The sequence below is a fragment of the Euryarchaeota archaeon genome, from assembly GCA_016207515.1.
Lineage (GTDB): Archaea > Thermoplasmatota > SW-10-69-26 > JACQPN01 > JACQPN01 > JACQPN01.
This window is the reverse complement of the sequence record JACQPN010000025.1, coordinates 230,685-288,355: the sequence shown is the minus strand read 5'-3', so window position 1 is coordinate 288,355 and position 57,671 is coordinate 230,685. Positions and strand designations below refer to the sequence as shown.

Genomic DNA, 57,671 nt, shown 5'->3' with positions numbered 1-57,671 from the left:
TATCAACATCGCTCCCCGGATGTCGCCTTGTAGCTTCGTCGCGGCACCGGCGATCCCAAGACCCGTGACGCCAAGGGCAGTCGCCAGTTCGCGCGCCGGCACCTCGTAGGTCTGGGAAGTCACGTGCGTCGTTCGACGCCCGGTGAGCTTTGCGATCGACGCAGACGTCGCTCCGGCGCTCATTTCGCCGATCTCTTTCAGCGCGTCGCGCTCCATCGCCGAGAGTTCCACGACAAGGCAATCGGGACGAGGGCGGATAGCCCTTTCGCTAGGTCCCCGGGCCTCGCCAGGACCTCGGCGTCGATGTGGTCCTATCGGTCGGCGACGCCGATGGCCGGGATGGCCTTCACCGTGGCGGCTATCCGGTCCGCAAGGCCCTCAAGCGGCACCACTTCGTCCGCTAGGCCACGGTCCCGGACGGCCCGCGGCATCCCGTCGATCGCGGACGAGGCGGCGTCCTGGCAGAGGATCCTGCCCCCGTTGGCCTTGACCGCGCTCATCCCCTTGACGCCGTCCTCCCCCATGCCGGTGAGGACGACACCGACGGTGGATCGCCCGAACGTCTTGGCCGCGGATTCGAGGGTGAGATCGGCGCGGGGGCGTAGTCCTGCGATGGGCGGCGAGTCGCTAAGACGCGCAAGGGGAACACCGCGCACGAGTTCGATGAGAAGGTGCCAGCCGCCAGGCGCTAGGAGCACGCTCGACTCGTGTATGGGCTCGGTGTCCTCGGCTTCCGCCACGGGGAGCTTCGAGACGGAATCGAGCCGGTTGGCCAGGGTCTTGGTGAGGCCGGCCGGCATGTGCTGTACTACCACGACTCCCGCGGCGAGGTCGACTGGAAGGCGCGGAACGACCGCCGTGAGGGCGTTCGGCCCGCCAGCGGACGAAGCGATGACGACGAGGCGTGTCGCGAGACCCGGTTCATCGGGGCGCGAAAGGTAGCCGGTGACGTTCCCCTTCGTTGCGGCGGCGATGACCGCATTCACGAGGTCCTCGCCCGTACGCGTCTCGGTCGCCACGTTCCTCGGTTTCTTCACAACGCCTGCGGCGCCTCGTATCTCGAACCGGTGGGCGACGGCCTTCGTCACGTCCTTCCCGGGAACCATGATGACGACAGGCCGAGGCGCCTCCGCCATTATCGCGTCAAGAAGCGCCAGCCCGTCGGTTCTTGGCATCTCGAGGTCCACGAGGACGACATCGGGTCGTAGTTTCCCGATCATCCCCATCGCGTCGCGTGCGCTTCCCGCGAGGCCGACCACCTCGACCCGGGCGGAGCGGAGAAGCTCCGCGAGGACCGTGCGCATGTAGAGTGAATCGTCGACGATGACGACGCTCACCAAGACGACCGCCTCCGCCCGCTCCGGCAAACGTCGCCTGTGGATCGCAAAGGCTCGCATGGGTCGATCATGGCCTGCTCCTAGGTCGGCTCGTTGACGTTCTGCGCCCCGCAGGAATCGCAAGTCGCGCTCACGGCTCCCGCCTCGAACATGATGGGCGCATCGCAGTTTCGGCAGCGCGCGTAGCGCGCACGCGGTGAATCGCCGGGGGGGGTCGGCCGCTCTTGCATCCGGCGTAGCGTCTCGCTCTTGAAACCGGGGGGCGTCGCGCCTTCTGCCTCAAGGTCAGACCCCTTCTTGGAAGGCGGCGTTTTCCCAAGGGCCCGTTGCACCGCCTCCGAACGCGGGCCCCGCGAGGTTGGTTCCCCTAACCCGCGTGCGGCCGCCCTTGATCGAAGCGTCATGCGAAGCAACAACGCGCCCTCGCCGCCTGCGACAAGGCCGAGACCGAGCGTCAACCAGAGGAAGAAGCTCGGCACCCCGGGAAGCACGGTCCGGATCACGACCGTCCGTTCGCTGAAATGGGGGATCGGGAACGTAAGGATGAGCGTCTCGCCATCCGTGAGGCCCCCGAGTCCAAGCGGATTCACGGCGACACCGTCGAGTTCGATGTCGAGGCCACCCACATCCATGAAGCCGGCGGGCATGATCGTCCGAAGCGTCTTTCCCCCGTTCTCCGAACTCGCGTCAACGACAAGGCGCCACGTGCCGGAGACCGTGCTCTGGTCCAATGGCTGCGCCTCGCCGGGCTCGGCGCTTATCGACAACGCCGCCCGGCTTCCCGCCCAACCGTTGGCCCCGTGGCGGCCGGTCGCTATGAAGGCGACACCCACTTCCTCCGAGTCCTCGCGCGCGAGTTCCATGATGCCGGCGTAGCGCGTGGCGCCGAGATCGGCGACCTTGTACGCGAGTAGGTACTCCGCCGCGAGCACCTCCCCCGCGCCGCTACGCTCCGGGACGATGATGAGGCGGGTCCCGTCGACCCGCAAGGTGACGCTCGGCGCGCTTCCGGAGAGGACCACGCCGGCGACGTCGGTTGTCGCGGGATTGTAGACGGAGAACCAACGGTTCTCTCCAGGAACGCCTTGGAATACGAGTCCGCCGGCCTTCGACACGGGAACTGCTCGCACCCTTCCCCCTTCCTCGGTCGCAAGCCAGGATCCAGCCGGTGCTTCCAGCGCTATTTCCCCCGTGATCGTGACTTTTTCGCTTCCCGCGACGCGGACGCGAGTACGGGAATCGGAGTGCAGGGTACCTTCAAGAAGCGCGAAGCGCCGCCACATCTCGGTCCCGTCTCTCACCACGGTCTTTTCCCCGGCCAAGAGGCCCGGCGCAGCCTCGTCCTTCTTCACGTCGCCCGCGCGAAGGTCCGCGTGGGACAGGTCCACGCTTACACCGGCCACCAAAGCCTCCTTGGGGGCCTCCGCCTCGACCTTCGTCTCGCCGACCCCTTGGCTAGCGGTCCCGTCCGCGAAGGCGGTCTCGACGCCGATGGCGTTCTCGAAACCTGTCGAAAGATCCTCTGCCGCGTCGCTTCCAAGGACGCCCGTGATCGAGCCTTGGAGGTACGAGGCGCGCCCGCCTGTTGGTTGTATGTAGTCTTCACCAGCGGCGCCGACGAGTTCCGCGTCCCGCCGCTCCTCTGTGTAGGTCTCGTCGTGAGATTCGCCCGCCGCGTACGCGGCGGAATACTCTTCGACGGTCCCTCCTTGCCCGGGTTCGTCGCCGCCGGTCCCGTCGGAGGTCCCGTTTTCGATTGTGTCGTTGCCGCCGGTTACGTCGTCGCCTTCCGTCCCGTTCCCCTGTTCCTCGACGCCTGCTGCGGTCGACACATCGAAGGTCGTCGAGAGATTGCCGCTGTTTCCGGCCTCATCGAAGGCGACGAGCGTCAAGACATGCCGGCCCGTCGAGGAGGGGACGAACCCTCCGGAGAAGAAGACGTTGTCCGACGTCACGAGCCCGATGGTGGAACGCGCTTGCTTGCCGAGGGCATCGCTGAATTCCAGGGTCCCCTCGATCCTCACGGCGCCGCTAGTCGCGTCCGAGGCGGATACATTGACGAACGCCTTTGCTCCCTGGACGGGACTCTCGGGCTCGACCGATACGTCCGACAGCGATGGGCCGACCGAATCCACCGCGGCGAAGAAACGCCCCGCAGCACTACGCACACCGGCCCCGCTCACGGCGTAAAAGACCAGCGAATGAGAGCCCTCCCCGATCGTGAGGGGGGCCTCGTACATCGTCGAAGATCCGCCGTCGAGGCTCACCATGATCCGTTCTCGCGCTCCACCGGAGAGCGTCACGGTCGGCGTCGTCCGGTACCAGCCCTCCTTCCCATCGGCCGTCGCGGGTGAAACCGTCAGGACCGGCACGTCGGGTGCTGCCGTGAGCCACGAGGCGACTTCCTGGGCGCTGCGATCGCGGATGAAGACGTTCCTTGCGTGGTCTCCGTTCCCGGGCGCGAGCGTCGAAGCTTTCGAAGTGAAGGCTACGTAGCGGCCGTTCCCGCTCACAGATGGGAACGAGGAATCGTCGTCGCTTGTTGCGTCCGATGTCGAAACGCTCACGGCCTCGGTGGTGAGGTTGTCGAGGTCGCGCACGTAGACGTCCGTGAGCCCAGCCTCGTCGACGCCGACCAGGTTACTTGCGTCCGATTCGAAAGCGACGATCCGGCCGTTGGTCGAGATGGCAGCGTTACGCGAGGCCCCATCCGCCTGGGCCTGCGACGTCGAGACCGTGACAAGGCGGGTCGTTCCCGCGGACGCGTCGCGGATGAAGATGTCGCGCGCCCGGTTGGTGTCGTCCGGCACGAGGTTCGTGGCGTCGGATTCGAACGCGACGTAGCGTCCGTCGCCGCTTATCGACGGCCTGAACGAGAAATCGTTCGCTTGCGTCCCGTCCGTCGCCACACTCGCGAGCGCCGTCGTCCCTCGGAGCCTGTCGGTCACGAAGATGCCGGGGATGTTGCTCGACCGGCCTGTGACGATGTTCGTCGCCGTCGAGCGGAAGGCCACGTAACGTCCGTCGGACGAGATCGCCGGCGCGAAACTGCCGCCGTCCGATTGCAGTCCGCCCGCCCCCACACTTATGCGCGAAACGTTCTTCGCGCCGCGGTCCACGACGAACACGTCGGAAATGCTGTTCGTATCGCCGGGCACCAGATTGGTGGCGTAGGAATAGAAGGCCACGATCTGCCCCTCGGAGGAGACGACCGGCTCGTAGGAATCCCCGTCCGCGAGCGACCCGGCGGCCGAAGCGCTTACGAGCGAGGTGGATCTTTGGGCCATGTCCCTGACGAACACGTCACGTTTTCCGTTCGAATCACCCGTCACGAGGTCCGTTGCGTTCGAGACGAAGACGACGTAGCGTCCGCCGGCACTCACCGCGGGCTGCTCCGAGACGCCATTACCGGCTTTTCCCGCGACGGTCGCGGAGACGAGGAAGTTCTGCCCCGTTTCCATGTCCCTTAGGTAGACTTGCGGGCCGGAAGCGTCCGAACCGGCGACGAGCGTCGGCTCGTAGGACGTGAAGACGAGATAGCGCCCGTCGACCGACAACGAACGGGCGCCCTCGATGAACGAGTCGAACGTGGACGCAGCACCCGTAGCGTTGAGGCTCGCGATCGCCGTCGACCGTTCGATCGATGCCGGGCTCCCCGACGGGTCGTACTCGATGATGCTACGGCGAAGAAGCCGAGTGCCGTTTGCAGCGCCTTCCGTGAAACCGCCAAAGATCGTCGCTTTCTCGCCGTCCCAGACGGCACTGGCCGCGGCGACGTCGGAAGGAAGCGAGACATCCATCACGGAGACGTCCGTTGCGGCGGGGCCGATGCGTAGGACCTCGGAAAGCGGGACCGTCGCGTTCCGGCCGCCGAAGACGTAGGCGTCGCTACCGTCGAACACGGCCGACGCGAATTGGCGGGCACTTGGGAGAGTGTTGGTAAGCGTGGACACGACCTCCGCCACCGGGTCGTACCGCAAGATGGAGGAAAGCGGCGTCTCGAAGCGCGTCACGGGGTCGGATTCGACGCCTCCGAAGACAGTCGCCCCATCGCCGTCCCAGACGGCGCTACCGTAGGAGATGGAACGCGGAAGTTTCGCGCTCGCGAGCGTCGCCTCATCGCGCGCGGGGTCGTACCGGACGATCCGGTCCCACACGGACAATCCAAGGGTACGCCCCCCGATCACGTGGGCGTGCCTTCCGTCCCAGACGGCCATGGTCCCTTCAAGCCCGGCCGGTAAGGTCGCGCCCATGATCGCGAGCGCATCCGATTGGGGATCGTAGCGCAAAATGCGTTTCTCGAGGGCACCTTGCGTCGATTCCCCGGAAAGGCCGCCGAAGATGAAGGCGTACCGGCCCGTCCACACGGCGCTCGTCGCGGCGAGTCCACGCGGAAGGACGGCCCGCATCTTCACAACGGTCCCCGTCGCCGAATCGTACTTCAGGATGTCGTCGAGGTAACCTGCCTCGTTGCGGCCTCCGAAGACGAATGCGTATTGACCATCAAAGACAGCGCTCGTGCGCTCCCGGGCGGACGGGAGTCGCGCGTCGGAGACGGACGTTAGCGCGGCGGACGCGCTCTCATCAAAGGGCCCTATTGGAGGCATGGAAACGAGGAGGACGATAAGGGCGACCAGGGCGAGGCGAAGACCCGGCCGGTGGCCATGCGGGCCTCCATGGGCGGCACGTGGGCTCAATCGAGGCCACCTCGCCGGTTCACGTTGGAGTCGCATTCCATTCCAAACCCTTCCCTGGCTTTTCCTTTCAGGTCTCCGAATTCACGTTCTGCGCCTGACAGTGGGGACATACGACGGTCGCCGCGCCTGGCGCGAAGACTATGGGCCTGGCGCATGCATTGCATCTAGCGTAGCGGGCGCGTGCCCCGGGTTGAGGCGGGCCCCCCGTGCCTTCTTGTAGTTTCTTGAGAAGCGAACTCTTGAACTCGGTATCCCCCGTCTCGCCCATAGGGGCCGAGCCCCGCGGCGTTTCGCCCAACGCACGCCGCACCGCCTCCGACCTCGCAGCCCCCGACGTCGGGGTCTGCGGCCCTTCCCCGCCAGCGCCGGGCCCCATGCCGCGTGCTGCGGCTTTCGAGCGTAGCTCCACGCCGCCCGAAGAGCCTCCCGCGGCGCCTCGTGCCGCTGCGCGGGATCGAAGCGTGCCTCTCGCCAGTATGAACGACTCGCCGCCCACGACGGCGCCCAGCGCGAGTGTCAGCCACATGAAGACGGGAGGCACGCCTGGCGTCACTGTTTTGATCTGTACAGTGCGAAGGCTGAAGTGGGGGATCCGGACCGCGAAGGAATCCGTGCCGTCCCCTTCCATCGTGGACGATGACGCAAGGCCGGCGGGCATGCCGTCGATCGTCGCTTTCGGACTGAGTTCCCCTGAAAGTTCGGTGGGTACGATGACCCTGAGGAGTTTCCCGTTCTGAGCGGCCGGCGCTTCGACCTGGATCGTCCACGCCCTCGTCGTCCCCCACAAGGCTTCCCACCAATCGGATCCGGTCGTGGTCGCGGCGACGTCTATGCTGCGGGCCCCGTTCACCCATGGAACGCCCGCACCCACGCCGACCCCAAGGTAGGCAAGGCCCAGCTCTTCCCGATCCATCCGGGCGAGTTCCATGACTTCGTCGTAAGGAGCGGCGCCGGAGGCACGTCCAAGGAGAACGTAGTGGCCGGCATCCACGGCGTCCTCGCCCGCCCAGCCCGCTGTCACCGCCAGGGCGTTGCCCGCGCGCGACACCGTAACGTCTCGAAGATCTCCTGCAAGGACCACGGACGCATATCCCCCGTCGGCGCCGCGAAGTGCTACCCACATGTTCGGGCTGGAAACGGGCCGGTGTTCGTCGGTGAACGAATCAAAAGCAAGCGATTCCACTTCGGCTCCTTCACCGAAAGCGATCTCGGCCGCCCCTGGGATTGAAAGAGTGACTACGGTCTCGAACGCGATGTCGTGGCCGGCCGCGACGGTGTTGAGGCGCAAGTCCGTGTGGCGCGTGCCCTTGAGGATCGTCGCTGTCCATCCGCCACGTCCCACGCCAAAAGTCAGGTCGGCGCTTCGCGTCGTCATGGCGGCCGCATGGTCGCCTTCGACCGGGGACAGCGCCCCCGTGATCGCTGATGAAGAGCCGTCGATCGAAACGGATTCAGGGAGCCGAACGGTCGCTATACGGCTGTCTCGCGAGACGGACGAATGGTCGAGGTCGAAATCGATCCTATCGCCAGCGGGGGAAGTCCCGGTCCAAGTGGCGGCCGCTACGCTCGCGACCATCGATAGGGAAAACAGCACGGCGATCAAGGCGGGGCGGGTCATCATATGGGCCCGGCTCCGCTCGTCTCTTCCTCGACGCCGTGGTGGATCATTCGCGCGTCCTCCTGCCGGATCGGTTTCATAAGTCGGCCGGACGCGCCGATGGTCGTTGCGGATCGCACGTCCGGGTCGTCCTGCGGAATGATCGTGGTCGGGACGAGGCGCGCCTGGGACTGTTGCGAAGACATCGCGCGCCTCGAAACCACGCCGTCCGCTTCGCCCGGCGATATCCTGTCAAGGAACACGACCTTCGGATCCGGTCGGATGAGCCGCGCGACAGCGTCCGTCGCGTCGCCGGCCTCGGCGACCGCGGCCTCTTCATGCTCGACGGAATCCAAGGCGCCCCTCGACGTCTTTCGGATCGAAAGGCTGCCCTTGCCGACCAGGTAACGTGTCAAACGTCAGTGTCCCCCTGACCTTGGGCCCATGATCTCGCGCTCCATCGGTGTAATGGCATAAAAGAGTGGTGGATGGGTGCGGTCGACTTTTGTGTCCCTCGGGGGTCGACCCGGCGATGATCTGCCGCCCGCAAGGACCGGTCCGCGGCCCCGACGCCGGGGTTCGGCGGCAAGGCCGCGGTCCACCAGTCGTTGTTCCGGCAGGTGCCGTTTTGCATCACGTCATTTCATTCAAGTTTTCGCGTCCGCAATTCGGGCACTTCAAGGACGCCTGCCCGGGGTCGAACCGGATGGGCTTCGTGCACTGGACGCAGCGCGCGTAATGGGACCGGGCGGCCGTTCCGGATCGCTTCGTCGTCGAACCGGGTGCTCCCAGTTTCATGAGCAGTTCGTTCCTCAACGCCGCCTGCGTGGACTCGTCCAGCCCGGCTTTCATCACGGCCTCCGAGGCCATCGCTCTCCTTGCCGCCTCGCTCTTCAGGGCGCCCTCCGCGGGGCCGCCGCCTCCAAGCTGGTCGGCGCTGCCGAGCGCACGTTGGACGGCGGCGCTACGCGGTCCCGTGAAACCTCCGCCCCCGCCGCCAGCCGCCGCCTCGCCGATCCCAAGGCGCGCCGCCTTCGACTTTAGCATCCTGCTCCCGATCGCGATGCCGCCACCGGTCGCGACCGTGCCGAGGCCGATGGTGAGCCACATGAAGATGGGCGGCACCCCGGGGGTCACGGACTTGATCTGTACGGTGCGAAGGCTGAAGTGCGGGATGACTAGCGTGAAGGAGGCGTTTCCTCGCGATTCGGCGGCGCGCTCAAGGCCCACAGGTTCCCCATCGAGCGTCGCAGATGGCACCAACCCGTCCGCCAGTCGTTGGGGGACGACGAAACGCATCGCCTTGCCCCCGTTACCCGCGTCGGCGGAAATGGAGAGCATCCATGAGCGCGCTTCGCCGCCGAGGCTGTCCACGAAATCGGTCGTGGTCGACGAGGCGCCGGTCGTCACCTCGGCATCGCTTGACCGCCACGAGACGGCCGCAGTGTAGCCGTCGCCGAGGAACGCCGTGCCGACTTCCGAGCGCTCGCGCTCGGCCAATCGGGAGAGCGCTTCAAACGGCTGTTCCGCAGCGACTGTGTCCGTCGCGGTCAGGTACTCGGCGCCTACGAGGGAGCCGACACCGCGCCACGTCGTTGTGACCGACAGTCCGTTGTCTACGAGACGCAGTGCCACCCGTTCCATTGGACCGGCGAGGACGACCCCCGCGGTGGTTCTCGTCGAGGGATCAAAGACGGCCACCCAAGCGCTCTTCGCGGCGAAATCGAGGGTCGTAGGGGTAAGCGGGTCGAGTAACACATCTTTGGACCCCGTCGCATCCCCATAGGCGACGCGTGCGTCTTCGGGTGCCCAAAGCTTCACTTCGGTGACCAGTTCCAACGGGGGCCCGGGCGAACTTGCCAACTTGGTGCGGATGTCTGCGTGCGAGGTCCCCTCGAGAAGCGTGAGCGTGCGCGTGACGGTCGCCGAGCCCGCGCTTGCGTAAGTGCCGCCAGTTTTCAATCCTGGCGCCGAATCGTCAATAGAGGATACGCGCGGCAAAGTCACGTCGACAACCGCCGCGCCTTCCCGCGCCACCACGCCGTTCTCGGCCGAGGCGCGCGACTCTCCAACTGCCGTCCAAACGGAATCGTCATCGGCGCCGGCCGACGGGAATGAATGGTGCGCGAGGGCGTCTCTTTCCTCATCCCACGACACCCACGTGGCGCCCAACGCGACGATCGGCGTCGCGATCAACAAGGACGCAACGAGCAGTGCCTGGCCTACCGAGATCCTTTTCATCATGTCTCTCGCCTCGTGTTCATCGCGCCGCAGGCGGCGCACGTTGCGGACCCAGCGTCCTTGGCGAAGGCGACGGGTTGACCGCAACGAGAGCATTTCGCTTCCGCCGGTCGAAGGTCTGGCCCCTTGGGTCCCGAGGGTGCCGCGGGCCCCGCGAGCTTCGCAAGGAGCGCTGCCTTCGCGGCCTGTGTCTCCGCGTCCATCCCAAGCGCCTTTCGCACGGCGTCGCTTTGAGCGCCCGACGGCAACCGGTCGCTAGTCATTCGTTCCCGGTCCCCCGCGATGATGCCTTTCACCTCGCGCGTCTCGCCGGAACCGGATGGTCCCTCGTCGTCGGGCGCGTATCCGAGCGCCCGCCTCACCGCCGCGCTTTGAGTGCCGGCGCCGAACCGTTCCGTGCCGCGCGCCGCGGCGCCACCGCCAAGTGCCTGTCGGGCCAGGACCAGCGCTTCGGCGCTCACGATCGCGCCAAGGCCCAACGTCGCCCACAGGAAGATGGGCGCGAGGCCCGGCACGACGCTTCGGACCTGTACGCTACGGACGCTGAAATGGTCGATCGGCGCCAGCGCGACAAGCGTCACGTCGTCGCTCATCGCCGCGATCTTCGAAAGCGACAACTCGGCGCCGTCGATGGTGAAAGCCACGGAACCGTCCGCGAGCACGTGGGCCGGAAGTATGAGACGCACGGCCTCTCCGCCTTGCGTCGAAGGGGCCTCGACCCGGAGGTCCCATTCCATCGGGAACCCGTTCAAGGCGGTCCAATCCGCGGCAAGCCCCGAGGCCACACCCGCCTCCATCGTGGAACGGGCCCCCGCCCAGCCTACGGCCGCGGCGCGGTCGTCTGCAAGGACCGCGGTCCCGATCTCTTCTTCGTCCTGGTGAGCGATCTCCATCACCCCGGCGTAGCGCGTCGCGTCCGTGTCGGCCACGTCGTAAGCGAGGATGTACTGGGCGGACAGAAGCGATCCGACGGCTTCGTAGTCGGTCCGTATCCTGAGAAGCGCTCCTGACAGCGTCGCCGTCGCCGACCTAGCATCGCCAGAGAAGACGACGCCGGCGACGGAAACGTCGGTCGGCCTATACACCGCGAACCAACCGTTCCCGGCGTCGAACGTGACGCTCACAGCCTCGCCGTCGACGAGCCGCAAGGTGTGTACGGTCGCTCCCGATGCGTGTGCGAGCCACGAGCCTGACGGAGCCGTGATGACGGTCTCCGTCGTGAGGTTCAGGGTGTCGCCGGGCGAGGAACGGATGACGTTTCTAACGTCTCCGTGGAGCGTGCCTTCAAGGAAAGTGAGCGTACGCTTCGCGTTCAAGGTGCCACGCAGGTGCGAAAGTTCGACCATCAAGAGCCCGTCGTTCGCGTCGTCGTGATGCTGGGGAGCGGCGGAAAACCCCTGGAGTTCCTGTGGCCCACCGTTCACGGTGACGTTCTTCGGGGGAAGCGAACGCACGCGCGCCTCCCCGAGCGATTGCAGGCCCTCGCCGCGATCGAAGCCCAAGACGCCGCCCAAGAGATTGGTGAGCGAGAGCGTTCCGCCGTTCCAGGTGGTGACGACCGCGGCGTTCAAGGAAGTACCATGGACGTAGGCTTGAACCCCTCGCCCCGGAAGGTATTCCCTTCCTGGCGCGCCTGAGATCTCGCTACCGAGCCATGCGTCCGTGTATGCCTCGACATGGGTGAGACCCTTCGCGTAGAGATCCTTGTAGATGCCGAGCGTCCCCTGGCTCGGGATGCCGTCCGTCGGCAGGCCGGTCTGGGAGGCGACGATGGTGACTTCGCGGACCGACGCCGAAGACACGGCCCCGAAGTCGTCGGTGACAACGAGGACTACAGGGTAGTTCCCCGCTGCTGCGTACGTGTGCGTCGGCGTCACCTGGTCGCTTTTCGCGCCGTCCCCAAAATCCCACGACCACGAGACGATGCGGCCATCGGGATCCGCCGACACGTCGGCGAAGTTCACGCTGTCGCCCACGGCGGGAAGGATGGGCGAGAAAACGAATCCGGCCACGGGGGGAAGGGTCGGGCCGATTGAAGTGAGAAGGAACGGCGCCGAAGCGACGGCAGGCGAAGCGCCGCGCCGTGCCGAAATGCTGTAGTTTCCGGCGGGCTCTCCCGAGTAATCCCAAAGAAGCCAGTTCTCGACGAGGGCGTCCGGGACATGCTCGGAGAACCCTTTCGTGACGGTGATGTCGAACGTCACCGTGGGCGAGATGCTCGTTGGCCCGACGGCTTTGAGGATCACGTCCGCCTCGTAGGGGCCACGCCCGAACTTTTCGAGATCCGCCCTCGACACCGTGACGTTCTCCTCGGGTCCGTTGGCCCGGGACGCTTTCACGATGGTGCGGTTGGTGCCGCCCAACCGGTACACTTCGAGGTCGATATTGGTGTCGCGCGTCCTCACCGCGGCGTGTTGGCCGGAGAGTCTCACGTTCACCGATTGCACGTCGTCGCCTATGTCGAAAGCGATCTTCTTCGTGGTTCCCGTCGCGTCGCTTCGAAGGAACGAATCGCTCGTCGTGTCGCTCGCAGGCTTCTTAGAGGAATCGCCTACGACGGCGGCTCTCGGCGACGAACCCACGGAAAGCACGGTCTCGCCACTTGGCCCGACCGCGAGTCCCGTCACGTTGCCGTACGTCATAAGCCCCAACGGCGCCGGGGAGCCCGTAAGATAGATGGCGTTCTTCCCGCCGGGAAGCGCGACGCCTTCGATGGGTGCCAGCGTCTTATCGAGGTATGTGAAATTGAGACGCGAATCCGAGACCAGCGTGAAGATGTGGAGTTGGACGCTTCCCGTGCCTTGGGATTGCGCCACGAAGATTGCGACGGAAAGCGCATCACCCCTTGCGAGCGAAAAGTCGTCGGCCGTCCCGCTCGCCTTGAGAAACGCTCGCGCGTTCGTCGCCGCCTGGGCCGTGCCGACGAGTTTCACGGTACCGGCGGGCGCCGTGATCCCGTCCCAGTCAAGAGGAAGCGGGTCGGGACCGACAAGTGCGAGAAGTGTCGTGCCTTGCGTGTTCGTCCAATCCACGTCCACCGCCAGTTCGAGCGGTCCCGACAGCGTGAGATCGTTCTCCAGTGGGAGTGTGCGCCACGTCCCGAAGGGAAGGATCGCGTCCGTCGACGCGAACGTGCGTGCGATCAACTGCTCATTCGTGCCCTTCGGCGCGTCCCGCACGAGATCGCCCGGGACGACGGGTTCCGAGGCGCTATTCACCGTGACGCCTACGAGATGAAGAGTGGACGCGGCGGGCGTGCTTGAGAAGTCCGGACCGAGTTGGAGCGCTTTCACCTTCTCCGCCTCGTCTTTTCCGACGACGACAAGGACGCTCACGGGCACGTCCCCGCCATCGATGGTCAGCAATCCCATTTCGCCGGGCTTCGCCGACGCCGGGACATGCACCGTGAAGGCAAGGGAGGATGTTTTCCCGGGAAGGACGCTGAGACCGAGCGAGTTGCCGTCGATACGCCAGCCGTCGATGCTCAGTTTCGCAAGTAGATCGGTCGTGAGGTCGATCGCAATACCGGGAGGCGAAGAGGCAGTGAAGGAGATAGTCGTGTCCCGGCCGGGCTCGGCGGCGACGATTGCTGAGGTGGGCCGGACGGTGACGTGGCGGTTGTAGGAGAGGTTCGACTTGAACGTGAAACTCGACCCAGGGGCCGTCGTGTCCACCTCGTTACAGGGGCTGCAGCCGCTGGACCCAAGGCCGTCTTGGTTTCTCACCAACGGGTTCACGAACGTGGTGCCGTCTTCCCAGACTACTGCCGTTTCGGTCGCCGTTCCATTCGGAATCGCGATGCTGAAGCTTCGTGGGACCGTCACCGCGATCTCGTTCTTGGATTGGTCAAGCGTTGGCGCGGCCAGCACGTTGATCGCGGTGTCGCCGGGTGAATCCAGTGTTGCGAAGGGTGGATTGGCGCCGGTACTGTCGCGAAACACGGAAACGCGCCACGAGCGCCCGCCCGGCTCGTCCCAGTAGAAGTTCCACACCTGCGAGTTCGTCCCATCCCTGAACGCCCCGTTGATGTCCTGCAGCCGGAAGTGGACCTCGAAACGGTCGTCGCCCCTTTCCTCGAACCAGCCGCTCAACACGTCGGAGTTCGGCGCGTCCACGTGTTGGTTCTGGATCGGGTCGAATTCATCGCCAGAGGGGTCAACCACCTCAGGATTGCCGGGTGATCCCGCCGAAGCAGTCCAAGGGAGTAGAATCGAGACAACGGCGAGCATGACAAGCGCGTAATGGATCGGCCGCGTACCGGCAACCGCAAGGATGTTCGATGGTCGTTGGGCGCTTTGTCTTGGCATCGGTTCAGGCCCGCGTGATCTCCACGGCCGTCGCGTTCCCGCTGAACTTCGTGTTCTGGGCGGAGATGACGTAGCTTCCGGAGAAGTCACGGATGAGCACGACGTCCCCGATGTGGAGATCGGTGTTCACGTCGTTGAAGGTGATGGACTTGTGCTCCGTGCGGACTTCGAACTCGTACGTCGCGAAGCTCCCGGTCCCGCGCTGGTCGTGTATCGCGACGCCGAGGAGTTTGACGTAATTCGTGTCGATGGTGGCTCCCTCCGGGTTGGTCCCGGAGTAAAGGTTACGAATCGTTGACGAGAACGTGAAATCGCGTCCTGGCGCCGCGGCGTCCAGTTGGCGGCAGGGGGCACACCCGTGTCGGTCGCTTCCTGGGGCAAGCCCCTCGAAGCTGTCGGCACGGGGGGCCGTGAAGGTGGTGCCAGACCCGAATTCCCACTGTTGGCCGGTGAGCGCGTCCGCAAAAGCGCGCGGGAACGTAATAGTGATCTCGTCGGCCGCGATATCGAAAGCGATGGTGGCCACTCCGTCATCCGTGTTGGCGCCGCCGGGCGACAAAGCTCCGAAGGTCCCGCCTAGGATGTCTCTGCCGGCACGCGCCGTGAAAGCGTCGCTACCGGCATTCCAAGAGACCACCCAAAGATGTGATGTCACGCCGATGCGGTACGCCGATGGCGTGTTCACGGTGAGGTCGGCAGCGGCGACATGGACCTGGAACTGCGCGGAGGTTTCGGTGAACCACGCCGCGACGAGGTCCAAGTCGGTCTCCTCGACGGGCGCGCCGGTGAAGGCATCGGCCGTATCCCCGTAAGTGTCTACTACCTCGGGGGCCGAGCGCGTTCCGGCGAATCCCGCGGGTGAGACGGCCAGTCCCGCGACGGCAAGCGCCAACGCCGTTCGCCACGAAAACCGTATTCTACCCCTCATGCGGCGGTCGAGCCTCTTGGCGGCGTTTAAGGCTATCGACGCATAACATGGAATTCCGATTGACGAATCGGGTTTTCGGGCGAGCTAAACGCGGTCAAGTAGAGTCGAATCCGGCACCCGAGCCGGGTGCGGCACGGGCGAATGAGGGGTCGTCACCGGAGTCGACGCTTCGCCGTTCGGGTCACTCCAAGATCAGCAGAGCGTCGGCGTCTCAGGAGCACGTAGGCATACTTGCCGGTTGACCACCGGGACGAATTGGTTGATGAGCGTCGGGTCCGGGTCGTACACGCTCAAGCAGCTCCCATCCGTGCCTTGGAAGTTGCAGGGTTCCATCGATATCGTCACGCTCGGCGAATTGGCGATTTCCGATGACGTCTTGCTCACGTCGTGCAAGTAGTAGATCGGCACCGGGCTCGCCGCCGGCACATGTGCGTGTTGCCGCACGGTCACGCCGGCCGCGTTGAGGAGCATATCGATGCCGATGCCGTTGGTCGCTGGCTCCGTCTGGATGAGGACGCGGGACCTCGTGTACGTAGGATCGCCCCCGTCGTGCCTGATGGTCAGTGAGTGGGCTTTGCCCAGGAACTTGAAGTTGTTTCCCTGGTTTATCTGCCAATTCCCGGCGAAGTGCTCGATGAATACGGTCGAGGATGCTGGGATCGGGTAGTCGACGCCGTCGAACGTGAGGTCTTTCGGGATGTTCTTTGTGTCGAACTCAATCAGGTCGACGGAGCCAGAGGCGTGACCGTTGGGTGCAGTCTGGCCGTCGAACCTCACAGTGTTGATGTTTACGGGTTGGTAGACTTGGGACGGGGTCCCGGACCAGATCGGGGGGTCGTCCTGCCCCAGATGCCCGGCCGCCGGGACGCCAAGAAAGGCCGACGCCAAGCCGAGCATGGCGAATGCGCTAATGGCAAATCTCGTCTTTTTCACCTCGTATGGCGACATCCGCATACTTTTTCGCCCCCTTTGGCGCCTCCCATCAAGCCCCGGGGGCGCCTTGGTTCAGAACCTAATTGACCATTGTTGTCCAGCCCTTCTCGGCCTCAGGACCAGACACGCGCCCTCCTTCCTCCGTGCCCAACAGCGGGATTTGTTGACGCGACTTGGCGAGATAAGCCTTCTTGTCAAGGCGTGAACGCGCTTCGCAGGATGCAGGCCCGCACAAGCGGGCGTCAAGGCCGCCGCCTCCTTGGCATCGAAACGTCGATAGACGTTATTAACCACCACTGGGCTCCGGAGGTCGTGCTAGAGGACGCGTTGGGGGCGCGGTCCAAGGTCCGCATCGTGCGCGAACTCGCTCGCCGGGGTAACGACGAGGTCACCACGGACGACCTGGCCAAGGCGACGGGCCAGTCCACGGGCACTCTTGTCCCGGCTCTCCAACAATTGGCGCTTGCGGGAGTGATATCGACGCGCCTCGTCGGGAAGAGCCGCGTTTTCAGGCTTGCCGCGGATTATCCATTGGGTGTCGTCTTGAAACGCATCTTCGAGGAAGAATCGGTGGCGATCCACCGGCAGGCGGAGGAGATACTCAGGAAAGCCGGCCGCGACGGCATCCGTTATGCCTTCTGGGTCTTCGACCCCTCGGAGTCGGAGGATCGCCGCAGGGCATTGTGGCTCGTCGCCATCGCGGATGATGCGTCGAAGGTCGAAACCGCGCTCGTCAATGCTGCTGGACAGCTTTCACCGTTCTCGGTGCGTGTGATCGGCGTGGAGGCGACTCGGAAAGCCGTGCTCGCAAACGACGAGGAGCACATGCGGCTCATCGAAAGGGGACGGATCGTGTTCGCGGACAAGACTTGGCTGGATACGAAGTAGCGTTCTCTATTCCGCTAGGAGTTCATCGAGTTTTGTGGTGACGCCAAGCCGTGCCCCGATGGTCCTTAATCTTGGAATGTCAAGAGCCTTTTCCATGAGGTCTATGATGGATCGAGCGTCCTCGAGGTCTTGGGGCGAACCATAGAGAAGCTTGAATGCGATGGTGTCCTCCGGCGATGCCACGCGAACCCGCCCGTCGCCAAACGCCACCTCCACGGCAGAGGCGATTTGGGTCAACTCTGGCTCGCCCCGCGCAATCTTCGCGTCCACGTGGAACGGGGAATCGTTGTCGAAGATGGTGACGTGTCCGCCGAGTTCGCCCACGTCCTTGAAATCCAAGGGGTTCGCCGAAAACCCCTCAACCTCCAGGCACGTCACGAACGACGTCAGGCTCCCGGGGGGGATGGAGAGGAGCACGTCCACGTCGGCCGTCGCCCGCGGGCGGCCCCAGGCCATGACGGCCATCCCGCCGACCATTGCGTAACCGACGCCGGCCCTCGTCGCGGCCCGGTCGAAGGCCAGTGCCACGGATTCAACCTCGCGCACGCTCGGCCGCCTGTCTGAGTCTTTTTGCGAAATTCATCAGGCTAAACCCCATCCGCATCCTGACCGCAATCGGGAGATCACGCAACCGTTCGGTCTCCCGCAGTTTCTTGGCACGACGCCAATCCATCATCCCTGAGATTGGCTTTCCGTGCTCAAGAAGGCTTCGTCCGGGACCGTGAAGATGTGCATTGGCGCAAGCCGGACCGCCTTCAATGTCCCCGATATCTGTTCACCTAAAGTCCGATCGGGACGACGGTAAACGTCAACACCAGTATCACCGCGGCCGCAAGTCCCCAGAGTCTCCCGTTCCGGTCAAGCGGTGTCACGTCGTTCAAGGGCTGCGGGTGCACGACACCGCTCACGAGGAGGAGTCCCGCGACGAACACCCACGGAGTCCAGAAGATGCCGAGTCCAGCGAGGACCACTATCGCGCCGTACCCGAGGAATTTCGCCTTGGGCCCAAGGAACGCCCGTGCCACCATCCCGCCGTCGAGGGCTCCTCCGGGAAGGAGGTTGATGGCCGTGATGAACATCCCGGCCCACCCCGCAAGCGCCAACGGGTGAAGCCGCGCCGCGTCGGGGATACCGAGGAGTTTCGACATACCGGTCACGATGAGGGGCTCGCCAATCGTGATGTTGATTATCTTTTCACCGGCCGAAACGCTCGCGGCCGCCCCTCCGACGGTCGTCGAGAGGGTGAGCCCGAGTGCCAAAAGGAAAAGCGAAGCGATGAAACCGACCACCGGCCCCGCGGCGCCGATGCGCATGAGGGCGTTACGGGTAGGCATCGGGTCCTTGAAGTTCGCGACCGCGCCAAGGGTCCCGAGAAGCGAGAACGGGGGCGGAAGGGGGATGAAGAACGGCCAGGACGCATGCACACCGTTTCGTTTCGCGGCCCATTGGTGGGCAAGCTCGTGGATGGCGACGACCGCAAGAAGCGGTATCGCGAACTGGAAGAGGCCCTTGAGGAGAAACCCAACACTCCACTTGTCGGCCGCCACGCTCGGATCGATGGCGCTTTCGTACGATTGGACGAAAGTCGCGCCTGCGATGACGGTCGCGGCAAGGGTCAAGCCGAAGAGGAGCCAAGCCCGCCACGCCGGGTCTGGTTTCTCCGTCGGTTTTTGCATGATGAATAGCACGTAATCGTCTTTCCGCTTGAGAAGCAGCGGGAACCGGTTGTCCTTCGCGACCTCTTCCTTGAGCGCTCCGAACATGTCGAGCATCTGCGTCGGGTCGGCCGAGGAGAACACGGCGGCGACCTGGTCGTTCGGGTCCACTTCGTAGATGTCGTTGATCTTCTCGATTTTCCGCGATATCTGGGAGAGCGCTTCAAATTCCAAGCGGGGCACCCCCTTGGAGATCTTGCGAGCAGAAGCCCGTCGAAGAGGAAGGGCCCGTCGCTGCTCTCGGGTGGGGACTCACTTGACGACCCCCACGGTCTGGCACTTTGGACACCTGAACTTCGCCGGACGGGTGGCGATCTTCAATGAGAGTTTCTGTCCGCACGACGCGCATTGGACGATCGTGGCGGCGGTAGGTGTAGCCGGAGCGGGCGTAGGGGAAGGGCGCGTGACCGATGCGGGACGTGCTGAGGAGGCGCCCACGCGTCCCATGGCCGGAGGCGCGGAAGGCGTATACTGGGCGCGCGATGGATGGGCGGATGAAGACGCTGGGGTCGGCGCCGCCCCCGGGCTCGGCGGGCTCTGCCAATCCTTCACCGCCTTGTACTTGTTCTTCTTCGCGATGAAGCTCCGAGCGATCTGTAGGACCACGACGAGTACGAGCCCGACGTTCGCGAACATGAGCGTCGTGTCGGCGAAGAGGGGGTTCGGTTCCTTGATGCTGAGGCTTCGAGTCGCCGCCTCGGCGTCCATCGCGGCCACCAGGACGAAAACGCCCGTGAGCCAGCTTGGGATCGCGAGCCTCCAGTGCTTCGTGATCGCGGAAACCGCCCCTTCGCTCATGCAGCCACCACTCCTTTCCCGCTAGTGTAATGGATGAACACGTCCTCAAGGCTTGGTTCCAACGTGTTGATGCTGTGAATGTACCCGAAATTCTGGGTGATCGTAAGTACCTTCGTCACGTCGAAGTCCTTGTCCACGACGACTTTCAAGACACCGTTCTCGAAATTCTCGGAAGTGGCCGGGATCCCCTGCCTGCGAAGTATCCCAAAGAGCAGTTGGACCTGCTCCGGGTTCACGTTCTGGTCCGCCCGGATCTCGATGGTCTTCTCCTTCTCGATCAACCGGGCCAGCTCGTAGGGGTTGCCGATGGCCATCACCTCGCCGCGGCTCATGATGGCCACGCGTTTGCAAAGCCGCTCCGGTTCCTCCATCATGTGCGTCGTCCAGATGATGCTCATGCCTTCTTTGGCAAGCTCCAAAGCGAGGTTGCGGATGCGGATGCTGTTCTGGGGGTCGATGCCCGTCGTCGCCTCGTCCATGAAGAGCACCTTGGGTTCGTGCACCAGCGCACAGGCTATCTCCGCGCGCTTACGCATGCCGAAACTATAACCGCCGATCTTGTCCTTGCGGCGATCCCAGAGGTCGACGCGGTTCAAGACGTCCTTCACGCGCTCGTCGACCTTTTTCTCGCCGAGACCGTAGAGGCTTGCAAAAAAGCGCAGGTTCTGTTCCGAGGAGAGGTCGGGGTAGAGGTTGATCTTGTCCGAGACTACGCCGATGAGTTTTCGGACAGCGTTCTGGTCCTTCACGATGTCTTTGCCATGGATGAGCGCCGTCCCACGCGACGGTTCGAGGAGGGTCGTGAGCATCCTGATCGTTGTCGTCTTCCCCGCCCCGTTCGAGCCGAGGAACCCAAAGATCTCGCCTTCGTCGATGGAAAGGTTGAGGGGCTGCAACGCGACGAAGTCGCCGAATCGTTTTTCGAGTCCCCTTATCTCCACGGCCGCGCCCAAGAAAACTCCGGCCGAGAAACCGTCGCTACCGCGAATAAGCCTGCCGGTAGGCGAGGACGGATGGCGCGGGGTCCCGGTCGTGGCTTTTCGCCGCCAAGCCGTCGTCGTCAGAGCGCCGCTCGGACGTGTTCCTTCGGCATCCTTCCGCTATCTTGCCAATGAAAATGTTAAAAGCGCGTCCGGGCGTTACGGAAGCGATACCATGGCCCGCGTCATGATAGTGGACGATTCGATGTTCATGCGGCAAGTGCTTCGCAACATCCTCACCAAAGCCGGCCACGAGGTGGTGGGCGAGGCGGAAAGCGGCGAGAAATGCCTCGCGGAGGCGCCAAAAGTCAAGCCGGAGCTCGTCACCCTCGACCTCGTCATGCCCGGCATGGGCGGCATGGAGTGCCTCAAGGGGCTTCGCAAGTCCCATCCGAACACGCGAGTCGTCATCGTGAGTGCGATAGGCCAGCAGTCCGAGATCGCCCAAGCGGTGGCGCTCGGCGCCTCTGACTACCTCGTGAAGCCCTTCGACGAGGCGGCAGTGACGAAGACCATCACCACGGTCCTGAAGTGAACACCATGGCGCTCTGGCCCCTAGGCGGTTCGAAGAGCCACGTCTCCTTCCTTCGTTCGGCGCAGGACACGATCAGCCTCCTTCGGTCCATCGGCCACGAATCGACATCGAAAGGTGTCGAGTCGCTTGGCAAACTCACGCGCCAACCCGTCGAAATATCGTCGAGCGGCATCGCGCTCGTCCCATTGACCACCCTCGGCGCGGTGCTTTCGAGGCACTATGGAGCGGCGGCCGCGGCCGGCATGACGTTCGAGCGTGACGCGAACGGTTTTGGCGCGTTGGTCCTTGGAAAGAACGAGGCGCTTCGCCTCGTCGACTTGCTCCTGGGAAAACCCCTAGGATCGACGACGAAGTTCGCCGCCCTCGAGGAGAGCGCGGTCGCGGAGACCGCGAACATCGCGTTGAACGCCATGGTCACCGCCGCCGCAGCTGTGTCGGGCTCGTCGATCAAGACGGGTGTCCCGGATACGACTTTCAAGCCGAAGGAACGGCTCGACGCCTTGTCCATTCCAAGTCACGGCGAAGACCACGCGATACTCCTCGAGACGGCCTTCGCCGAGAAGACGTCCGGGGTCGGTGGCACGATGCTGCTGGTCTTCTTCACGAAGGCCGCAGGCGGGTCCGAATGAGCCGCTTTCGCAAAGAGGAGGGGACCGGTGCGACGGAGTCCCCCGTGGCTCTGATGGTGGAATAAGATGATCGGCGGGGGGCCGGTGGATCCCGTGAATCGTCTCGAGGGGGAACCGTAGGAATGGGTGGCCTGGTGCGCGACGCGCTTCTCGTCGCAAAGAAAGAATTAGTGCACCTGAGTCGCGACAAGCGAAGCCAGGTCCTGACGCTCGTCCTGCCCATCGTCGCGATGGCGGCCTTCTCGTTGAGTTTCGGCGGCCAGAACTTCCAGCCGACCGCGGACTCGGTGCCTTACCCGATGGCGGTGAAGGACATGGACGCTTCCGCCGAGAGCGTCCAGTTCATCGACATACTGTCTCGCACCCAGCTTTTCACCCTGCACATCCTGCCGGCGGACCGGAACGCGTCGGTTTACATGAAGGAGAACGGGATCTACGGGACGCTACTCATCCCCGACGGTTTCGGGGAGGCTTTCAGGAACGGCAAACCGCAGATCGGGTTCCTCTACGACAACTCGAAGCCCTACGTGGGGGCCCTCACCCTCTCTCGCGTGAAACTCGTCTTGGAGGCCATCGCCCTCCAACAAGGGCGCGGGGTGGACTTCCGTTACCAGGAACTCATCGCGACCGGGGGCGCTCTCGACATATTCACGCCGGGCATCGTAGTACTCCTCATCGCCTTCACGAGCCTCAACGACATGGCGACGTCTCTCACCAGGGAGCGTAGCGACGGGACGCTGGGCCGCGTATTCATCTCGCCGGTGAGCAAGACCTCGTTCCTTCTTGGAAAGATCCTCGCCTGCCTCCTTCTCGTTTTCTTCCGCGCCGTCGCGATCCTCGCACTCGCGATATTCGCCCTTGGCGTGCGCTTCCACGGCGACATCCTCACGTTCCTTGTCCTAGCGCTCCTCGTAGGACTTGTGACCCTTGGGATCGGGATACTCCTCGCGGCGAGGGCAAAAAGCGACCGGGAGGTGATGGTGGCGACCCTCATGGTCGTCATCGTGCTCATGTTCATGATGGGTGCGATCACGCCCGTCGACCTCATGGGCGCTCCAGGACAATTCATCGCCGGCATCCTCCCGCACACGCATGCGACATCGGCGTTGCGGCAGGTGATGCTTTTGGGGTATGGCCTGGGGCAGGAACTGACGGCGGTCGGTATATTGGTCGGCTCCACGCTGGTCCTCATGATCGGCGGGGCGTGGCTTTTCAAACGGACCGTGGATTGATCCGCTGCAAAGCGGCCTCAAGCGGGATCCTCCAGAGCCTTTGCTCTTCAGGCCGCGTCTCTCTTGACCTTCGAGCGTTCAGCGTCTTCCATCTCGTCCAGACGAGCCTCGATGAACGCCGGCGGGAAGTACGCGAGGTAGACTGCGAGTGCCGCACCGAACGCCACTAGTTGGGGGACGAGTTCGAGAAGGCCCTTGAAGTGGATGGCGAACGCGGCGGCGCTCGAACCCGCCCAGAAGAGAAGCGCCCCTCCGACGAGTATCGCCCTGTAGTGCGTGCGCACACGTCCGGTCTTGAAGCCGAGGAGGATGAGGCCGAACGTGCCGAGGACGAAAGGCACGAGGGTCAGCACGTATGCGATCTCGGGCGGGAAGATCACCGTCGAGACGTTCGTGTAGAACGGGTAGGTGAAATCGGTGTCGCCCGGCGTCACGCTGCCTTGGATGGTGAGTAGGACCTGGCCCGCCCCGAAGAGCAAGTACACGACGAACGTCGCGGAGCTGAGGACACGTCGACCCGTGAAGATGTAGGCCAAGTAGTACATGAAACCGGCAAGCCCCACGTACACTATCGCGAAGGCGAGGATGAAGAGGAGTCGGAGCGAGAACTCGAGGCCTACGGGTCCGAGGGCGGCCAAGACGAGTAGCGCAAACTGCGTGAGCGCGCTTCCACCGAGGGCCGCCCAATAGAGGCCGAAGAATACCATGGCGGGGCGCGCCTCCGAACTCGTCGCGAACCGGGTCATGAGCCGCCACCCGACGAAGGCGAAAGCGAGCGCCGTGATGAGGTGGATCCCGGCGGAGACGAGTTGGCCGCTGGACATCAGAGTAGCTCCCGCGCCCGGGCAAGGGCGCTCTCGCCGCGTTTTAGCGTTTTCACGGTGTCGGCGCCGATGATGGTGCCGCGGTGGACGTGCATCGAGATCTCGGCGGCGAGAGGGATGGCGCCAGCGCCGTAGACGCGCTCAAGGCTCTCGCGCTCGATGAGACGCAATAGGTCGTCCACCTCGCGATCGACGACGCTCTCCTCGTTCTTGTTCATGCGCCGAAGCGCCCGTCGGATGACGTACGGCGCCATCCCACGGCCGAAGATGGGGGCGAGATTCTCCTCGAGCCGTCGTAGTAGCGGTGCCACCATCCTATCCGCTCCGCCCTTCTCTCATCCGCCACCGATCCGTTTCATGCGGCCGTCTTCCACGTCCATCAGGTGAATGAGTTGCTGGATCCGATCGAACCGGATGGGCTTCTCGATGAGGTCGTAGGCTCCTTGCGCGAGGAGGTTGCGGACCCGTTGATCCTTCGAATCGACGCCCGTCATGACCACCACGCGAGCCGTCGCCTTGACTTTCAGGATTTCGGTCGCCGCTTCGTTTCCCGTCATCCTGGGCATCTCGATGTCCATGAAGACAACATCGGGATCCACTTTCTTGAAAAGCTCGACCGCTTGGATGCCGTCCTCGGCGAGCGAGATGTCGTCCGGCATCGCGCCGAGCCGGGCTAGGATCTGTTGCATGACGAGTCGGATCGTCAGCGAATCGTCCACAACGAGGTATCTGCGCCCCAACTGATCACCGTCCCGTCATGGTGCTCATCGCGGGGCAAAGCGGTGGAGTAGGTCGCCTATATGTTGCGACGGGCAGCCTTGTGGTCGAGGGCGTGATAATTCCACTTCCATGGCAGTCTTTCGCATAAACCCTCCGCTAAGAGAGGAGTAGGTTGAAGGGGACGCCCAGGGGACGGCCGGCAGGCTGCCTTTTCGGACATCACGAGGGGCCTCGTCACGTCACCTGAGTTTGCGGTAGATCCTTTCCCTCGCGTCTACGACCTCGAAAAGACCGCGATGGTGGCGGCGCAGCAGTTCCGTGCGCCCCATCACGAGATAGCCGCCGCTTTTCAACGACGCATGGACGCTTGCGATGAGCTTGTCGTGCATGTCGGGCGTGAAGTAGATGACGACGTTACGGCAAAGGACCAGGTCGAAGAGCCCCGGCGGTTTTCCCGCGGCAAGGTCAAGGCTTCTGAACGTGACGAGGTCGCGTAGGGCCGGTATAGCTTGGTAGCCGTCGCCGGAATCCGCGTCAGGATCACCGGTCGGGCTCGGCGCCGAGACGGTCCGCTCCGCTTCGACGCGTTCCAAATACCGGTCCCGAAGGGGCCGCAGAAGGTTCTTCGTCCGATCGGGCGCATAGCGCCCCGCGCGTGCTCTCGCTAGAGAGTCGACGTCGACATCTGTTGCAAGAATCGAGACGCGGTCGCTTCTGCCCTGGGCGCGCATCCTTTCAAGAAGCGAGATGCCGAGGGAATAAGCCTCCTCGCCGCTTGAGCATCCAGCGCTCCAGCACCGAAGCGGAAAGCGTCTCCCGTCGGCGGGAAGAAGTTCGGGAAGAAGCCGGCGTTCAATGGCCCTCCACGTGGAGGGATCGCGGAAGAACTCCGTAAGGTTGACGGTTATCGCGTCCTTCAACTGGTCTTGCTCCGCCCGGTCGATGCGCGCCGCGTCCAGGTACTCGCGAACATCGGATAGCCCAAGGGCGAGCATGCGGGTCCTGATGCGCCGCCTGAGGTAGACTGGATTGAAGGAGGTGCCGTCGATGCCCAAACGGGTCGTGATGAACGCCACCGCCTCCTCCATGACCTCGGGGTCTATGTCCCTTCGAGTGGATGCGGGTGCGGCCGGTTTGCGCCTCAAGGTGACCATGTCATCTCCGGGCCGCGTCACCTAGCGTTTCAAGGCCGGCGCAATTGACCAGCCGCGTTGGTACAGCTTGGTCGCGGTCAGGGGCGCTAGCCGCCATGGCTCACATGATTGCACAGGGGGATTTTATATATCTACCTGACTTATGAAGGCGAAGCATGGGCTCCGTCGTCACGTTCGCTCACCATAAAGGTGGTACGGGGAAGACGACGACATGCATAAACGTCGCAGGATTCGCCCACCAGAAGGAGGCCAAGGTGCTGGTCGTCGACGTCGACCCGCAGGCCAACGCCACGTCCGGACTTGGTGTCGACGTTTCGACGATCAAGGGCTCGATGTACGACGTCCTCACGGGGGGGCTTGCGATAACGGACGTCATACTCGAAACGGAATCCGGGATCCACCTCGCGCCGTCTACTCTTGATCTCGTGGGGGCGGAACCCTGGCTGTACGCCCAGAAGGACGCCCGTGTCGAACGGCTCGCAAGGGCCCTCGAACCCGTGAAGCCACGCTACGACCTCGTCCTCATCGACACGCCCCCGGGTGCCGGGGTCCTCATGATGAACGGCATCGCCGCGGCCGATAGGATCGTCGTGACACTTGACCCCGGTATCTTCGCCCTCGAAGACGTGAAGACCATAGAGACGCTTCTCGCGGATGTCTCCGAGAACGTCGGATCGAAGCGCGTCGCCGACATCGCGGTGGTCACGCGGGCGATGCGGCCGAGGTTCTTCGAACGGCTCTTCGGCGCGGACGACAACGTGAATGAACTAGCGTCGGACCTGCGGAGGTCCTTCCGTTCGATCCACGTCGTGCCCTTCGACCGTGTCGTTTTCGAGTCGCAGCGCCTCGGCGTCCCTATCTCCGACCTTGATCCCGATTCGCCGGCCGGTAGCGCTTACCGCGACCTCGCGAGGGAAGTGATGAACCATGGTTGATATCATACGCAGGCCCGCCCGCTCCGCGGTCTTTGGAAACACGACCGCCACTCCCGCCGCAGAGGGAAGACCGCGTGTGACGCCTCCGGTCCCCGGCGCGTCAGGGGCCGAGAACCCTCTCGCGAACGTATTCGCGGAACAGGCGCCTCGACCTATCCTTGCAGTGGATTCGTCGAAGAACGTTTCATACGCGAACCCTTGGTTCCGGACCCAATTCAACAGCGGCCAGGATTGCGTCGGACGCGCGATCCAAGATTGGCTGCGCGATGCGCCCGCATTCCTCGATTCCCTCCCGGCGACGGGCTCCGACAGGACGCGCACGGACATCCGCGGACAACCGGTGGAGATCTTCGCGTTCCGCGTCAAGGACGCCGGAAACGCCGCTTGGATGTTGGTGCTCGGCGAGCCGCATAGCACGATGACGACGGAAGTACGGGCACGCACCGCCCGCATCGCCCCCGCGGCGCAGACCCTTGCCACGATGGGTGAGACCCTGTCGGCAACCACCGAGGAGATCTCGGCCGCGATCCAACAAGTGGCCAAAGGGGCCCAAGACCAGGCCCAGCGGGTCGAGGAGACGGTGCGGGCAGTGAAGACGCTCGCCGACGAGATCCACAGCATCAGCGAAGCCGTGAAGAGGGCCCAGGATGCCTCGGCGGCGGCGACCACCGATGCGAAGGCCGGCCAAGAGGCGGCACGCCAGGCCATCGAGAAGATGGCGACGGTGCGTCAAAGTGTGGAAGAGTCGATGAACGTCGTGCGCAAACTCGGCGACCGCTCGACACAGATCCAGAACATCGTAGGTTCGATCACCAATATCGCGCAACAGACGAACCTCCTGGCTTTGAACGCCGCGATCGAGGCGGCCCGCGCGGGCGAGCACGGACGCGGTTTCGCGGTCGTAGCAGAGGAGGTCCGCAAGCTCGCTGATTCGTCCCGAAAGGCCGCCGATCAGATAGTCTCGCTCACGGGCCAGATAAGCGCCGACATCGACCAGGTCGTCGACACCATGGGGGCCCGGACGAAGGACGTCGCCGATTCATCTGTCATCGTCAGCACATCGTTGAAGTCGCTCGGCGAGATAGCCGAGGCGATCGAGGCGACGAACCACATAATCGAGGAGATAAGCCGGGCGACGGAGACGCAGCGCATCGGCGCGGAGACGATCGTGAAGAGTGTGGACGAGGTCGCGGTCATCGCAGAGGAGACCTCAAGCTCCACAGAGGAGACGTCGGCCTCGATCGAGGAGTTCACGTCGAGCATGGAAGAGCTCGCCGTCATCGCACAGGAGCTCGCCCAGACGTCGAAGGAACTCCAACGCCTGCTCGACACTGGCTCTCCCTTCGAACAGAGGAGTTAGCGTTGGGCGGCGACGCGCCGAGGAAGACGGACTCGGAGACGGGGGCGGGTACCGGCGGCGAGGAGGTCGCGCTCGTCGTTTTCAGGCTCGGCGCCGAGGAGTTCGGCGCTCCAGTGCTCCAAGTGCGGGAGATCCTGAAACTCGAATCGGTGACTCGCGTCCCACGCGCCGACCCGGAGGTGGAGGGTGTCATGAACCTCCGGGGCCAGATACTCACGGTAATCGACTTGAGGCGTAGACTCGGGTTCGACGCTCGCCCACCGGGAATGCAACCGCGCGTGATCGTCGTACAGAACCCCGGCTCCCAACCCGTGGGCCTCGTCGTCGACGAGGTCACCGAGGTCCTTCGCGTCGGGGCGGACAGTCTCGAATCGACTCCTCCGCTTGTCCTCACCGAACAGTCGCAGCGCTACCTTCGGGGGGTAGCCAAGATCGGCGACCGCCTCATCATACTCTGCGACATCTCGGCACTCGTGACACCTTCCGTACAGCAAAAGAGCGGAGCCGGTGTCCCGCCGTGATGGAGGAGTACCGCGACATCTTCGTCGAGGAGGCGAGGGAGCACCTTGCGACGATCGAAAAGCGGCTTCTCGACCTTGAGGCGGACCCTTCGAACCGCGACGCGTTGAACGAGATCTTCCGCATGGCGCACACGTTGAAGGGGATGTCGGCGACCGTGGGCCTAAACAAGCTCGCCGAGGTCGCCCACCGCGCCGAGTCACTGCTTGACCAATTGCGTAAGGGCGAGCGCGGAGTGGATCGCCCCATAATGGATCTTCTTCTCGCGGCCCGCGACAGGATCGCCGTGGGTGTGGAGGCGATCGCGGCGAGCGGGACCGAGCCCGCGTACGAGGACATGATCCAAAGACTCGAGGCGGCCGCCGCGCAACCCTCCGCGCCCCCGGTGGGGGCGGCGTTCACGATCAAGGTCATGCTCGATCCCGCGACCCCGCTAAAGGCCGCGCGCGGGATAATCGTCGTGAAGACACTCGAACGCATGGGCCGTGTCATCTCATCGGAACCTTCCTTGCAGGCCATGGTCGATGGCACGGGACCGGAATCCGTCACGGTCGCTTTCGAAGGGTCCGTTCCAAAAGACGAGATCCACACACGTTTGGAGGCGCTTCTTGACGTGAGAACAGTGACGATCGGCGGCGGAGCGGGATCAAGCACTGCTACGGGGCGTCAGGAAGGCGCGGGAGTCCAGGACGCCGGGCCGGTGACCGCGCCTTCGCCAGCGTCGCCGACCGGCGTCTCATCCTCGGCACGCGCCACGCCGCCCTCCGAGGCAGCGCCAAGCGTGCCCGGCGAAACCGCTTCGACGACCTCGGCCGACGCATCCACTTCGAGTGGTGCGAAGACACAGGCCGCCGCTTCGCAACCACCGGCCCTGTCGGCGAAGTCGACCTCTGGTGCGTCAACTTCGCCGCCCGCTACGCCGAAGACGACAAGCATCCGCGTCTCGACGCAACAACTCGAGACGATCGTCGACACGGTGGGCGAACTCGTCATCTCGAAAGCGCGCCTCCTGGAGATGAGCCGCCAATTGGAGCAACCGGCTCTTCTTGAGGCGCTCGGGCGCATCGACCGCTTGACGTCAGACCTCTACGACAACGTGTTGAAGACCCGGACACTTCCCCTCGGCACGGTCTACGACAGGTTCCCGCGCATGGTCCGCGATCTCTCCGCCGCGCAGGCGAAGGAAGTGGAACTGGCAGTGAAAGGCAGGGACATCGAACTCGACCGGGCCGTGATGGAAGAACTCTCCGAACCGTTGCTTCATCTCTTGCGAAACGCCATCGACCATGGCGTCGAACCGGCGCTCGAACGGGAGAAGAACGGGAAGCCAAGGAAAGCGACGGTGACGATAGACACGCACCGCGAGCACAACCGCGTCGTGATCGAGGTGTCGGACGATGGGCGGGGGATCGATCCGGAAAGAATCAAACGGAAGGCTATCGAGAAGAACATCGTAAGCCAACGGGAGGCCGAAGGCTTGAGCCTCAACGACACGTACCTTCTTCTTTGCCGGCCCGGCTTCTCGACCGCCGAGAAGGTCACGTCGACGAGCGGGCGGGGCGTCGGGATGGACGTCGTCAAGAACTGGGTCGAATCAGTCGGAGGGTCCCTTCGCATCGGTTCGGAACTCGGCAAAGGCAGCCGCTTCACACTGCGTCTGCCGCTCACCCTAGCGATCCTCCAGGGCCTCATCGCACGCGTCGGGAGCGAGCGTTACGTCCTCTCGATAGATGCGGTGGAAGCGACCGTCGACCTCGTCGAGACGGGTGTGCGGACGATCCACGGAAAGGAGGTCTTCTACCACGGCGAGGACGTCGTGCCCTTGCTGCGCCTGTCGCGCCTATTGGCGGTACAGGACGCCGGGGAGGAACGCTACGCCATCATCGTGGAAAAGCATGGTCGAAAGGCGGGCCTTGCGGTCGATGAGGTGATGGGACAACAGGAGGTCGTGGTCAAGAATTTTGACCGCAGCGTCATCAAGTCGCGCGAGCTCGGGGGGGCGACCGTCCTTGGGGACGGTACCGTGGCTTTGATCTTGGATGTTGCCGGGATAATGGAATCATAGTGTCGACGGGCCACCGGAGGGTACGCGTCGCTCGTCGTCGGGCGTTTTGGTTCGGCGGAAACCATCCTGCTTTTGGTTCGGCGGAAACCCTCCTCCTTTATGTTGCGGGGGAATATGGGAGGAACGGGTGAGCGATGACGGCGAGTTCCGGACCTGAGAAGAAGAACGCATCCATCGTGTCCCGGCGGACGTCGGCCGCCGCCCCGGAAAGTTCCTCTGCAGGCCGCGATCCTCCTCACGCCGCGGTCGGACCGTCCGTCGCCCCGCACGATCCGGAGGCGCCGCGTGCCAAGGAACCCGAGATCCTTTTCCGGACAACCGACCAACGGGTGATCCTCGAGACATTCGAAAAGGTCAAGCCCGAAGCCGCGAAGGACGGTATGGTCCCCGTGGTCACGAAGCGCGGCGCCGATTATTGTCTCTACCTCATCGAAAAGCCGGAGGCCAAACGGGCGAAACCGAGCCTCAACCTCGCCCTTCTCATCGTGACGACGCTTTCGACGACACTCGCCGGCGCGGTTTTCGCGTACGGGTATTTCTTCACCGTCCCGATAGACTTCATCCCGCTTTTCACCGACCCCGGGCACCTCTTGAACGGTTTCCTCTACTACGCGTTGCCACTCATGACGATCCTCGTCGTCCACGAGGCGGCGCATTTCTTGGTCGCCAAGCGTAGCGGAATGAACCCGAGCCTTCCTTTCTTCATCCCGATACCTCCACCCATCGGTTTCACGGGAACGTTCGGAGCCGTCATCAGCGTGAACGAGCCGATGCCCTCGAAGCGAGCACTTGTGCGCGTCGGCTCATCGGGACCGCTTGCTGGTTTCATCGCAAGTGTCATCGTCGTATTCATCGGTCTCTCGCTGTCCACGAGTCAGCCGGGGGCGATCGCCCCGCTTGCGACCGACGCGTCAAGTACAGGCACACAGGTCGGGATCAACTCGCCGCTCATCTACGACGTGCTCGGCCTTCTTCTTGGCGTCTCCCTCGCCCAAGCGGTCCACCCGGTTGCTCTGGCGGGGTGGGTCGGGCTCCTCGTGACTTCGATACAACTGCTTCCCGCGGGACAACTAGATGGAGGTCATGTGTTTCGCGCGCTTTTCGGGGACAACGTGAAGTACTTCGCGTATGCGGTGGTTGCCGTGCTCGGGATTCTGGGATTGACCGCTCTCACGGGAACGGATATCGCGGGGGTCCGTGGTTTCGAGGGTTGGCTCATCCTCGCCGCCATAGTGCTTTTCACGGGTCTTGCGCACCCGCCGCCGCTTGACGACGTCACACCGCTAACGACGGCGGACAAGATCCTGGGTATCGCCTGCCTTGTGGTGCTGGTCCTGACATTCATGCCGCAGCCGATCGTCGCGTAGTCATGCCAGCCGCAGGGGATCGGGGCGGGCCAGACCGACAACTTTAACAATATGTGCAGACACATATACAACATATGGCCAACATGACGCTCGCGGTGCCTGAGGACCTCTTCACGCTGATCAAGAAACACCCCGAGATAAAGTGGAGCGTGATAGCTCGAGAAGCCATGTGGGACTATGCACGCCGCGTTGATCTCATGGAGAAGCTCGCGTCCAAAAGCAAGCTCACGGAGAAAGACATCGAGGAAGTCGGTCGCAAGATCAAGAAGTCGCTTGCAAAGCGGTACGAGGCCGAGGCGTGAAGCCGGTCCTCGACACGAACATCGTCATCGCTGCGCTTCTGCGGGACTCGACGTCGCGCGCAATCCTCGCCTCCCCCGTCCACACTTTCATTCTACCAGAGCACGGGAGAGCCGAGATCGAGCGCCATTTGGACGATCTCGTTGCCCGCATGGGCATGTCGAGAGACGAGGCCGAGTTGTTGCTCGCCCTCATCACGGCGCGCGTGGAGACCGTTCCTGAAAGCGACTTCCGATCGCATCTTCCCGAGGCCCGTAAGATCATGCACGACCTCGATCCCGAGGACGCCGTCTTCGTCGCCGTCGCTCTCTCCGTCCCGTGCGATGGCATCTGGACTCAGGACAAAGCTCTCCGCAAGCAGACACGCGTGCGGACATTCACGACAGCCGAAATGGTGGAGACGATGGACAACGCGGGCACCCGGCCACAGAAGGGCTGAGGTCTCAAGACCATGATTTCGAGCAAGAACTAGCCCGAAGACTTGATCGTCGCGATTCCTAAGACTTTCATTTCCTTCTTGAGCCGCGCCTGCGAGTCTTCCCCACCCTCGCCGCGGTCGCCGCCTTTCCCCGGATCGCAGGCGCGGCGTTCTTGAGCACCCGGTCCACAATCTGGGCCGACACGCCGACGTACGATTCCGGTCGCAGGGCCTCATCGAGTTCGGGTCGCGTGAGTATCGCCGAAACGCGCTTGTCCGAAAGGAGCGAATCGCGGAATTCCCGCCCGGTCATGGCCGATGAAAGCCCCTTCGCAAGCGCATGGGCGCGAGCGTCCTCGGCCGCCATCGCCGCGGTCCGAACGATTTCATGCGCGTCCTGGCGTCCCATGCCGTTCGCGGTGAGCGTGATGACGACGGATTCGGCCATCACCTCGCTCGACATGAGGAGGTTTCGGCGCATCGCCTCCGGATAGACCTCCAGTTCGTTGAAGACGCGTACGGCGTCGGATAGTATGTGGTCCGTGAGGATGAGGGCATGGGGGATTATCACGCGCTCGCCGCTCGAGTTCGACAGGTCGCGCTCGTGCCATTGCACGGAATTCTCGTAAGCCGGGGCAAGCAGTGCGCGTACCACCCGCGCGAGGCCGCTTATCCGCTCGCAGCGGACGGGATTGCGTTTCTGCGCCATCGTCGAGGAGCCTACTTGGTTCGCTCGATCGAAGCCTTCGGCCACCTCGCCGATCTCGTTTCGCTGGAGGTTACGCACTTCCGTTGCGAACTTTTCCAGGGAGGCTGCGAGGTTCGCGAGTATCGCGAGGAGTTCGTTGTACCTGTCGCGTTGGACGATCTGTGTGGCGGCCTCCTCCATGCCGATGCCGAGGTCGGCGGCGACGAGCCGTTGGATCTCAAGGGCCTTGGGCCCAAGTCCCGCGCCGGTGCCCACGGCGCCCATCACTTTCCCGACGAGGATGCGTCCCCTGGCTTCGCGTAGTCGTTCGAGGTGGCGGCGGGCCTCGGCGAGGAAGACCGCTATCTTGAGGCCGAAAGTCATCGGCACGGCGTGCTGGCCGTGGCTTCTTCCGACGCAGACCGTGTCACGGTGCTCCTTGGCGAGGCGAGCGAAGGCCCGCATGAGATCGATGAGGCGGGCCTCGACGATGTCGAGCGAGGAGCGTAGCATGAGCGCGTTGGCGCAATCGATGATGTCGTAGGAGGTCGCGCCATAGTGCACGTAGCGCCCGGCCTCTGGCGAGCACTTTTCCGTCAACGCCTTCACCACCGCCATGAGGTCGTGTTGGATCTCCTTCTCGATGGCCTTCACGCGCGAGACCTTCACGTCCTTGGTCGTCGCTTTTCGGCCGATCTCGGTGGCTGCCGAACGGGGGATGATTCCGAGCCTTGCCTGTGAGCGCGCCAGGGCGGCTTCGACCTCGAGGAGCCTGCCGAGTCGGCCTTCCTCGGCGAATATTGTTCGCATCTGGAGCGAGCCGTAACGGTAGTCGAGCGGGCAAGCGAGAAGCTCTGACATCGCGTCTTCCAGAGGCACGGGGCCTTATAAATTGTGTAGGCGCGGAGGGCGCTAGCCTTGACAGGGGGAAAGCGACCATGACCTGTCAAAGTCGGGCCGTTTTGGGACTTCCACGGTACGTAAGTCCAACGAGCGCCGCTCTTGGCCGAGGTGCTTTGGGTGGAGAATTTCAACGTCCAGTGTCGGTCTTGCGAGCGGGTGTTCGAATCAACGGTGGCCGTCCCGCGCTTTGGAAAGCCGGTCTTCGGTGAGATGATGCACAGTTGCCGCTGGTGCGGGTTCGCTTCGGGCTACGCGAGTTGGGAGCATTTCCGGCTGGCCAAGCCTTCGGCGATTGGCGTCGAGCGTCTTACCATGCGGCCCAATGGGGGCGAAGAGCGTCTCGCGCTCGGCCAATGACCGGGCGAACGTTTGGCATAGCTCATAGGAGCGCCCACGGACGGGGCATACGCCGGGAAAGTCGGCAAATAGGGTCGGTCTTACCTGCAGCATGACCTAAACAGGATTGAATGAATTCACCTCCAGTTTAATACGGTCGGCGTCGCATGCACCGGCCCGTGGCAAGCATGCGTCCTCAAACGTTCCCGTCGCAACGCCATGAAGAGCGCCGCTCCGATGCGAGAACGCTACGCGACAAGAAGCGCCTCACACGGCTCCTTCTCATGTTCGAGGTCTCGCAGGCCGAGCCCGTCCGGCCGAAACAACTCGCAGACGCCGTGGGCATGACGATCCAAGGCGTCTTGAACCATCTCGATGAACTCCGGCAAGCAAGGCACGTGGAGCATTCGAGCGACGGGTACAACCTCAGTGCCCTCGGGCGCCAAGAACTGTTAGAGTCGATGCTTGACATCAAGCGTTACGTGGACGACGCCGTCCTCCGTTTGAACGTGATCGACGCCTGCTCGGCCGTCGCGGGGAACAAGATCAGGGAAGGCGATCCTTTGGGGCTTTTCATGGTCGAAGGCGAGCTGGTCGCTTTCGGCGGGCGTGATTCCTCGTCAAAGGGCAAGGCGCTCTCGTCCGCCGAGCGCGGCGAAGAGGTGCTCGTGGGCGACCTCGAAGGTGTGGTCGAAATAAATACGGCGCGGCTTAACCTTGTCCGAGTCCCGGGGGCGCGCGAAGGCGGCTCACGACGGTTGGGGACGCGCGCACTCCAAGCCTCCCTTGGCGACCTCGACATGCGCACCGTGCACGCCGGCGCGGTAGGCACGGAGGGGCGGGCGGCGCTTCGACGGCTCGGATTGGAGCCGGCCTTCCGCTTCGCCCCCGTGCAGGCGGCCTTCAACGCAGCCCAGCTCGGCCTTGAAGCGCTTCTACTCGTCCCCGGGCCAGAGATGAAGGAGGTCCTCGGGGAATTGGAGTCGTACAACGCAAGCGCCCCGGAACGCGTCCCGATCGCGATCTTGAGTCCCGGAGGACCGGCACGCTTTGCGCGTAGGGATTGAAGGCCTCCGCGTCTTTCAAAACGGCGCCTTGATGCTCGATGTGAGGTCGCTCGACATCGCCTCCGGCGAGCGGGTGCTCCTCGCCGGCGCCTCGGGCTCGGGAAAGAGCACGCTGCTCATGGCCATCGCCGGGCTTTTCAAGAGCGATGCAGCGGCCGCCGTCGAGGGCCACATCAGATTGGATGGTGTCGATGCCGGTAAACGAAGCCGCGAAACGGCGAGGCGCGTAGGGTTCCTCTTCCAAGAGAGCGAGAACCAGTTCTTGGCCGAGGACGTCGAAAGCGAACTCATCCTCCGCGACGCGCTTCTAGGGCTTCCCAAGGCGCGTGCCGACGTTCACGCACGTGCCGCTTCATCGGGGCCCGGGAGCACGGGGGCGACGCGTTACGAGCGCTTGTCCAATCTTGGACTCGACGCATTCGCGGACAGGCGGATTGATTCGCTGAGTGGCGGCGAATCGCGCCGCGCGGCCCTCGCTTGCCTACCGGGATCAGCCCCGCTTCTCCTTCTTGACGAGCCGCTCAACGGCCTCGACGCGCATTGGCGAAAAAGAATCCTGGGCGACATCGGCACACGCTCCGCTGATGCGACCGTCATCATCGCCGAGCACCGGTGGCGCGACGTCATGCCGCACGTCGAGCGGGTCGTCGCGCTCCACGAGGGTGTCGTGGTTTTCGACGGCAGGCCCTCGGTCTTCATGGGGCGGACGGCGGCCACCGAGGCCGCGCGCGGGCGAGTGCACGGCGCATGGGACGCCCGGGCACGCGGGAAGGGCCCGGTCGCAGAAGGCCCACACGGCCTTCAAATCGCGGGCCTTGAGGTGAGCCTTGACGGTTTTTCGCTCGGGCCCATCGATCTGTCGTTGGGTCGCGGCGTCACGATGCTACTTGGCGACAACGGCTCGGGTAAGACTACGCTCTTACGCTGTTTGGCCGGGTTCGTGCGCCCAAACGCCGGGAACATCACGCTCGAAGGCAAGCCCCTGGCGCCGCTCGAATCGGGGGAGAGGGCAAGGCAGGTGGGGCTCGTCACGCAAAGGGCCGCCGATATGCTCTTCTCGCCTACCGTCGCCGAAGAACTCGCCTTCGGCCCGGAGAATCTCGGCGTCCCCGGAAGCGCCGCGGCGCTCGTGGAGGCGTTGGCGCTTGAACCGCTTCTAGACCGGCATCCCGCGTCCTTGAGCGGGGGGGAGCGCCAGCGTGCGGCGATCGCGGCGGCGCTTGCACACGATCCGGCCGTGCATCTGTTCGACGAGCCCACGGTGGGCCTTGATGCAAAGGGGTTCGCCGGTCTTTCCCGCCTCATCGAAAGAGCAAGGAGCGACCATGTCGTCGTGATCGCCACGCACGATGACAGGCTTTTCCCGCTCGCCGACGCATCAGTCCATTTGGAAAGCGGCCGCCTTGAGCGACGCCCCGAGGTCGTCCCCGCAAGATGACCGCGACGGCGTGGAGGCCGGCCGTCGATGACCTACGAGACGTGTCCTCACGGGACGAAGGACCCTTGGTGGCTGCGACGAGGAACGGTGCCTTCGAGCGTGAGACGCGCGTTTCGTCGCAAGGCTCCAGGCGACCGGTGTCGCCCTACGCCAGGGTGCCGGTCGCCGCCCGGTCGTCGGTCCCCTTCATCCTCACGCTCGTAGCTCTCATGGGGGCCCCGACGGTCCTCGTCCTCGACGGGCTCCTTTGCGCCACCATCCTGGTGGTGGCATCGAGGAAGCGGGCGATCTTGGATTCTGGTCGCGCCTTCTTCCTGATCGTCCCGCTTCCCATCATCTGGGCGGTCACGAATCCCACGCCGCCCTTCGTCGAGTTGGGCCTCGCTAGAGTGTCGGTCCCCGGCCTCCAAGCGGGCAGTCTCCTCTTTGTGCGCTTCGCGGTCGTGATACTCGCCATCGGCGTCGCACGGTCGACCGTTTCGGGCGGTGAATGGATGCGCATTCTCTGCGGCCTTCCCGGCGTCGCGGTCCTTTTCGCCGGGACGGTCCGGTTCGCCCCCATAGCGATCCAGGAGTTGAAGGCCATCAAGAACGCCCAGGACCTTCGAGGTCTGGCGCTTCGCGGGAAAGCGGGAAGGAAGCGTTCGCTACGGGCCCTCGTCGTCCCCGCGTTCGTGCTCTCCGGAAAACGGGCGAGGAACCTGTCGCGGGCCCTCGTCGTCGCGGGTTACGAGGGCGAAGCGACGCGGGTGGGATTGGTCATCGCCTTCGCCTCGCTCGCCATCGCGGGGCGGTTGCTTTTCCTCTGGATCCCCAACGTTGCCCTCACATATTTCGTCGTCTTCATCGCAGGCGTAGCCTACGGGACGCGCGTCGGTTTCCTCTCGGGATTATTGGCGATGGCCGCTACGGATATCGCGCTCGCAAGCGGTGGAGCGGGGATATTGGTCAATGCGCTCCCCATGGCGCTCCTTGGCGGTGTGAGCGGCCTCTTGGGCCGCGTAGACTTCGGGCAGAAGGGCGATTCGCCGCTCCCGATAGCCGCGGTACTCGCGGCCGTCCTCGGTTTCGCGTTCAGCATCTTCTTCAGCGTTGCGGCGGATTCGCTCTCCTTTGGACTAGCCGTCGTGGCTGGCGCCCCGCCGGACATGACGGTGTACATGGTGGTCGTCGGGGGCGGGCTCCTTTTCAACGGCCCGGCCGCCGTCGCGAATTCGGCCCTTTTCGTCGCGCTGTCGTATCCCGTCCTATCGACCTTACGCCGTGCTGGTCTGGTCCGTCCACGTGAAGCGCCCCGGGAAGGTATAAGCCGCGTAGGGCTGTACGGCGTCAAACCTGCTTGATTGTAATCAAGTGTGTTTGAATGGATGGTGTTGCGGGGTTGACGAAGGTGCTTCTCGTGTGGGTTGTGGGCTTGGGCTTGACTGCCATGGTGCCGATGCAAGGCGCTGCGGCCACGGCGGAAGATGATGCGGTGGCGCTCGGCGTCTCGTACATCAAAGGGCGGATCTCCCCCGACGGCTCGATCGGGGGGCTCGGCGATTCGTACTGGGCCGCCATCGCCCTCGCCGCCGCAGGCGAAGACGTCTTCGAGGTGAGAAGCTCGCCGACCGCACCGAGCCTTGGCGACCACCTCTGCTCGAGCGGAGCGGGCATCCCGCCGACCGCCACGAACCGCGAACTCGCCCTCGCGGCCGTCGTGAGCATAGGTGGCGATCCGCGCGGTTTCTGCGGTATCGACTACGTGGCAGGTGTCGAAACGTATTTTGACGGGACCCAGGTCGGCTCTCCGGATCTTTTGAACGACGATTATTTCGCGTTGATCGCGCTTGGCGCGGCGTGGCAGAAGGGGTATTCGGTGGACGCCCAGGTCCTCGAGAAGACGAGGGATTGGGTCTTGGCGAACCAATTGCCCCACGGTGGCTGGGGGTACGCCCGCGCAACGGAGCCGTCGGGCTTCGTGTTAGGAGGCGGCGCGGATGTCGACGATACCGCCGCCGCTCTCATGGGCTTACGTCTCGTAGGGGAAAGCCCGGACTCCGTCGCATCGTTGACCGGGTTGAACTACATGTCGTCGTTCCAGGACAAGACATCGGGCGGGTGTGGCTCCACAGTGCTCGACCCCGTTTGGTACGGCTCCGCCTCGACGGCGAACAGTGCAAGCACGGCCTGGGCCGTAAGCGCCATCCGCGCCTTGGGCGGCGACGCCAGAAGCTCCACATGGACGACCCCCGCCGGCGAGGACCCTGTACAATTCCTCTTGGCGCTCCAAGGCAGCGACGGCCATTTCGATTGGATGAGAGACAACCCCGGATTCGGTGGACCATCGACGACACTCACCGCCTTTGCCGTCATCGGCCTCACGGGAACGCCGCTAGTCGTGGTCTAAGTGAAGATGGGTCTGTTCGTCGCCGTGGTCGCCCTCGCGCTTCACGCCAGCGCCGCGCCCTCAATGTCCGAGTCCGGCCTGGCACTTCACGTGCGCGTCGAGGGGAGGAACAGCCACATCTGGGACGGCTTCGTCTTTCTCGAAGGACCTGTGAACGTCACGGCGACCGGTGGCACAAACTACTCGTTGGAGCCGACAACGCCCTTGGCGGCGCTCGTTGCCGCCTCGCGATCGGGCGGATTCCGACTCGGCGTGAGCGATTGGAACGTGGACTTGGACTTCACGGTGGCAAAAGTCGGGGAAGAATACTGGGATGATGGGTCCCATTGGTGGGAATACCGGGTAAACTATGTGGCAACGTACTACGGCGTGCACAAACAGTGGATCCGTTACGGGCCGCCGTTACAGGATGGTGATGAGGTCCTCTGGTACGTGGACGATTTCGACATGGTCCACCCGCTACGTCTCGGGTTCCCGGATCAACCGCCGTCGAAGCCGGGTCTTGGCCGCCTCGCCTTCGTAGAAGCGGCCTTCCCCGACTTACAGCACCGCGCCGGAGCCTCGTGGCCCGAACAGACGTGGCGCGCGGCCTCTCAAGGGACGCTGAACGTCTCGGGATCGAGTTACGGCTTCACGGCGGGTTTCGCTTTCGTGTCGAGCGCGGACCAGTGCGAGGACGCGGTCGCGGAAAGCGCTGGGCACGTCCGGTCGCGACTGGTCATGGTCCCGTGCGAGTAGAGGGGGTGTGGTCGAGCACCGCGACGGAAAGCGGCGCCTTTGGGCCGTCCGCCGTCCACGGCCAGCGCATCACATGCCGGTGGCTTGACGTGGCACCCTCGACTATCGCCATGTGAGGGACGCGGGCCCAACCCGTGGCTTGGTAGACCGGCCAGTATTGAAATATACTTTGACGACCAGTTATCGTCGCTGATGCACTGATAGTCACAAGCGACTTTGGTCGCGTTTAAATATTGGGTTACCCAATCGAACGACTCCCGGCACATGCCGAAGCACAAACAAACTAGTATTATTGTCAAAGGTGGCAAGATTGCAGATCCTCATCATCTCCGAAAAGAACATCACGGGCGGAAAAATCGCCGCCGCGCTCTCCGGCGGCAAGGCGAAGACCACGAAAGTCAAGACTGTCCCGGTGTACGAATTCAAGGACGACGGGCACGAGTACGCCGTCATTGGCCTCAAAGGCCACATCATTGCCGTCGACTACCCCTCCAAGTACAACCAGTGGTTCAAGGTCAAGCCCCGTGAACTCATCTGGGCCGAACCGGTGAAGCGTGTCGAGGAGAAGGCGATCGCCGAGGCGATCAAGAAGCTCTCGAAGGACGCCGACTCAGTCATCATCGCGACCGACTACGACCGGGAAGGCGAGCTCATCGGCGCCGAGGCGCTTGAGATCGTGCGCGCCATCAAGCCCGACATCGACGTGAAGCGTGCGCGTTACTCTGCCCTCACGACTTCGGAGGTGAAACGCGCCTTCTCGAATCTCTCCCCACTCGACTTCAACCTCGCGGCAAGCGCCGAGACGCGCCAGTTGATCGACCTCGCATGGGGCGCGACCCTCACGCGTTTCATCAGCCTCGCGTCGGGCCAAGTGGGAAGCGACTTCCTTTCCATCGGCCGCGTCCAGAGCCCGACTTTGGCGCTCATCGTGGAGAAGGAGAAGGAGATCAAGGCGTTCGTGAGCAAGCCCTATTGGGAGATCGACGCCCGACTCTCGAAGCGTGAAGAATTCGCCGCAAAGCACGAGCACGGCCGTTTCTGGGAAAGCGCCGAGGCGACGACGGTCAACGACAAGATCAGGATGGCGACCGCCGGGAAAGTGCTCTCCGCGGATCTTACGGAGAAGAGGGAACGCCCGCCCGATCCCTTCAACACGACGCACTTCCTCACGGCCGCCACCTCCATCGGTTTCTCGGCTGCCCGTGCAATGTCGCTCGCGGAAGACCTCTACACCAACGGTTACATCTCCTACCCGAGGACGGACAACACGGTCTACCCCGAGAGCCTTGACCTCAGGGAGATCCTCCAGCGCCTCGAGCGCACCGAATTCGGGAAGGATGCGGCGAAGGTACTTTCGCAAAAACAGATCGTGCCGAGCAAGGGCAAGAAGAGCACGACCGACCACCCGCCCATCCACCCGGGAGAACCTGTGTCTCGAGGGGATCTCGACAGGGACCATTGGAAGATCTACGAACTCGTCGTACGCCGGTTCCTAGCAACGCTCGGCGGCCACGCGATATCCGACGTGATGGAAGTGGGCATCGACATCGCCGGCGAGAAGTTCAAGTCGCGGGGCCAACACCTGAAGACCCCGGGCTGGCGCGAGTTCTACCCGTACCTCCACGCGAAGGAGAACATGTTGCCGCCGCTTGCGGTCGGCGATTCCGTCGACGTCGTCGGCACCGAGCTCCTCTCCAAGGAGACGCAACCCCCGAAACGCTACAGCCAGGGGCGCCTCATCGAGGAGATGGAAAAGCTCGGCCTCGGGACGAAGTCGACGCGCCACGAGATAATCAACAAGCTCTACAGCCGCGGCTACATGCGAAACAGCCCCATCGAGCCCACGGAGACTGCTTTCGCCGTGACCGACGCTCTCGCAAAACTCGGTAACCAGATCGTGAAATCGGACATGACGTCACGATTGGAGCGCGAGATGGACGAGATCGCCGAAGGCAGGAAGAAACTCGACGATGTCGTGAAGGAGAGCCGGGAACTCCTCGATTCCGTGGTGGCCGTCATGGAGGAGAACAAGAAGGAGATCGGCGGCTCGATCCGCAAGGCCATGGACGAGCAGAACACGATCGGCAAGTGCAACAAGGACGGCGGCAACCTGATGATACGAAAGGGCCGCACGGGAAAGCGGTTCCTGGGTTGCTCGAATTACCCCAACTGCACCCAGACCTATCCCTTGCCGCAGTACGGGAAAATCGTTCCAGAGGGACGGGCCTGCGAACATTGTCAAGCGCCGGTCATCAAGCTGCTCAACAAGGGCAGACGACCTTGGATAATCTGCGTCAACATGCAGTGCCCGGGACGAAGCATGCCGCAAAAACCGGCCGAGGCGAGCCCGGAGCCGCAAGCTGACGGGCACGCCGCGGAGACCGATTCCACCGAGGAACCTGCGCGCGCGCCCGGCCCGGAACAGGGCAATTGAGGCGCTCAACGTACGCGTCTACGCGCCCAGGCAGCCAAACCAAGGAGAAGCAACGTCGTTATTGCGGCCCCTTCGTAGCCGATGGTCGATGTGCGAGAGGCGAGGGGTAGGGCGCATCCGGCCCCGCCGGCGCCTCCGCCCCCATTGAGGCTTGTCGCGTCGCCGCCGCTACCTCCGCCCGTGAGCCCTAGGCCGCCGTCGCCTGCCGTGGCATTCGCCCAGCCACCGGTTCCTCCAGTCCCAGGGCGGGCTCCGGTGCCGCCATCTCCCGCGCTTCCTGCCCAGGCGATGGCAGCTCCGCCGTCGCCCCCGGGCCCGTTGGTGGCGGCGCCACCATCGCCAGCTTGAGCGGTGGCGTTTCCACCCCAGCCGCCGTTACCGGCCGTCCCCGCGCAGTGCGGGACGGTCACATTGGCGCCGGCGCCGGCGCGAGCGTAGGCAAGTCCGCCGTTTCCTCCGCGCCGCATGCCGTTTCCCCCGCTGCCCGCGATCGATGTCGCGTTTCCACCGTTTCCCGCGTCAAAGCCAGGTCGACAGGACGCGATTCCGGCCCGGGCGACTGCGCTGGCGTTTCCGCCCTGGCGGCCGCTGTCGTCACCTACGGGAACGAGGGGATTCGCGACTAGGGCTGACGTGTTTGCGCTTGGGAAGGCTTCCGGGTCGTCGACGCACACGCGGTCATCTGCGTAGGGATTGGAATCGCTCCTTGCGGCCCATTCAGGATCCCCGTATTGGGGGTCCTGCAATCCGGCGTTTCCGCCCTTGCCGCCGACGCCGCCGGTGGAGATCGACGCAAGATGCGCGGGAAACACCCGCCCCGAATCGCCTCCATCGCCCCCGCGGTTCCACACGTCTTTTGGGCCGCTCGAGAGGGCGTCTCCGCCGGGGCCGCCGTTCCCGACGTTGATGATCGCTGGACCGACCACTTCCTCTGCCAGGAGCCAGATGCCCCCACCACGGCCCCCGTTTCCGCCGATGGCATTTGTCTCCCTTGATCCGAGACCGGCCCCGCCGTCGCCGGCCGTGAGGGCATAGCCGGCAAGGATGATGCGGCCCGACGTCGACTCAAGGATGATGTTCGCACCATCTGTTCCATTCCGCCAGGAAGCGTTCCCCGCGTTTCCGTCGGAGACTCGGATGTCGGCACCGATCATCAAATCGTCCGTTACACGTACCCGCACCGTGACCGGCTCCCCGTCGATACGCATGGGCACTATCGCCCGATCGATGGTCAATGGCCCGTCGAATTCGATGCGGAGCTCCGGACCTGGCGAAAGGATCGGAGCGGAGACCTCCGGTGGTTCGCTCGGAGCCGGCCACGTCACGATGTCGTTGACCCTAAGGTCGAGCGACGCGTGAACGGGCGTGGCGCCGACGAGTCCCATGATCAAGCAAACGGTGAAGTAGCGAGCAGTGGCCGGGGCGGACATTGTGGTGACTCCATCACGTATTGGGCCCGCATAGGGCCTCGAGGTAGGTGCAAACGCTTGGCACCTCTGGGGAATTCGGATTGATGTAGGGCATCGGTGGAAGGGCGGACCAAGGGATCAACGTCTCATCGGCGTTGCTGACCCTGTCAACGATCGGTTTCACAGGGACCAAGAGGGCGCCGCAAGCCTGAAGGCCTGCCCCCGCGGGCCCCGCGAGAGGTACCCCGGCAGGCGTCGAGCCTCCGGGGAGGCCGGGTTCGCCGGGCGGCCCGCCGCTTGGCATTCCGGAACCGCCGGCCCCGCCTGCTCCGCCGGCGCCGCCGACGCCCCCGACGGTCGACGCGGTGCCGCCGCTGCCGCCGATTCCGCAAACGGATGTGCCGCCGCCCCCGCCCGTGGCGTTCGCGGACGCGCCGGCTGGCCCGCCGGCTCCCCCATTGCCGCCCGCGCAGCCGGCACCAACCCACGAGCTGCCGCCATTGCCGCCTGAGCCCCCGTTCCCGCCGCTTCCGGCTCTCGTTGTGGCCGAGCCGCCGGGCCCACCGTTGCCAACGAGGGCAAAACCACCGTTTCCACCGAGAGCGGCGGCGGCGCCCGCGCCGGCGGTGCCGGCACTTCCGGGGGCGCCAGGGCTGCAACTCAAGGGGGCGCCCGTGCCATTGGCGCCGTTTGCCCCATCTGTTCCGTCCAGACCGAGGCTGCACGCATCGCCGCCGGCTCCGCCGTCGCCGATCACGGACGGTGTGCCGTCGACGCCGTGGGAGACGCAAGGCCCGGCGCCGGCGGCGGGCGCGGACGCAGGTCCATTCTCCCGAGGCGCTGATCGCGCCGCAAGGGCGTCTGGTCCGTCTCGGGCCGGGATCAGGAACCCTTCCGTGTCGTTGACGTAGATTCCGTACCCGCCCGTCCCGCCATCGCCGCCACGTAGGATAGCTGGGCCGTCAAAGGGAGAGGAAAACCCGTCCCCCAGTGCGAACCCACCTTTGCCTCCAGCGCCGTAGTGGACGCCGCCTGTCGATGAGAACCAACGGGCGTTCACGAAGAGCGTTCCTGCGTCCCCGCCGTCGCCCCCACGGATGAATCTGTCCGTGGGTGATGGCGCCTGATCTGAAGTCCGAACGTCGAGGCCGTGTCCGCCATGTCCCGTCGCGACCAGGGAATCAGGTCCGAATCCGACGTGTCCTTCGACCGTGATGATGATGACATCGCTTCCGTCGCCGCCGTCCGGCGACCCGGGGCGTCCACCTCCTCCCGCAGCGGCGATTATCCGCCCGAGGATCGATACGTCGCCGCCTGCGACGAGTGCGAGCGAGGGGCCAGAAAGGGACCCGGAGGCACGGCGTAGCAGCAAGTCGCCGGCCAACACGATCTGCTCCTTCGCCCGGATGATGGTGTCACGGTCAATGTCGAGAGTCTCATCGGAGGCTAGAACGAACGCCTCGACATTGACCTCGTGCCATCCTGCAGGCCCCGCATCGGGTGCATGGCCCGCTTCATAGGCCGAAGCGGGAGGGGGGGTGAGGGCGGTTGCAAGAACGAGCACCATCGCGATCGTGTGGATGCCTCGGCGCACGTTTGACACCGGACCCACGAGGGACGCCAGAGGTCAGCTCGTTTTCCCCGGTCAAATCGAACGACGGGGCAAAACCGCCTATCCGCGTCGCGGCGCGCATGGCGCGTCGCCGGCCAGTGATCGCCCGGGGTGCCCGCGAGGAAAGCGACGGCGCCGACGGGCATCCAGGTGGACGGGATTTGTCTTGCTCATCCAGGCCAGCGCCACCCCGCTCGACAGATCTTCTCCCTTGAACCATCTTCGGCGTCAAAAGCAACACGACACGGCCGTGGTGCCATTTCAGGTTGCGCCGGCTCGCGTTCTTCCCTATTCAGAGAGGTCGAGCTCGCTTTCGCCCTGCATCGATGGAAACGGCTCGTACTGGTTGCACGTTCTCCGGTGCACTCCATCCACAAGAACAAGCCCAAGTTGGCAGGAATGGCGGCCGACGATCGATGGAGCGAAGTGGCGGCATTTCCCACAGTGAATGAAAACCGGGTCGGGCGCGCTCTCCGTCGGGCTCAAGGTGGTCGGTTAGTCTGACACTCGATATGAACGTAACGGGCCCAGGCGTGGGGCGTGGCCCCACGCGACCAGGCCGTCGGCCGCGACTCACACGGAGTCCAGCGTGATCGATTGCGGGCTCCAGATATCGACGTCACGGACAAGCTCGCGAGCGAGACTCAGATCATCGAGCACAAAGCTCACCGCGACCTCCAGCGTCGTCTTGACCATGCTCCCGGAAAAGGCACCCTCGGAGAACACGACCCAGTCGCGGGCACTCGCGGCCCCCGCTTCGCGCTGTCCGGGTTCGCACCCGATGCGGATGCTAACGGGCCCGCTCATGTAAAGATCGACGATGGATTCCCCTTCTGCGGACGCTTTTCCCGTTCGTTCGAAATCCTTGAAGACCCAGAGGCCGCCGGGCCAGGCACCCTCGGCCTCGAGCGATTCCATCGTGAGGTTCAGAGCACCGGAATTACCGGCATGGTCGTCTCCGCAAGCGCCTCGGAACTCGGCGCCGGCCCCCGTTGCCATCGAGACGTGTAGGTCATTATCCTTGTCGTGCCAGCTTCCCACCCTCGCATTGAATTGGTAGGGTACTCCCGGTGCCAGCGAACGGTGCTGCGGGGCGTCGCTCGCGTCGAAGACAAGCGGGTCCACAACGATCCTTAGAAGAGTGCCATAGGGGCCACCGATCTGGTACACGTGGGGATATGGGACGCTTCCTCGCGCCGTCAAGTCCGCCCAGGCGTGCCTTCCATCCAGATAGCCAGAGTAATCGTTACAATCGCCGTCCGCATGGTAGGCCCGCCGGTCGGTGCATGACGGCCCCACCTCGTCCGAACGCGCGCCATACGAGGCGCCCGGTAGGACATCCCATTCGGTGTTCGGCTCCCTCGGGTCGACGGCGAAGAACCGGCGCGAAATGTTGGTCGTACGATCGAACGCCTCCAAGGAACGGTTGACGCCGTCTCCGATCAAGACCGCGACCTCATCCGTCATATCCGAAGGATCGCCGCTGGGTGGCTCGATCCCCGTCTCGTTGCGGAAAGTGTCCTGGGCGGTCCGGGCAACAGAGAAAAACGACTCGACCAAGACGTCGCGTTCATGCCCCGCGGCGGCAGCGGTTTCGTCCACCTTGCCCTCGCTCTCCCCGACCTTTGCGATCGTCATCTCCTTGAGTTGAAGGTACTCGGAGCGACCGGCATCGCGAAGCCCTTGCCACAGGTCCGCTATCGAGGGGTTCAATGCCTCGTAATGATCGACGTCGATGAACCGCGCCTCGCCGAGGTCGTACCCGAGTGGCGCGAACGGGTCGAGCCCGACGACGGCCGAGCCATCCATCGGGAATGCCGCTACAACGATCTCCGTTTCCGAAAGAAGCGCAGAATCGTAGTACATGGAGGCGAAACCGGATCCTGCCACCTGGAACGTGTCCGCAGGGCAAGCTTGGGGGTAGACGCCGTACTGGTTTCCACTACGATCGTCCAATGAAAGATCCGGGGAAAGCGAGCCGGGAAAGCCCATGAGCGGCAAGGCGTCGATCGGCTCCGAGGGGCCCGAGGAGCCTAATGGATCGGGCATCTGGCCCGCCGTGTGGTTTCCAGGGAGGATCCACGCAACCAGCCGATGCGGCCTTTCCTCCATTATCCCGGCCCAAACGAATTCATCGGCCCCGGCAACATATCCGGGCCGTTGCATGCAATCATCGTCGATGCGTCCGTCGAGGTTCAGGTCGTTGAACCAGCCGAACCAGGCGAAGAGCAGGTTCTCGCCCGGCGGCAACGTGTTTGCGGACCAGCCCGTGATCGCCGACACGTAGAAGCCGCCATCGATGGCGTACGAACGTGCCGGAGAAAGGGGCGCCTGCGATATCCTGGCATCGAGGAATAGCGCGGCGTTACCGAGGTCGAGACGGGTCGAGCCATCGTCTCCCGTTTCGTCGTGGTCGTAGTCGATCACCCGTTGCGACTCGTCTGGGCCACCAAAACTCGCAAGGACGCGGCTTGTCTCGAAGTCCGGTTCTTTCGTTTCGTGTGCTCCAGTGTCGTTTTCATAAAACGATCGATGGTGACTCGCGATGGCGGGTTCCACGACGATCGCGATCACGAGGACAACGAGGGTCAGGTTCTTGACGCGCATGGATTGTAGGCTCCGCGTACGAGCTACGATCTTGCTCCAACGTCGTCATCAGGATTTTCCCGTGTGACTCTAACTTCGGCGTCGTGGTGTCCGAAAAGTATTGGCGCTTCACAAGGGGCCGATCATGCCAAAGCGAGGCCGCCGGTCACGCGGTCGACGTCTTTGGCCTTGGCAGGCCCGACGCCAAGGCACGTCGTCGTCCCGGGCTCGACCTCCGTGAGTCCAGCGTCGGATACGAGTGTCGTGGCGAGGCCAAGGGCTTCCGCTTGTTCCTTGAGCTCGTAAAGCTGGCGGAGGCCCTCTCCCTTGACGACCACCTTCTTCTGCCCCTCCGACAGCCACGCTTCGTACGCCTTGTCCTTTCGCCTTGCACCTGCTAGCGCGAGGTTCACGGCGGCGTGGCCGACTTGCGCGGCCATCTTCCCCGGCGATAGCTTCAAGTCCTTTCGGACGACGATGACCATCTTGTATTCGAAGTCGGGCACGTTCTTCGATTCCGGCGACGATGGATAAAGCCTTCGAAGGGCGGCAGGATTGGAAGCCCTCACGTACGAGGAGCGGTGAGGCCAGCGGATATACGCCGTGATGATGGTCACTATCCACGCAACAATCTATTTAAGTGGAACCGGTCAGTTTGGATTGATCCCTGTGCACAGTAGGAATGCATTCTCCGCTGCCGTTCTTCTTCTCGCAATCGCCCTCTCGGGCTGCGTCGGCCAACCGTCGGACGTCGGTGGAGCCGGCATGATCGTCTCGGCGCCACCGATCGCAGGCCTCACCGCGAAGAGTCCGGCGAACGTCATGGCCTCGCCGCAGGTGGTCGTCTTCCAGTGGACCGACACGATGCCGCAGACCCAAAGGATCGATGGTGTCCTGGTTTCCGTCCCGCAACCCGGCTCTCCAGCACCCGCCACGAAGACTTTCGAGTTCGAGGTCGGCCCGGGTGTCGGCGCGGTGATCATCGCCGTCAAGGTCGCTGATGCGGCGTCGTCGCTGGCGTTACGTGTCTACGACGCAGCCGGGGGCATCGCATGCAAGGACCTCTCTGGAGCGCAAACCCTCGCTTGCGCGATCGATCCTCCTCCTGGATTGGAGGCGCCGCAATGGTGGAAAGCGAACGTCACGGCCGTGGACGTCCCCGACGCCGCAGGCACCGCGTTCAGCGTCGATGCGGGCTTAGTCGCCGGATTGCCTTTCCAACCAAAGGACCTCACGACAGTATTGGACACGACCATTTCTTTTTCCACCCACAAGACCGGCGGCCGCGTGGGTGAGCCCACGATGGGCGTCGATTCCAAGGGGAACATCTTCGTGCTCTCGGGACTTGCCCTTTACAAGTCGAGCGACAAAGGTGCGACGTGGAGGGACGTTTCGCCACAGATCGCGAATACGGCCGGGTCGGCCGACCCCATGATGCGCGTCGACCCGTACACGGATCGCATCTGGGTGAGCCAACTCCAGGCGGCGGTCGTCGGTATCCTTTGCAGCACCCTTTCCTACTCGGACGATGGCGGGGCGACGTGGGTGACGAACCCCGCTGGGTGCGGTTGGCCCTCGGGCGACCACCAGAAGCTCACCGTGGGCTCCACAAGCGTCCCGATGGCCCCGTGGGATGGGATCCTCTACTATGCCGCCCACGACACGACGACGGATTCGGTGTTCGTTTCGCGAAGCCTTGATGGCGGGCTTGTCTTCCAACCGGTCTTCGCGGGGATAAGCACGCGTGACAACTACCAGGGGTTATGGACGGGGACTGTGGAAGCAGACCGGGCGGGGAACGTGTTCATAAGTTGGGCCGAGGCCAAGGAGGGCGGCAAGAATTACATCTCCGTGAGCAACGACTACGGCGCGAACTACGAGATGAGCGTCTTCGGCGAGGGCTGGGATTATTGGTCTTTCAACGATGCGGATTTCGCGTTCGACGACGCGGGGAACACGTACTACGTGTGGCAAGGGAACACGACGCTTTACTATTCGATGTCAAAAGATCACGGGAAGACGTGGGGCGCGCCCGTGCGGATAAATCCGCCGGAGATCCCTTCGATAACGTTCCCGGCGGCTGTCGGCTCGGTCAAGGGAAAGCTCGCGGTGACTTATTATGGGACGGCGCAAACGCCCCTTTATTCGGACAACGCGCCCGGCTGGACCGAGTGGCACCTCTTCGCGACGATAGTCGACGGTGCCGACACCGCGTCGCCGGCGATGCGCCACGTCCAAGTTACGCCCGATAGTGACCCGGCGCAACGCGGTTCGATATGCACAACGGGTTCGTCTTGCAACCCCGGTACCAGGAACCTTCTGGACTTCATCGACATAGTGACAGGGCCTGATGGCAGGTTCTACATCGCGTACACCGATGGGTGCGACCCCGCGCATCAAGATCCGAAGAAGGTCTGCGACGAGACGGGTGCGACGAAACTTGCCGACAACTGGGTGGCAATAGAAAAGTAGCGGCTGCCAGGCCCAAAACGTTTTTCAATCGACGGGCGCTAGGCCACCCATGCGTCATTTGTCGCTCCTTGTCGTCTCCTCGATCCTTCTTGCCGGGTGCCTTGAGCGTGGCCCGCCCCATGGGAATGACTCCACGAGCCAGGGCGGTGACCCTACGACGCCGCCGAAGACGCCCGTTATCGTCGAGTATTCCTTTGAAAAGATCGAGGGCTGCACTGCGAGCCGTGCCCATGAAGGGTATGAACTCGCGACCGACGCCGAGACGTGGAGCGAATGGTGGGCGAAGTACTGCCAGGCGGGCGTCATCCCGCCACCCGAACGGCCCGACATCGGTTTCGGAAACGAATCCGTGATCATCGCCTCCTGGGGCGAGAAACCAAACGGCGGATTCGGCATCGCGATAACCAACGTCACAGGGAATGCATCGGGTGCCTTCGTGGCCGTGACGCGCGGCACTCCTGGCGAGTCGTGCGCATCGCCGGCCGTCATCACGTACCCGGTCGCAATCGCTCGGACGAATCTCACGGCAAAGCCCCGGTTTGTGTTCCTCGATCTCGTCCACGATTGCCCCGAGTCAATTGATTCGACGGCCGCTCGGAGTCGATCGGTCCCCGGGGGTGCAAGTGACGCCAGTTGCGGGCGGCCGGGGCTCGGCTCGACCCTCGTTGCGGCCGGGCCTCCGCGCGGTCGATCTTGGGAGGAGCCACGTCCTGGGGCGGTCAAGCCATGCCGTCTTGGCGCGACCAAGCCCATCTTGTCCAACCCCGGTCGCGGCCTGGTTTTCCCCATGGAAAGTAACATGAGGGTCCTCCCGGATGGAGGCGGCGTCCCATGCATTCTTCGAGCGACCACATCTGCATCGGCCTCCCGGGCGAGGAGGCGGAGCGCGGGCGCCGGAGGTTACTTGCATTGGGCCTCGTGGACACGCGCTTCCGGCCGAGGCTTGAGGCGGGACGGGTACTTGTCCCGGTCCTCGACGCGGAAGGAGCGCTTGGTGCCGTGAGGGAGTTCGGCGGCGTTCTCATCGGCGCGTCCGCCCTGGACGACGCCGTCGGTCAAGAGGCGCCGTTCGACGCCATTTTCGACATATTGGCCTCGACGCTTTCTCCCGAGGAATTGACGCTCTTACCCGACCGTTGGGAACTCTACGGGCACGTCGCCGTGGTCAAACTCCACCCGCGCCTCGTCCCGAAGGGCGAGGTCGTCGGACGGGCGATCGCCGACGCGCTCGGCGTCGAAACGGTGCTCGACGATTTCACCGCCATCGGCGGCACGGCGCGGGAACCGGCCGTCAGGATTCTCCATGGCCACGATACCGAGACGATCCATCGCGAGCATGGCGTCCTCTACAAGTTCGATGTCGCGCGGGTCATGTTCGCTTCCGGCAACAAGGAGGAGCGCCGACGCATGGGCGAACTCGACTGCGCCGGGGAGACCGTGGTCGACATGTTCGCAGGGATAGGGTATTTCGCGATCCCCGTCGCGAAGTTCGCCAAAGCCGATCAAGTGGTCGCTGCGGAAATGAATCCGACCGCGCATTCTTACTTGAAGGAGAACTCTCGCTTGAACGCGGTCGAGGCCACGATCGATGCCCGTCTTGGCGATAACCGGGCGATCTTGCCGGACGGCATTGCCGACCGGGTCATCATGGGGTTCGTCGGGACAACGCACGAGTATCTCGACAAGGCCATGACCATACTCTCGGAACGAGGCGGCACCATCCATTATCATGAATCGTGTCCAGAGGAATTGGTTTCGACCAGGCCCGCGACTCGAGTGTCGCAGGCCGCGGCAAGAAACGGCCGAAGAATCCGATCGATCGCGGTGAGGCGCGTGAAATCCTTCTCGCCGGGCGTCAGCCATGTGGTCGCGGACGCGGAGCTCGAATGAAACCGGTCAATGCGGAGTGCGTCTGATGCCAGTCCCGGTGTTCATCTACCACGTTCCCGAAGACAATCCGCGCCGCAACACCGCTCGCCGCCTCGCCCGCTTCCGCCTTGCGACCCTTGAGACGAACATCAAGAAAGTGCCGCGTAACGGTGTCCTCCTGTCGCCCATGTCGCCCCAGGCCATCTCGAAGGCCGATTACCCGATGGCAATGACGGGTTGCCTCATGGCCCTCGATTGTTCATGGATGCAGGCCGAGAAGGATTTCGAAGCACTCCCTCGGGCGCTCATGGCGCGGGCCCTGCCGTTCCTCGTCGCGGCGAACCCCGTGAACTATGGCAAACCGTTCCGGTTGTCGACGGCGGAGGCCTTGGCAGGTGCCTTGTGGATCCTTGGTGAAGAGGAACAGGCCGCGGTCCTCATGTCCAAGTTCAAGTGGGGCGAGGGTTTTCTGAAACTCAATGCGGAACCGTTGAGGGAATACGCCTCAGCCGCTACCAGCAGGGAAGTGGTGGAGAAGCAGGCTCTCTTCGTCTGAAAGCCTATCAGTGCCGTTCCCACGGCCGGGGCTCGTCGCCTCGCGGTTGGGTCGGCGGCTCGAAATGCGACGCGTCACGCGAAACGGCGTCCCGTGCGGCGTGGTCCGGGAGGTCAGAAAGGATCTCCTCGAACTCGCGGACCCGCCCGTGCCGCGTTCGCAACCAGTTGCCGATGGCACCCATGGGAAAGGGTCTTCGAGTCCCCGCTTATGGGACCCGCGCGAATGCTACTTGGCCGAAGTGGACCCGCCCCAAACGAGCGAACAAGCTTAATATAGGGGTTCCGGCATCCTTGAAACCCCGGGTCATATCATGGGCAAGTTTCCTGAGGCCGAAGCGCGGCTCCTTCGCAAGAAAATCTGCATGAAGTGCTACGCCAGGAACCCCATGAGAGCGACTCGCTGCCGAAAGTGCCACGCTGAACAACTAAGAGTGAAGGCGCTCGAAGGCCGCGGCGCATAGTCGGGTCTTCCTGACCTCGGACCGACCGCTTCTCTGAGCGGCAGCATCGTCACGGGCCATTGCGGGATCCAATGGGTCCCATCGGCAGGGGCGCTTATTGCAACTCAAACTTCGCCGTCGCCGCGAAATACGGGTCGTTAGACGCGGTGTTGCCGACGGCCAGCTTATTCTTGAAGGTCACGACGCCCGTGTAATTCCCCCGGCCCTGGTCGAATTCACTCGTCGAGACCTGCCAGGTCAGCGCCGATTGCGCGTCCGCGAGCGATAACCTGAATGGTTGCGGGTTCGACGGCGCGCTCGAATCCTCCTTGTAGAAGTTGAGCTCACCGTCGCCCTTGGTGACGACGGTGCCGGGCGAGGCAAGACCCGAATGCGCCTTCGCCGCGAGGAGCCCCGCCTGCACTTGTACGCGAGCCGCGTCCGGGTTGTAACTGATCTGTACGCGCACGCTCTCGACGAACTTCACGATCTCGACGCTCTTCTCCGACGACTTCGACCCCGAAGAGGCCTTGACCGTGTAGTCGCCGTTCCCGCGCACGAACTCGGCATAGTTCGTCTTGGCGTCGCCTGCGCCGCTTACGAGGGTCATCTTCGCCTTGCCCGATTTCGGGTACGCCTGGACGCCCTCGAACAGGATCTGGAACTCGGCCGCCGACGCGTCCGCCTTGTCGACGAACACACCCACTTGGAGCGCGTCGCCGGTCTGGGGAGCGTTAAGGACGAGCCGCACGTCGCCGGAGTCCTGGTTGACGCAGCCGCCAAGAGAAAGGGTGAGTACGAGCAGGCTCGCTACTGCGAATCCGGGAAGGTGTGGCCCCGTCATCGTCCGCCCTAGTCCGGGCGGTGGCTAAAACTTTATGGATTGCTCGCTTGAATCGAGTATTCAAGCGGGGCGGACGCACCAGTCGAGACGAGTGAACCGGGTGAGGCGCCCCCCATTTCGGGCTTATCCCTTGGTCGCGTCAAGGTACGCAAGGACTTCCGATGCGACGGCGCGGGCCAACGGCGGCGGCACCGCTTCCCCAGCCTGCTCGTACTGCGTATCGCGCCCGCCTGAAAAAACGTGCTCGTCGGGAAAGCCCATGAGACGCGCATTCTCGCGAACCGTCAAGAGTCGGTCCTCCACCGGGTGGACGAAGCGGCTCTTCCCCATGACCGGCGGAGCTAATTGGTCGGCGTAGAGCCTAGTCCAATTCGAGTGGCCGCGGCCGCTTGCTCCTCTGTACTTGACGAGCGACGAACCGGGCCGGAGTCGCCGGATCTTTTCGGCCTTTTCAGGACTCACCGTCGTCGTCTCGTGGTTCGAAAGACCCGTGTCGGGCGGCGGCAGCCCTGCAAGGGCCTCCGAGACCGTGACGACCACCGGGACCTTTCGTGGAGAGATCGGTATGTTCGAAATGAAGACGCGCGTCCTTCTCGATGGCGTCCCATGTTCCTCGGCGTGCAAACGGTTGATCCAGATCCGCCCATAGCCCGCAGCGGAAAATGACTCGCGTAGGATCTTCTCCGCCGCGCCGGCCGCGACACCGGGAACGTTCTCCATCACGAAAACGCGCGGCTTCACGATTCCGGCGATTCGGGCGAATTCGAGGACAAGCCTCCCGACGGGATCCTCGTTGAGCCGTTTCGCGGCATCTTGCGACCTGTTGGGGTTCGCTCCCGTGAACGGTTCGCACGGCGGGCCTCCGATGAGAACGTCGCACTTCGGCCAATCCCTGATCTCCTCGACGCGAAGTACCTCGACGCGCGACCCCGGAAAATTCGTCGCGTAGGCGACGGCGTGCGGTGGAAAAGCCTCAACGGCGAAAGTCGGCGTGAAGCGGAGGGCCGCGAAGCCGCGACTGAAGCCGCCGGAGCCTGAGAACACGTCGATGAGGGAGTGCAATGTCAACGGGATGCGCCGGCCCCCCGATAAACGTCTTGGGCCCGCGCGCCCTGTGCGGGTCGAAATCCGTGTGGCTCAGGCCATCGTCTCGTCGGTTCCCGTTAGCCCCAACCCGTCCGCGTCGATCTTCTCGACGGTCTTCAAAGTCAGGTCGAGGATGTTCTGGAACGCTTCCTTGAGGACCGGGGCGCCCCCGATGCAACGCGCCTCCATCTGTTGAAGGGTGTCAATCGGCGTGTGAAGGCCATATGACATGACCTTCGCCGGCCCGAGGATCTTCCCGACCGAACCCCCGATGAAGAGGTTGGCGATGTCCGCGCGGTCGAAACTGCGATGATCCGACGTGCCGCCGCGATTGACCGGCGTGCCCTCGACGCGGGTCACGTAAATGTTGACGACGTACTCCTCGTAGGCCGATGCCGGGAAACCGAGCTCCTTGAAAGTCGAGCGCACGTGGTCCTGTATGAGCTGGTTCGGGCCCGTCGTGTTGTTGCTCCTGAGGATGGTGATCGGGAGGAACTGTCCGTCCGGGTCTTTGCACGGGTAGTTGATGCCGGGAGGGTCTAGCGTGATGTCGGCGATGAACTCCATGTCCTCCGTCTTGATGTGCTCCTCGACGTAGGCCGCGGAGCCCTGAAGGCCTCGTTCTTCGCCGTCGAAGAAAGCGAAGGCGATGGTGTGGCGCCAGGAACCCTTCGACAACGACCGCGCAAGTTCGAGGAGTGCAGCGCTTCCGGCGCCATCGTCCCACGCGCCGTAGACGGTGCTGTCCGCCGTGTCGTAGTGGGCGGAGAGGACGATCACGTGTCCCGGGAACTCGGTGCCGCGTTTGTAACCGATGATGTTCACGCCGGGGATGGGCGTGTCGCCTCCGGGCGTGTAGGGCTCGCGGACCACCTCCAGACCGAACGATTTCAATTCCCGCTCGAGGTAGTCGCGAGAATCTTCATGGGTCACGAGGTTACGCATCCGCAACGGGAAGCCCATGGCAAAACTCACGACGAAATCGTAGGCGGAGGAGCCGGAGACGTCGATCGGGAGAATCGGGATTTGGGTCGCGGCGGCGGGCCCTATGCCATCGCTAGGGGCCACCGGCGGGGCTACGCACCCGGAAAGGGCTGCAGTAGCCAAGGTCAGAAGCACGAATCCAGCTTCCCCCTTCATCACCATGAAGCCGCCCTGAGGGTTCTTATACCTTATTGAAGCCGGTCGGCCTCGGAGTGCCGCCGCCTGGGACCGATCCGTGCCCGTTTTCGTCGCCAAAGGGAGGCTGATCCAGGCCCCGCCCGCACGCGCGAGCAATTCCGACGGGCGCCAAGAACGGGCACCGTGCCGCCGGCTGGTCCTGGTCGGGCGAAGTTTCATATAGGCTCAAGGATACTGGCGCGTGCCGTGAAGCGTCTGACTCAAGGCGCGCCACGGACAACGCGTGAATTGGACTGATGTGTCGATGGTAGAGAAGCCCGAGTTACTCGCTCCTGCTGGTTCTTTTGATTCGCTACGCGCCGCCGTCGAGAACGGCGCGGACGCCGTGTACCTCGGCGGCAGAGGCTTCCACGCTAGAGCGCGGGCCGTGAATTTCCAGGACGATGAACTTGCCACGGCGATCGACTACGCCCACCTCAAAGGGACCAAAGTCTACGTAACCGTCAACACGCTTGTGCGAAACACCGAGTTCGGCGGATTGGGGCCGTACCTGAAAGAGCTACGCGACCTCGGCGCGGACGCGATAATCGTGCAGGACCTCGGTGTGGTCAAGTTCGCGCGCCACTACGCGCCCGACCTGCCGATCCACATGTCCACACAGGCGTGCGTCCACAATTCGATCTCGGCGAACCTCATGAAAAGGATGGGCGCCGAGCGCGTGATCCTTCCACGAGAGCTCACGCTGGAAGAGATAAAGAAGATGCGGGAAAAAACGGAGATTCCGCTCGAGACCTTCGTGCACGGGGCCTTGTGCTTCTCCTACTCAGGCCAGTGCCTTGCCTCAAGCCTTGTCGGCGGGCGAAGCGGAAATCGGGGAGCGTGTGCTTACACGTGCCGACTTCCATTTCAACTCGTTCGCGACGGCGAGACGGTCGCCTTCGACGACGGGATGCATTTCCTTTCGAGCCGCGACCTCAACGCCATCGATCACCTCCCGGCCCTCTGGGATGCGGGTGTTGAATCGTTCAAGATCGAGGGCAGGATGCGCCGTCCCGAGTACGTCGCCACCGTGGTCTCCATCTACCGCCGCGCCATCGATCGCATGGTGAAGGGCAATTTCCATCTCACAGACAAAGAACGGTTGGACCTCATGCAGGCGTACAACCGCAAGTTCACGCCCGGTTATTACGCTGGAAACCCC

The 57,671-nt window shown here is 63.8% G+C and carries 49 protein-coding genes (2 of these 49 cut by a window edge); 24 read left to right on the top strand and 25 right to left on the bottom strand.

Going from position 1 to position 57,671, the window contains the following annotated elements:
- The 9 genes from HY556_11965 to HY556_11925 all read right to left on the bottom strand — a co-directional run.
- Positions 1–231 carry the 5' end (the start) of a chemotaxis protein CheX gene (locus HY556_11965; GenBank protein ID MBI4394492.1) on the bottom strand. 378 nt of this gene lie to the left of the window's left edge, so 231 of the gene's 609 nt are visible here — the first part of the coding sequence; the start codon lies at positions 229–231; its stop codon lies beyond the left edge, outside the window.
- 80 nt (positions 232–311) lie between these two features.
- Entirely contained in the window at positions 312–1,337 is a 1,026-nt protein-coding gene (locus tag HY556_11960; GenBank protein ID MBI4394491.1) for a response regulator, read from the bottom strand.
- Positions 1,338–1,417: 80 nt separating this feature from the next.
- Positions 1,418–6,034, bottom strand: coding sequence for a PD40 domain-containing protein (locus HY556_11955; protein ID MBI4394490.1), 4,617 nt, complete (start codon positions 6,032–6,034; stop codon positions 1,418–1,420).
- 67 nt (positions 6,035–6,101) lie between these two features.
- Positions 6,102–7,655, bottom strand: coding sequence for a hypothetical protein (locus HY556_11950; protein MBI4394489.1), 1,554 nt, complete (start codon positions 7,653–7,655; stop codon positions 6,102–6,104).
- Complete coding sequence (locus HY556_11945; GenBank protein ID MBI4394488.1) at positions 7,652–8,047, bottom strand: hypothetical protein; 396 nt, start codon at positions 8,045–8,047, stop codon at positions 7,652–7,654. The genes HY556_11950 and HY556_11945 overlap by 4 nt, the downstream gene beginning before the upstream one ends.
- A gap of 217 nt (positions 8,048–8,264) precedes the next feature.
- Complete coding sequence (locus tag HY556_11940) at positions 8,265–9,875, bottom strand: hypothetical protein (GenBank protein MBI4394487.1); 1,611 nt, start codon at positions 9,873–9,875, stop codon at positions 8,265–8,267.
- On the bottom strand, positions 9,872–14,179 hold the full coding sequence (locus tag HY556_11935; GenBank protein ID MBI4394486.1) for a PKD domain-containing protein: 4,308 nt from the start codon (positions 14,177–14,179) through the stop codon (positions 9,872–9,874). Before HY556_11935 ends, HY556_11940 begins: the two co-directional genes overlap by 4 nt.
- Before the next feature lie 4 nt (positions 14,180–14,183).
- The gene (locus HY556_11930; GenBank protein ID MBI4394485.1) at positions 14,184–15,107 is read right to left on the bottom strand and encodes a hypothetical protein; all 924 of its coding nucleotides are present in this window, start codon (positions 15,105–15,107) and stop codon (positions 14,184–14,186) included.
- A gap of 192 nt (positions 15,108–15,299) precedes the next feature.
- The gene (locus HY556_11925) at positions 15,300–16,004 is read right to left on the bottom strand and encodes a hypothetical protein (GenBank protein MBI4394484.1); all 705 of its coding nucleotides are present in this window, start codon (positions 16,002–16,004) and stop codon (positions 15,300–15,302) included.
- Between the two features lie 255 nt (positions 16,005–16,259).
- Between HY556_11925 and HY556_11920 the strand changes: the two genes are divergently transcribed.
- Complete coding sequence (locus HY556_11920; GenBank protein ID MBI4394483.1) at positions 16,260–16,928, top strand: winged helix-turn-helix transcriptional regulator; 669 nt, start codon at positions 16,260–16,262, stop codon at positions 16,926–16,928.
- A 6-nt stretch (positions 16,929–16,934) separates the two neighbouring features.
- Here the strand turns inward: HY556_11920 and HY556_11915 are convergent, their stop codons facing one another.
- From HY556_11915 to HY556_11900, 4 genes are all read right to left on the bottom strand, one after another.
- Complete coding sequence (locus HY556_11915; protein MBI4394482.1) at positions 16,935–17,456, bottom strand: hypothetical protein; 522 nt, start codon at positions 17,454–17,456, stop codon at positions 16,935–16,937.
- A gap of 251 nt (positions 17,457–17,707) precedes the next feature.
- Entirely contained in the window at positions 17,708–18,817 is a 1,110-nt protein-coding gene (locus HY556_11910) for a site-2 protease family protein (protein MBI4394481.1), read from the bottom strand.
- A gap of 78 nt (positions 18,818–18,895) precedes the next feature.
- Positions 18,896–19,441, bottom strand: a complete 546-nt coding sequence (locus tag HY556_11905; GenBank protein MBI4394480.1) for a hypothetical protein — start codon at positions 19,439–19,441, stop codon at positions 18,896–18,898.
- A complete protein-coding gene (locus tag HY556_11900; GenBank protein MBI4394479.1) occupies positions 19,438–20,382 on the bottom strand; it encodes an ABC transporter ATP-binding protein in 945 nt (314 codons plus the stop codon). The genes HY556_11905 and HY556_11900 overlap by 4 nt, the downstream gene beginning before the upstream one ends.
- 214 nt (positions 20,383–20,596) lie before the next feature.
- Here HY556_11900 and HY556_11895 point away from each other — a divergent pair, with 214 nt between their 5' ends.
- The 3 genes from HY556_11895 (at position 20,597) to HY556_11885 (ending at position 22,817) form a co-directional block, all read left to right on the top strand.
- Positions 20,597–20,956, top strand: coding sequence for a response regulator (locus tag HY556_11895; protein ID MBI4394478.1), 360 nt, complete (start codon positions 20,597–20,599; stop codon positions 20,954–20,956).
- Positions 20,957–20,961: 5 nt separating this feature from the next.
- Positions 20,962–21,585 (top strand): hypothetical protein, encoded by a 624-nt coding sequence (locus tag HY556_11890; protein MBI4394477.1) that lies wholly within the window; start codon positions 20,962–20,964, stop codon positions 21,583–21,585.
- A gap of 122 nt (positions 21,586–21,707) precedes the next feature.
- Positions 21,708–22,817 carry an ABC transporter permease gene (locus tag HY556_11885; GenBank protein MBI4394476.1) on the top strand — a complete coding sequence of 370 codons (1,110 nt, stop codon included), beginning with the start codon at positions 21,708–21,710 and terminating at the stop codon, positions 22,815–22,817.
- 47 nt (positions 22,818–22,864) lie between these two features.
- Here HY556_11885 and HY556_11880 read toward each other — a convergent pair whose 3' ends face one another.
- From HY556_11880 to HY556_11865, 4 genes are all read right to left on the bottom strand, one after another.
- Positions 22,865–23,641, bottom strand: a complete 777-nt coding sequence (locus tag HY556_11880) for a hypothetical protein (protein ID MBI4394475.1) — start codon at positions 23,639–23,641, stop codon at positions 22,865–22,867.
- Positions 23,641–23,955: a hypothetical protein gene (locus HY556_11875; protein MBI4394474.1), complete on the bottom strand. Its 315-nt coding sequence runs from the start codon at positions 23,953–23,955 to the stop codon at positions 23,641–23,643. The genes HY556_11880 and HY556_11875 overlap by 1 nt, the downstream gene beginning before the upstream one ends.
- Positions 23,956–23,976: 21 nt before the next feature.
- Positions 23,977–24,381: a response regulator gene (locus tag HY556_11870; GenBank protein MBI4394473.1), complete on the bottom strand. Its 405-nt coding sequence runs from the start codon at positions 24,379–24,381 to the stop codon at positions 23,977–23,979.
- 219 nt (positions 24,382–24,600) lie between these two features.
- A complete protein-coding gene (locus tag HY556_11865; GenBank protein ID MBI4394472.1) occupies positions 24,601–25,515 on the bottom strand; it encodes a protein-glutamate O-methyltransferase CheR in 915 nt (304 codons plus the stop codon).
- 155 nt (positions 25,516–25,670) lie between these two features.
- Here HY556_11865 and HY556_11860 point away from each other — a divergent pair, with 155 nt between their 5' ends.
- The 7 genes from HY556_11860 (at position 25,671) to HY556_11830 (ending at position 32,500) form a co-directional block, all read left to right on the top strand.
- Positions 25,671–26,450: an AAA family ATPase gene (locus HY556_11860; protein MBI4394471.1), complete on the top strand. Its 780-nt coding sequence runs from the start codon at positions 25,671–25,673 to the stop codon at positions 26,448–26,450.
- Complete coding sequence (locus tag HY556_11855) at positions 26,443–27,810, top strand: methyl-accepting chemotaxis protein (protein MBI4394470.1); 1,368 nt, start codon at positions 26,443–26,445, stop codon at positions 27,808–27,810. Before HY556_11860 ends, HY556_11855 begins: the two co-directional genes overlap by 8 nt.
- Before the next feature lie 2 nt (positions 27,811–27,812).
- Entirely contained in the window at positions 27,813–28,331 is a 519-nt protein-coding gene (locus tag HY556_11850; protein MBI4394469.1) for a purine-binding chemotaxis protein CheW, read from the top strand.
- The gene (locus HY556_11845) at positions 28,328–30,394 is read left to right on the top strand and encodes a chemotaxis protein CheA (GenBank protein MBI4394468.1); all 2,067 of its coding nucleotides are present in this window, start codon (positions 28,328–28,330) and stop codon (positions 30,392–30,394) included. The genes HY556_11850 and HY556_11845 overlap by 4 nt, the downstream gene beginning before the upstream one ends.
- 134 nt (positions 30,395–30,528) lie before the next feature.
- Positions 30,529–31,761 (top strand): site-2 protease family protein, encoded by a 1,233-nt coding sequence (locus HY556_11840; GenBank protein MBI4394467.1) that lies wholly within the window; start codon positions 30,529–30,531, stop codon positions 31,759–31,761.
- Between the two features lie 74 nt (positions 31,762–31,835).
- A complete protein-coding gene (locus HY556_11835; GenBank protein ID MBI4394466.1) occupies positions 31,836–32,063 on the top strand; it encodes a hypothetical protein in 228 nt (75 codons plus the stop codon).
- The gene (locus HY556_11830) at positions 32,060–32,500 is read left to right on the top strand and encodes a PIN domain-containing protein (GenBank protein MBI4394465.1); all 441 of its coding nucleotides are present in this window, start codon (positions 32,060–32,062) and stop codon (positions 32,498–32,500) included. The genes HY556_11835 and HY556_11830 overlap by 4 nt, the downstream gene beginning before the upstream one ends.
- A 67-nt stretch (positions 32,501–32,567) precedes the next feature.
- Here HY556_11830 and HY556_11825 read toward each other — a convergent pair whose 3' ends face one another.
- Entirely contained in the window at positions 32,568–34,028 is a 1,461-nt protein-coding gene (locus HY556_11825) for an adenylosuccinate lyase (GenBank protein ID MBI4394464.1), read from the bottom strand.
- 141 nt (positions 34,029–34,169) lie between these two features.
- On the opposite strand from HY556_11825, the gene HY556_11820 reads away from it, so the two are divergent.
- From HY556_11820 to HY556_11790, 7 genes are all read left to right on the top strand, one after another.
- The gene (locus HY556_11820) at positions 34,170–34,427 is read left to right on the top strand and encodes a hypothetical protein (protein MBI4394463.1); all 258 of its coding nucleotides are present in this window, start codon (positions 34,170–34,172) and stop codon (positions 34,425–34,427) included.
- 158 nt (positions 34,428–34,585) lie between these two features.
- Entirely contained in the window at positions 34,586–35,473 is an 888-nt protein-coding gene (locus tag HY556_11815; GenBank protein MBI4394462.1) for a hypothetical protein, read from the top strand.
- A 31-nt stretch (positions 35,474–35,504) separates the two neighbouring features.
- The gene (locus tag HY556_11810) at positions 35,505–36,911 is read left to right on the top strand and encodes an ABC transporter ATP-binding protein (GenBank protein MBI4394461.1); all 1,407 of its coding nucleotides are present in this window, start codon (positions 35,505–35,507) and stop codon (positions 36,909–36,911) included.
- A 68-nt stretch (positions 36,912–36,979) separates the two neighbouring features.
- On the top strand, positions 36,980–38,254 hold the full coding sequence (locus HY556_11805; GenBank protein ID MBI4394460.1) for an energy-coupling factor transporter transmembrane protein EcfT: 1,275 nt from the start codon (positions 36,980–36,982) through the stop codon (positions 38,252–38,254).
- Between the two features lie 77 nt (positions 38,255–38,331).
- Positions 38,332–39,300, top strand: coding sequence for a terpene cyclase/mutase family protein (locus tag HY556_11800; GenBank protein MBI4394459.1), 969 nt, complete (start codon positions 38,332–38,334; stop codon positions 39,298–39,300).
- Positions 39,301–40,038 carry a hypothetical protein gene (locus HY556_11795; GenBank protein MBI4394458.1) on the top strand — a complete coding sequence of 246 codons (738 nt, stop codon included), beginning with the start codon at positions 39,301–39,303 and terminating at the stop codon, positions 40,036–40,038.
- 310 nt (positions 40,039–40,348) lie between these two features.
- Complete coding sequence (locus tag HY556_11790; protein MBI4394457.1) at positions 40,349–42,472, top strand: DNA topoisomerase I; 2,124 nt, start codon at positions 40,349–40,351, stop codon at positions 42,470–42,472.
- Between the two features lie 5 nt (positions 42,473–42,477).
- On the opposite strand, the gene HY556_11785 is transcribed toward HY556_11790, so the two are convergent.
- The 4 genes from HY556_11785 to HY556_11770 all read right to left on the bottom strand — a co-directional run bounded on the left by HY556_11785 (position 42,478) and on the right by HY556_11770 (position 48,564).
- A complete protein-coding gene (locus tag HY556_11785; GenBank protein MBI4394456.1) occupies positions 42,478–43,902 on the bottom strand; it encodes a hypothetical protein in 1,425 nt (474 codons plus the stop codon).
- A 13-nt stretch (positions 43,903–43,915) separates the two neighbouring features.
- The gene (locus tag HY556_11780) at positions 43,916–45,475 is read right to left on the bottom strand and encodes a hypothetical protein (protein MBI4394455.1); all 1,560 of its coding nucleotides are present in this window, start codon (positions 45,473–45,475) and stop codon (positions 43,916–43,918) included.
- 591 nt (positions 45,476–46,066) lie between these two features.
- Positions 46,067–48,100 (bottom strand): hypothetical protein, encoded by a 2,034-nt coding sequence (locus HY556_11775; GenBank protein MBI4394454.1) that lies wholly within the window; start codon positions 48,098–48,100, stop codon positions 46,067–46,069.
- A gap of 122 nt (positions 48,101–48,222) precedes the next feature.
- Complete coding sequence (locus HY556_11770; GenBank protein ID MBI4394453.1) at positions 48,223–48,564, bottom strand: peptidyl-tRNA hydrolase; 342 nt, start codon at positions 48,562–48,564, stop codon at positions 48,223–48,225.
- 184 nt (positions 48,565–48,748) lie between these two features.
- Between HY556_11770 and HY556_11765 the strand changes: the two genes are divergently transcribed.
- The 5 genes from HY556_11765 (at position 48,749) to HY556_11745 (ending at position 53,439) form a co-directional block, all read left to right on the top strand.
- Positions 48,749–50,551: an exo-alpha-sialidase gene (locus HY556_11765; GenBank protein MBI4394452.1), complete on the top strand. Its 1,803-nt coding sequence runs from the start codon at positions 48,749–48,751 to the stop codon at positions 50,549–50,551.
- Between the two features lie 49 nt (positions 50,552–50,600).
- Positions 50,601–51,554, top strand: a complete 954-nt coding sequence (locus HY556_11760; protein MBI4394451.1) for a protease complex subunit PrcB family protein — start codon at positions 50,601–50,603, stop codon at positions 51,552–51,554.
- A complete protein-coding gene (locus tag HY556_11755) occupies positions 51,461–52,441 on the top strand; it encodes a class I SAM-dependent methyltransferase family protein (GenBank protein ID MBI4394450.1) in 981 nt (326 codons plus the stop codon). Before HY556_11760 ends, HY556_11755 begins: the two co-directional genes overlap by 94 nt.
- A 25-nt stretch (positions 52,442–52,466) precedes the next feature.
- On the top strand, positions 52,467–52,976 hold the full coding sequence (locus HY556_11750; GenBank protein MBI4394449.1) for a DUF367 family protein: 510 nt from the start codon (positions 52,467–52,469) through the stop codon (positions 52,974–52,976).
- A gap of 313 nt (positions 52,977–53,289) precedes the next feature.
- Entirely contained in the window at positions 53,290–53,439 is a 150-nt protein-coding gene (locus HY556_11745; protein MBI4394448.1) for a 50S ribosomal protein L40e, read from the top strand.
- Between the two features lie 94 nt (positions 53,440–53,533).
- Here HY556_11745 and HY556_11740 read toward each other — a convergent pair whose 3' ends face one another.
- From HY556_11740 to HY556_11730, 3 genes are all read right to left on the bottom strand, one after another.
- A complete protein-coding gene (locus HY556_11740) occupies positions 53,534–54,262 on the bottom strand; it encodes a hypothetical protein (protein ID MBI4394447.1) in 729 nt (242 codons plus the stop codon).
- Positions 54,263–54,385: 123 nt separating this feature from the next.
- The gene (locus tag HY556_11735; GenBank protein MBI4394446.1) at positions 54,386–55,324 is read right to left on the bottom strand and encodes a DNA cytosine methyltransferase; all 939 of its coding nucleotides are present in this window, start codon (positions 55,322–55,324) and stop codon (positions 54,386–54,388) included.
- A gap of 75 nt (positions 55,325–55,399) precedes the next feature.
- Positions 55,400–56,488, bottom strand: a complete 1,089-nt coding sequence (locus tag HY556_11730; protein ID MBI4394445.1) for a M28 family peptidase — start codon at positions 56,486–56,488, stop codon at positions 55,400–55,402.
- Positions 56,489–56,774: 286 nt separating this feature from the next.
- Here HY556_11730 and HY556_11725 point away from each other — a divergent pair, with 286 nt between their 5' ends.
- Positions 56,775–57,671, top strand: partial view of a DUF3656 domain-containing protein gene (locus tag HY556_11725; protein ID MBI4394444.1) — the start only. The gene runs 1,641 nt beyond the window's last position; only the first 897 of its 2,538 coding nucleotides appear in the window; the start codon lies at positions 56,775–56,777; its stop codon lies beyond the right edge, outside the window.

Coding starts and splice junctions, on each gene's coding strand:
- HY556_11860 (MBI4394471.1), top strand. CDS start 25,671: ATGGGCTCCGTCGTCACGTTCGCTCACCATAAAGGTGGTACGGGGAAG.
- HY556_11730 (MBI4394445.1), bottom strand. CDS start 56,488: ATGAAGGGGGAAGCTGGATTCGTGCTTCTGACCTTGGCTACTGCAGCC.
- HY556_11840 (MBI4394467.1), top strand. CDS start 30,529: ATGACGGCGAGTTCCGGACCTGAGAAGAAGAACGCATCCATCGTGTCC.
- HY556_11835 (MBI4394466.1), top strand. CDS start 31,836: ATGGCCAACATGACGCTCGCGGTGCCTGAGGACCTCTTCACGCTGATC.
- HY556_11875 (MBI4394474.1), bottom strand. CDS start 23,955: ATGGTGGCACCGCTACTACGACGGCTCGAGGAGAATCTCGCCCCCATC.
- HY556_11750 (MBI4394449.1), top strand. CDS start 52,467: ATGCCAGTCCCGGTGTTCATCTACCACGTTCCCGAAGACAATCCGCGC.
- HY556_11745 (MBI4394448.1), top strand. CDS start 53,290: ATGGGCAAGTTTCCTGAGGCCGAAGCGCGGCTCCTTCGCAAGAAAATC.
- HY556_11935 (MBI4394486.1), bottom strand. CDS start 14,179: ATGCCAAGACAAAGCGCCCAACGACCATCGAACATCCTTGCGGTTGCC.
- HY556_11825 (MBI4394464.1), bottom strand. CDS start 34,028: ATGTCAGAGCTTCTCGCTTGCCCGCTCGACTACCGTTACGGCTCGCTC.
- HY556_11865 (MBI4394472.1), bottom strand. CDS start 25,515: ATGGTCACCTTGAGGCGCAAACCGGCCGCACCCGCATCCACTCGAAGG.
- HY556_11810 (MBI4394461.1), top strand. CDS start 35,505: ATGCTCGATGTGAGGTCGCTCGACATCGCCTCCGGCGAGCGGGTGCTC.
- HY556_11785 (MBI4394456.1), bottom strand. CDS start 43,902: ATGTCCGCCCCGGCCACTGCTCGCTACTTCACCGTTTGCTTGATCATG.
- HY556_11885 (MBI4394476.1), top strand. CDS start 21,708: ATGGGTGGCCTGGTGCGCGACGCGCTTCTCGTCGCAAAGAAAGAATTA.
- HY556_11855 (MBI4394470.1), top strand. CDS start 26,443: ATGGTTGATATCATACGCAGGCCCGCCCGCTCCGCGGTCTTTGGAAAC.
- HY556_11920 (MBI4394483.1), top strand. CDS start 16,260: ATGCAGGCCCGCACAAGCGGGCGTCAAGGCCGCCGCCTCCTTGGCATC.
- HY556_11895 (MBI4394478.1), top strand. CDS start 20,597: ATGGCCCGCGTCATGATAGTGGACGATTCGATGTTCATGCGGCAAGTG.
- HY556_11930 (MBI4394485.1), bottom strand. CDS start 15,107: ATGAGGGGTAGAATACGGTTTTCGTGGCGAACGGCGTTGGCGCTTGCC.
- HY556_11950 (MBI4394489.1), bottom strand. CDS start 7,655: ATGATGACCCGCCCCGCCTTGATCGCCGTGCTGTTTTCCCTATCGATG.
- HY556_11770 (MBI4394453.1), bottom strand. CDS start 48,564: ATGGTCATCGTCGTCCGAAAGGACTTGAAGCTATCGCCGGGGAAGATG.
- HY556_11905 (MBI4394480.1), bottom strand. CDS start 19,441: ATGAGCGAAGGGGCGGTTTCCGCGATCACGAAGCACTGGAGGCTCGCG.
- HY556_11940 (MBI4394487.1), bottom strand. CDS start 9,875: ATGATGAAAAGGATCTCGGTAGGCCAGGCACTGCTCGTTGCGTCCTTG.
- HY556_11760 (MBI4394451.1), top strand. CDS start 50,601: ATGCGTCATTTGTCGCTCCTTGTCGTCTCCTCGATCCTTCTTGCCGGG.
- HY556_11775 (MBI4394454.1), bottom strand. CDS start 48,100: ATGCGCGTCAAGAACCTGACCCTCGTTGTCCTCGTGATCGCGATCGTC.
- HY556_11925 (MBI4394484.1), bottom strand. CDS start 16,004: ATGCTCGGCTTGGCGTCGGCCTTTCTTGGCGTCCCGGCGGCCGGGCAT.
- HY556_11880 (MBI4394475.1), bottom strand. CDS start 23,641: ATGTCCAGCGGCCAACTCGTCTCCGCCGGGATCCACCTCATCACGGCG.
- HY556_11890 (MBI4394477.1), top strand. CDS start 20,962: ATGGCGCTCTGGCCCCTAGGCGGTTCGAAGAGCCACGTCTCCTTCCTT.
- HY556_11740 (MBI4394447.1), bottom strand. CDS start 54,262: ATGACGGGGCCACACCTTCCCGGATTCGCAGTAGCGAGCCTGCTCGTA.